Source organism: Mucilaginibacter sp. P5_A4 (assembly GCF_056400605.1).
Genome location: NZ_JBFUKX010000052.1, coordinates 1 through 44209 on the forward strand (window position 1 = coordinate 1; position 44209 = coordinate 44209).

The following is a 44209-nucleotide window of genomic DNA, read 5'->3' on the forward strand; positions in this document are numbered from 1 at the left end:
TCATTTTACTGCTAACCATTGCTATCGCTTCCATACTTGCTTTACCCTGGTTAAAGCTTTACCAAATGGGAAATAAAGACCGGCTAACAGCAACTGATGGCATATTTTCCTTTGCAGTATCCATGCTGTTGATGTCGATACTGTTCTTCGCTTTTTTTAAATACAATTTACCCTTCCGGCCGGGCATATCTGCATCAAAATTAACCAGCAGGAATATTGCCAATAACCTGAAACAGCGATTCGATATGGAGATTGCTAAGGCTTACCGTGTTTTAACCCAGGCAGATTTATTAGTAAATTCTCAAAACAACACACCCAACACAAATAATCCCGGAATTGGTGCGCAAAAGGCTATTGAGGACCAAAATGAAAAAGCGATATCTCCCAATATTCAAACGCAATTAAAACTCCTTACCCGGGATGTGGATGTTAACCAGATTTTCTGGCTAAATAATAAAGGGACAGAAGTAAAGGGCTGGTACGCAAAATCAGACCCTTCGCCGCCGGGTAATTACGCCAACCGGGATTATTTTACCAAACTACGTGATAACAGGTCGCTTTATGTAAATAACAACCCCAAGCAGCCTTATTATTTTGACCAGGTAATATCATGGACATCAGGGGTATTCACTTCGGTTATATCCAAACCATCAATAAACAAAAATGCCCCGTACGTAGCTTTATCTGTTAATTTTAAAAGCCTCGATCATGCCATTTTATCAGCAGGCTATCTTTATTGCATCATCAATAACCAGGGCAAGGTATTATATCATGCCAATGCTTCCAAAAACCTTAACCAAAACCTGTTTGATGAGTTCTCAGATTATCAAAGTTTGAAAGCCAGCATAGAAGCACACACCGAAAAGGATTTTGCAACAAGGTACGCTGGAAAAAAATACATAGCTTATGCAAGCCCAATACACGACCTTCCTTATTACCTTGTAATACTTGAAGATACATCGTATAAAAGCATTCGCGATATCAATAATTTTCTCTTCAGTTTTTCAATGTTATTTGCTTTTTTCTTTATCATAGCCGTAATACTGTTGGCAGTCTTTTTGGTTTCCATCAAAAAAACTTACTATAAAAAACAATTCTTTGATATCTCGTGGATCGGTCCCAACAGTTTTCTTCATCATCAGTATAATTTAGCGGTATTCGGTAACCTTATTACTATCGTCCTGCTCATTATATGGTGTAATTACACCACGTTTTTACAGTCCTTTTTTATCCTTTTAGTATCGGGCACGGCAGCAATACTTTTCATAAACAATCTGTATGCTGTATTTTATAGAAAAACTAAGCCCGAGCTATACAAACAAAAAAGGAATGCATCAATTGCGCTAAGCATCATTATTGGCCTTATAAATGTCGCAACATGTATTTCAACAGATGTTTTTCCCCTGTTAACTTATGAAATCACCTTATTCCTTCTTTTAATATTAACCAGGAGAATTCATGCCTTACTTTGCGATAAAGATTTGCTTAAAAAATATAAGGGATGGGATTTTAGTACCAGCTATTCGGTAATGACGTTTACCCGCATTATAATAACGAGCGGCCTGCCCGTAGCCCTGTTTTATACTACTGCTTTTAATTACGAAACAAAGCTGGTTACACGTTACAGGCACACACAATTTATCAAAAACATAATAACGCAAAACCCCTTATTATCAAAAAAGTCCACATTTGAAAATATTTACCCCGATGGTATCTGGATTAACAGGTACAATGTTTTATCCGGAAAACCAGGCATAACGCCGCCCTTAGAAAACTATTTTTCAACAACCTTATTTGATCAGTTAACTATTGATCAAGATAACCTTATACCCGGCATGAATGAGTTATATCACTCCGCTGCAGATAGCTTATGGATTTACAATGGATTATTTACTTCGGGCCAGAATTATACTTATTATAAACAATCGGCCAATTCCTATATCCAGGCCAGTTCCTTCCCTATTCAATATAATTTGCCGGGAATTACAATGGATAAAAAATGGTACCTGGGTGTAACTTACTGGAGTGGCTTTTTGGGTTCCCTCCTCCTTTTTTGCTATGTGTTTCATCATATTTTAAGAAAGCTATTTGCATTAAACCTACCTTCTGAAACATATTGGGAAAACATTGATAACCTTCTGTTAACCGATAATAAGCTTAACTCATTACTTTTTATAATCGGTTCTCCCGGTTCTGGTAAGCTGGATAGTGTTATGAGCTTAATACACGAACATAAAATTAAAGGAAAAAATGCCTCTGCTATAACCTACTCTTACACCGACGAAACCTTAAATAATTGTTTGATTGCTGATATGATTCATATTCCTAATGACGACAACAATCTGACCCAAATGGACTGGAACAATTTAAAAACAGCGGTAAGGGATACCAGGTACTCGCTGATTATTGTAAACCATTTTGAATATGATATAAAAAACCCGGCCACCAACCGTTTAAAACTAAACTTCCTGGAAGACCTTATGCAAAGAAACAGTGCCAAGGTTTTTATAATTTCTACAGTGCACCCTGTTGATTTCCTGGATTCATTAAATGACCTGGAAAAATATAAGAATGAAGAAAAAAGACTACCCGAACATGACCTGGAAAGATGGCATGTATTATTAGGACATTTTAAGATCGTGATAAAAAAATTAGACCCGGGTAAACTTCAAATAGAAAAACATATGGCCTTATGGGAAAAAACACTCCTGTATGAAACAAACAATGGTCACTTTTTTAAAAAGCTGCAAAAACCAATAATAAACCTGCTTAAAACCGAGAGTAAAGGAAACGTTCCGCCAGATTGTGATGCACTCTCATTTAAAATAGGGATTACAGCACACTATTTTTATATGTATATGTGGCAGTCATTAACTAAAGAGGAAAAGTTTCTGCTTTATGATCTTGCGCAGGACGGCCTGGTAAATCCTTTTGATGAGTATAACCTTACTTTACTGCTTAGCAAGGGGCTAATTGTACAAGAAGGAAGTTCTCTTAAACTTTTCAACCGGGGTTTCCGGTATTTTATACTTACTGCAATAGGACGATCAGAAGCAATGAAAATAAAAGAACAGATTAAAGACAATGGTAACTGGAACAAACTAAAAACTCCCCTCCTTATATTGATCATTGCTGTTTTGGCCTTTCTTTTCACCTCGCAACAAGAGGCCTATTCCACACTTATTAAGTACCTTACAATTATAACCGTGGGCATACCTACCGTACTTAAATTATTTTCGTTTTTTGATACTACGGCGCCAAAAAGTTCTTAGAGGCTGTTTGAAAATAGATAAACAGACCGTTGTTGCATAGTACAAAATCACGCGGATTCTGAAGGAGAGAAGGAGTGGTAAAATTCCGCGAAACTCTGAAGGGGAAATGACGTTTTAAAAGGTTTGTCATCCTGAACGGAGTGAAGGATCTATTCGCAGACTGTACAGGGCGAAGAGGCATGGCGGAGAGTAGATCCTTCACTCCGTTCAGGATGACAAAAAGTTTTTTTTTAAAACTGTCATTGGCAGAAACGGAGGATCTCCTTTCGCAGACTGTACAGGGCGAAGAAGCATGGCGAATAATAGATGCTTCAAACGTTCAGCATGACAAAAGGCTTTTTTTGGAAATTAGAAGTAGTTTCTGCTGCTTTAATATTGCTTTACAGCTCCTAATTTACCCGGAAATGCAGATGCACCATCCATATTACTCGTTTTCAGATCGGTAACCTCATGAGTTTCCAGCATATGGGCAAAGTAAGCAGGACGGCCATTACCCCAGTTTACCGAGCTATTGCGAATAGTGATGTGACTGGCCTTATCCAGGTAAAACGCCGAGGTGCGGCCTTTTAACAAACCTTCTACCTGGGCAGGCCGGCGATCATATACTCCTCCCGGCACTTCTGTTGTTTTATTGATAACCACATCAACCTGGTCAAACACAATACCGGAGACTTTATCAGCTGTTTCGGCGCCCACATAAATACCGTTCTCGCTAACACATTTGATGTTGCTGAAATAAATATTCTTCACTTCGCCTACCCGGCCTTCAGTTGCGCCTTTGGGCAAGCGCCAGCCCGCATCTTTATTATTTGTGTTTGCACGACGATAAGCGGTAACGTAAATAGGTTCGGCCTTGCCCCACCATACATCCGAAAACAGGTGCGAATTAACCAGTATATTGGAAAAGATCACATCCGAAACCGTGCCTTCATCCCGGTTTTGGATCCCGATACCCCGGTTACTGTTTTTGATGATGCAGTTGTTTATCAGCACGTGGCTTATCCTGTCCATATTCTCAGAACCGATCTTGATGGCGCAGGAGCGCGAGGTCATGGTACAATTACTAACTGTAATATTTTCGCAGGCGCCAAATTCCTGGTATTCGCGGCGGTTCTTCAGGCAAATACAATCATCGCCAGATTCAATATAACAATTACTGATGCGCACATTTTTGCTGTGGTCCAGGTCGATGCCATCGCTGTTTCGTACTTTCAGGCTATTTAATAGTGTCAGGTTATCAATAGCCACATCATCACAGCCAATTAAATGCACCGTCCAATAAGCCGAATTACGGATAGTAAGGTTGAGGATCCGAATGTTTTTACCACCGATTACCGTTAACAGGTGCGGCCGCGGATCAATAACATTAAAAGGTTTAAGCTCATAGGAATCTGCTAACTCCTTACCCATAAATGATGTGCCGTTGCCATCAATAGTGCCGCCTCCGCAAATTGTTACGTTATTAAGGTTTTCCCCACCTATCCAGATAGTGCCCTCCCCTTTATTTTCGCGAAAAGCGCTTTTAGTATATACGCTTTCGCTGGGGTTGGCTAACAGCGTGGCGTTCACTTCCACCTCAAATTCGATATTTGATTTCAGGTTGATCGGTCCGCTCATAAAAGTACAGCCGGATGGAATTACTACCCTGCCGCCGCCGTTACCCGAAGCCGCATCAATAGTTTTTTGTATCGCTATGGCATTATCTGTTTTACCATCGCCAACCGCGCCATAATCCAAAATGTTATATTCCTTTTGACGGGCAGATGCCGACAAGCAAATGCTGCAAAGAAATATGATCAATAATCTTTTTATCATGCTATTTAACGTTTTCCATGAGGCCTTTCGGTTGCATGGCAGGTTTTGCTCCCCATTGTTTATCTGGTTTGTCCTGTAAATAAATATCCAGTTTACCACCTTCAACAATAGCAGCATAAGTAATATAATTAGTATGCAATACCTTGCCGTTCCATTTAACAGCATATATGTATTGCGCAACTTTGCTTGTTTTATGAGTTGTTACTGCAAAGGTTTTACCATTTGCCAGCCGAATTGAAACTTTATCAAAAATGGGCGAACATAACAGGTACTGGCCCGAAACAGGGTTTAGGGGATAAAAACCAATCGACGCGAAGATATACCAGGCCGACATTTGCCCCGCATCGTCATTGCCGCTCAAGCCACCTGGCCCATCGCCATATTCGTTTGCCAGAATGTTACGCACCTGTTGCTGGGTTTTCCAGGGCGATGCTGTAAAGTTGTACATAAAGGGAACCTGGTGCCCCGGTTCGTTGCCATGCCAGTATTCGTTTTTGTTAAACAGGCTATCCAGCGCGCTTTCCAGTTTGGGGCTTCCCCCCATCAGCTTAGCCAGTCCGGGAACATCCTGCGGCACATAAAAAGTATACTGACGCGGAGTGCCTTCGGTAATATAATATGATTTATTATCCGGTAAGTAAGGGTTAACCCAGCTACCATCGGCATGACGCCCGCGTACCATACCCGTGCTTTTATCAAACACATTGCTGTAATAGGCCGCTCTTTTTATCAATTGTTTATAATCGGCTGTTTTACCCAGTTTTTTTGCCATCATGGCTGTAGCATAATCATCATAGGCATATTCCAGCGTACGGCTCACCTGTTCTTTTTTATGAAATGCATCGGGTACGCTATCTTCAACCGGTATGTAGTGGTATTGTAAATAGCTGTTTAGCGCGCGCCGGCCTTTTCCTTCTACATAATCGGCCTTATTAGCCGGGGTGTCAAAAGCATTTTGACGAACGAGACGGTAAGCCTCTTTTACATCAAAATTGGTAATGCCTTTTAAATAGGCCGATGCGATAACCGAGCTGCAATGATCGCCTACCATTTCGGAGGTATAACTATTCCAGCAGGGGAATATAGGCAGCCATCCGCCCTGCTGCCCTTTCAAAACCAGCGAGTGGGCAATGTCGTTTATTAATGATGGCTTTAGTATTTCAAATAAAGGTAAATGAGCCCGGTAAATGTCCCACAAAGAAAAATCATCATAATAATTGCCGCTTTGCAGTTTGCCTATCTTGTTTACCGAGGCAAATTCCGGGTATAAGCCGTCAACATCGTTATATAAACGCGGCTGTTGCATAGCATGGTAAAACGAGGTGTAAAATATTCGTTTATCTTTTTCGACAGTGGTTTGCAGGGAGATTTGCGACAGCGCCTTTTCCCATGCGGCTTTATTTTTAGTTGCAATGGCTGCAAAGTCACTCCCCGGAATTTCGGCTTCCAGGTTTTTGCGGGCTCCTTCCATACTGCTAAATGATGTGCCGATACGTATTACAATACTTTCACCTGCTTTTAGCTTAAAACCTAAATAAGCACCTATGTTTTTTTGATTACCGATAGTTTTAACACTAAATATTTTACTATCGGCAAATGTGCCGCCGGTAGCTATTGTTTTTTCAACCCGGATAACAAAATAACCTTTAAAGCCGGCCTCTTTTCCCCATCCCTGGTAAATGCGATGAACCGTATTATAGCCTTGTACTTCGCCATTGGTGGAATCTATTTTAACAAAACCCTGGTTATAGTCGCTGTTGGGCGTAATAAGCAAATAAACACTGTCTGTTTTGCCCGCTGTAAATTTCATAATACTGCAACGGGGTGTTGATGTTACTGACGCATTTAAACTGTAAGGTTTTAAATTTATATCGTATTGGTAAGGTGATGATTGTTCATCATTATGGCTAAATTTAACTGCATAATCTGCCGCTGCGGTTTTTAAATGCCCGCTGATGGGCATCACAGTTAAGCTGCCGTAATCCTGTGTACAGGAGCCGCTTAACCAATGTGAGCCACGGATACCGCTAAAATTATCGTCGCTGTACCTATACGGGGGTACGCATTTATTTTCGGATGTTTGGGTTTGCGGAGTCCACTGCGTCATGGCGAAGGGCGTTGTCACTGCAGGTATGGTATTGGCAAATAATTCGCTTCCGGCACCATGTTTAAGCGCCGCCGGCGTAGTTGCTACACCGCTGCCTGCCATTGGTTGTACATATTTAACCACATCCTGCGCTTGTACCCCGCCGCCAATCATAAATAGTGCAATGCACCACATCTTACCTTTAAATCCTAAAATCATCTTCCCGATAACTCTTTTACTGTAATTAATTTGTGTTTATATGGCTTTTGCTCCGTGTAAAAATAGATGAATAGAGCGTTATTGCAAGGTTCCCACCAGAAAAATCCTGAAAAAACAGTAATGACATGTATGGATACCACAACCGCCTCGTGATCGTCATTGCGAGGAGGTACGACGAAGCAATCCCCAAAATACAGATCGGATTTGCAGAGCTACTCTGTAATTCGGGGATTGCTTCGTACCTCGCAATGACGGGTAAGAGGTTTATGTGTAAAAAATACATGCTGATAATCAATAACTTTCAATCATGTCATTATAAGAAACAAAGCAATGACGGCCTGTTTATTTATTTAAAAACAGCGTCTTAGCACTATACCTGTCCTTTTTCTCAAGGTTTATTTCTTTTGATACACCCTTACATAATCAACTTCAAAACGCTTAGGAAACATTGTTGCGGCGGGACTGCCGCCGTTATCGCCGCCTATCGCAAGGTTAAGCAGTATATAATGCGGTTGTTTAAAGGGATTAAAGCCGCTGCCATCCTGGTTAACCAGGTCTTTTAGCTCCACCTGGTTAAGCAGTTGATCGTCGGCATATAAACTGATCGATGTTTCGTCCCAGTCCATTCGCCAGGTATGGAATTTTTTACTCCAGCCGGCATCAAAGGTATTTAGGGCTTTTGTATTACTATACCATTTTGCTTTATATGCAACCGAGGTACCGCAGGCAATATTGGCCAATAGCTTATCCTGGTAATATTCCATGATATCAATTTCGCCGTTTGATGGCCATGGCTTTTTTACCCCAAGCGTCCAAAAGGCGGGCCATAAGCCCGCATCTGTATCTATCCTGCCCCGCATCACCATACGGCCATATTGCCAGCTTTGCAGCCCGCCGGTGTTTATGCTGGCCGATGTGTATTCAATATACTGCCGGTTGGTTTTCCAATTGGTGCTATCGGGCTTATAGGCAGGATTAGGCTGGTGTACCTTTTGCCCTTCTATCACCAGTAAACCGTTATGGCACGCTGCATTTTCAGCCTGGTACCATTGATCTTCATGGTTACGGACAAAGCCCTGTTCAAATTTCCAGTTTTTTGGATCGGGCGCCCCATCTATATTAAACTCATCGGCCCAAACCAATTTATAACCACCCGATGTATCCTGCCGGCTTTGCTGGCATTTGGCTGCATATGGTGTTAAGGCTAATAAGCCAACAAAAATTATCCTGTTTATCATAACAAAGTCAAGGTAGGTATAATGTGCTTTTATTGTTGATGTTTATTGACTAACGCCTCTGCGCTTTTTTGATTATAATAGTTTTGCAGTATGTAAAAGGCCTTCTTTTTGTTGCCCTTATCGTCATAAAATCCTTTACGGTTCCAGCCCTCCTGGTACAGCGGGTTGTTACGTTTAGGTGAGCGAAAATCGGCCATTACCCATGGCGACAGACCTACAAAATTGGCTGGCATACGTTTAAACATAGCTACCTGCTCTTTAAAATACCATTCCTGGTATTCTTCATCAAAACGGGTTAATGAATCGGCGTGAAAGCCATATTTTGCCTCGGCACCTGTTTCACTTATAAATAATGGTTTAATATAGGGCGTGCTCCAGTTGGTGGTACGGCATTTATCGGGCGAGCCGCCATACCATCCCAGGTATTCGTTAAATGCCACAAGATCAACAAACTCGCCAAGCGGGTCGTCAATTATGTTCACATCCTTGCCCGAAGCGTAGTTTACCTCGAGGGCTGCCGAAACCAGGCGGGTATCGTCCAGTTGTTTTGCACGGATGATTAAATTATGCATAAAATTGGTACGTACCGCGCTTATGGGCGTTTCGTTCCCTACCGACCAGATGATGATACTGGCCCGGTTATGATCGCGGGTTATCATTTCATTTAACTGGGCTTTAGCTTTTTCAAGAACCTGCTGATTACCAAAGTCAATAGTCCAGTAAACCGGGATCTCCGACCATACCAGTACGCCCAAAGAATCTGCCAGGCGGGTTATTTTTTCATCATGCGGATAATGGGCCAGCCTTACCATGTTACAGCCAAGCTCGCGGGCCTGCTCTAACAATTGTACGGCATCTTTTTCACTATAGGCACGCCTCACATCCTGGGGTATTTCGCCGTGGATGCAGATGCCCCTCATAAAAACAGGCTTACCATTTAACAATAACTGTGCGCCATGCGCCTCAATGGTACGGAAACCAATCTTATCCTCTGTTCTATCAGTCCCGCTGCTGATGATAACCTTATATAATTTGGGGTTTTGCGGCGACCATAACTGCACCTTCGGCAGTTTAAAACTGATCGGCGTAATTGCTCCCGTAGCAGCAAACTGTTTACTGTAATTAAGTTCGGGTATTTGCACCGTTATACGCTGCGCCGATACCGTATTGCCACTTAATTTCACCCAGCCGCTTACTTCCGGCTGCCTGCCGGGTGCCTCGCCGTTAACCGTTTTTTTAAGCTGGATCACAAAATCCCGGATAAAGCTCTCAGGCATTTCTACCAGCTTTACATCGCGGGTTATACCACCGTAATTCCACCAATCGGTGTTGAGGGTGGGCACTTCATCTGCGTAGCGTTTATTATCAACCTTAACTACTAAATAATTATCTTTTTCTTTGAGCAAACCGGCAGGTACTTCAAAATTAAAGGGGGTAAAGCCGCCTTTGTGCATGCCCAGTTTTTTCCCGTTCAGGTAAACATCGGCCCGGTAGTTTACAGCGCCAAAGTACACAAAGCACTTATTGCCTGTTGCCGGCTTAGCGTAGTCAAATGATTTTTTGTACCATATGGTACCATCGTAGTATAAAAACTCCGGCTTTTGATGGTTCCAGTCGCCGGGGACTTCAATGGAGTATTTGTCGTTATAGCCGTGTTCCTTTTTTTCAGTTTTATTGGCGGGGATCCCATTATTCCAGTAGGCATCGCCGTTGTTTTCGTTCAATTCTTTGTACCGGTAATCATAAAAGCCGGTTTCATAAGGGTCAACTATATACTGCCATGTACCATTAAGACTTAAGGCCTTACGGTTTTGTATATTGGTAATTAAACTATCCTGGGCCTGTGCCGCACAAACGGTAAGCAGCAGGCTGCATAAGGTGATGAGTTTTTTCATATTAGTTTTACATATTTATTATTTGATATCCAGCGCATGATCGGCACTTACATCCTCGCCGCTCCAGATCCTGGCTTCGGTCCATTTTAGGGGGGGGGCAGTCCAGAACTCGTCCGTTTCAGGCAATCCAAGCGGAACAAAAACATTACTGCAGATATACAAGCTGCCTATGGTAATATAAAAATCGGCCAGCCCGGGTTGCTTACCATATAAACCTATGCTAAGCCAGCCATCAGCGGTAAATGTAGATGGCGACTCCAAAGTTTTTTTAATAACAGCAGTTAAGGCACAACGTACCTGCGCGGGTGGTAATGATGCTGGGAGTTGTTTGGCATAGGCCATATTGGCCAAATGGTGGAACACCCCTGCCCTGTAAACAATAGAACGCCCGATCACGGGATAACTGCCATCGGCATTAATCAAACGCTCCAATATTTCGGCATAGCGCTGCCCTATGAGTTTTACGCGCTGCTCTTCGTGCTGGTAGGTTTTCTTTTTTTCGGCCTGCACCTGCAATATTACCCCCAGGTAGGGCTGAATCACGATGCTGTTGTAATAATCAAGGTGGAAGCTCATTCCATCCGAAAACATACCATCGCCAACATACCAATGCTGTGTAAATTCGCGGATGCCGTATTCGGTACGTACAGGGTCATCGCCCAGGTCGTATTTACAAAAGAAAGCCTCTACCATCCCCGAAAACAGGATCCAGTTTGAATAAACCGGCACAGTATTGCGGGTTATTTTTAAAACATCAACCACCTGCTTTTTTACGTTTTCGTCAAGGTGTTCCCATAACCAGGGGCTCCTGACCAGGGCGAGGGCTACAAAAGAGGCATCAACCAAAGGCTGCCCCCCACTCCATTGCAGGTAATCTTTGGCCTGCGGGTTAACCGCGTTGGCTATGGCCTTTAATGCCCAACTACGGTATTGATTGCGTAATTTAACTTCGGCAGGGTCTCCGCCTTCCAGGTTTAACCATGGGGCAATGCCGCTTAGGGTACGGCCAAAAGCCTCCAGGTAGGCCACTTTTGAACGGCTTTCCTTATTATCAATATGCTCAGCCAGGCTTACCGGCATATTTTGTTTAAGCTTATCCTCAGCCAGGTTTGATAACACCGGGCGGGCAACTTTATCCATGTAAGCCAGCCATAGTTTTCTATCGGCAAAACCGCCTGATGGTTTAGTTTGCGCGCTAACCAGGTTAAATATTAACAGGGCCAGGCAACAGCTTAATATATTTTTAAATTTCATATTTTTAATATTAATTATCAGCGGGTTTCCATTCCAATACCTGCACCGGCTGGGAGCTTATATTGGCCTTGCCTTCGCCATCTACCTGCACCACTTTTTGTACAAACAGGTTGAGCACTTTTTTATCCTTCCACAATTCGGTATCATAAGTTGGCTCCCATGCGCCAACGTCAGATGGGGAGAGATCACTAACCACCCACTTGTTTTCATCCAGGTTATGCGTTACGGCTATAGAAACCTTATCGCCACGCTCGGCATCCCTGAAAATGAGGGCTGCCGCAAGGGTTTTACCCTGTTGCCAGGCAACAACCTGCGGACGCGATACCGGTATACTTTTGGTTCCCATCCCGCTTAAACTAAAAGCAGTTTTACGGAAACCCATATCACTATATTTCCACATGCCCTTACTTTTATATATGATGTGGTATTGCGGGATGGTTTGCCCTTCTTCCCGCCAGTAGGTAGCTATAAAAGGGGTGCCATTTTCGTCAATGAACATGGATGTCTGGTTAATCAATTCGCTTTTTTGAGGGATTGTACACGCGTATTCGGCGGTAGCTGCCGTTATCGGCAGGTCATAGCGTTCGCCTATTGACTTTTCCCAGGTTAAGCCACCATCTTTTGAGCGGGCATAACACATATCATGATTACTGGATACATCCGGGCTTTCGCGCCATACCCACGACAGGTGGATGGTTCCTTTTGCATCAATGGCCATTTGCCAATAAGCATTGCGCTTGCCTTCGCCATCAATTAATTTGTTTTGAATATTTACCCATTTTTGAGTAGCTACACTGTACTTGTTTAACACCAGGTTACCATTTCCCGAAGCGCCGTCCCGGTAAAGAAACAGCAGATCGCCCTTAGGCAATCTGTAAAATTCAGGGTAGCTTACCCGGTTTTCATCAATCCCGGTCATAGGTTTGGGAGCTGATAAAGTAAGGCTTCCCGGTTTTATGCCGGTTACATAATTTAACGGCTGGTTATGAAGTCCCCATGCCATATGCAGATAGCCTGCCCCATCAACCATAATGCTGATGTCTTTATGTGCATCGGTTGCATCGCCTTTATAAGGCGTAAGCTTGATTTGCCATTTAACCGTCCCGCTTTTTCTTTTTGCTAATACAATGTACTGCTCATTGTTATAATAGGCAGCATATTGTTCGTCCTTAAAAGTAACAAGGGAGTTTTTACGAAAGATAACGGTATTGACCGAATTATTAGCCCAGCCCAATCCTATGGTGCTGATTTTTACAGTATTTACCTGTGCATTTACCGGTTTGCAACCGCAGATTAATGCACAAATAAGGAGATGTTTAAATAGGTTTTTGATCATAAAATTAAAGTATGTGGCAATGGTAAATTGCCACATACTAATGTAAACATATTAATAACCCGGATTCTGTTCTAAAACAGCATCTTTATTTAACTGAATTTCTGTTAAAGGTATAGGTAACAATAAATTTTTAGCTGCCAGCCCGGTTGTTGGATGCTGTACATCGTTGGCATTTAATCGCTGTGCACGGTCAACTAAGGTACCGGTTCGCATTAAAGTCATCCTGCGGTTTTCTTCACCAATCAGCTCACGGGCACGTTCGTCTAAAACAAAGTTCAGCGTCATTTGGTCTGCTGTAACCTGTGGTGCGTTTGCCCTGGTTCGTAAAGCATTTATTGATACGGCAGCATCCGCAGTTTTACCCTGCTTTACCTGGGCCTCTGCCAGTAACAGGTAGGTTTCGCCTAAACGCATCATGATAAAATCCTTAATCATGGCATAGCCAAAGGTGTCATTAGGATCAAATGCGCCCCATTTGGTTGTACTTGGACATATTTTATACAAGGTATCCGGTCCGGTAAATGGCACCGGCTTACCTAACAGCGCCGGCTTGGCAGGATCATTATAGTAATATTGCCTTTTAATGCTGTACTGAGAATTGCGCATATCGCCGGTTGGATATAAGCCATATAAAACCCAGTTACTAAGTCTTAGCCTGCCAATGCTACGGCCGCCCAATGAATCACAAATCGCCAATCCGCTGATATTGTAATAGGCAGCACCCCAAACACGGCGTTGCTGGGCATTATCAACATTACCACCCACTACCGAGCTTGGATTTTCCTGCTCAAGCACCCATATTGCCTCACTGCTTCCCTGGGCGCGCCTTTGGTTGCCGTAAACAAACATATCTGAATAATAATCACCGGCTCCTGCGGCCCTTACACCATAGCGGTTTTTTACAAGGCTAAACTTGCCGCTGCTAATAATAGCCTGTGCCTGCTGTTCGGCCAGGTCGTTTTTACCCATACGCAGGTATACTTCTGCAAGCAATTGCATAGCCATGTATTTATTGGCCCTGCCTGCCGGCAGTTTACCTGTTGCATCAAATTTTGATGATACACCGCCAACATCAGTAAGGTTGGCCGCTGCAAAAGTAAGATCGCTTACAATCTGCGCGTTAACATTCTCAAGAGATGCACGTACAAAATCTGTTTTAGGGCCGGTAAGTGTATGTACCACCAACGGCACTTTTCCAAAAAGTGTTGCTAAACTATTATAAGCATAAGCTCTGAAGAATTTGGCTTCTGCACTTACAGCATTCTTTCCGTTAGCGGTAAGACCCTTAACACCAGATCCTTCTACAGCATCAACTATAATATTTGTATTATTAATTAACGCGTAATATTTGCCCCAAACATAGGAGGCAGCGGCATCTGTTGAAGTTAATGTGGCATAATTATAGTACGGCACTTCAATTCCCTGCTGATTTGCGGTAGCATTGGCTACATCTGTACCAACCTGCCAAACACTTGGCCATCCCTGCGCGCTGGAATAAGTAAGGATACCGGTAGTGTAATTATACAAACCCACTAATGATGCCTGAAGGCCCAATGAATCTGTTAATGTTAAAGGTGTATATGCGGAATATGGTTTTTCATCCAGGTAAGCTTTTTTACAGGATGCAAATGCGATAATAAGCACTGATACCGAAACCAATATAATTGAATACTTTTTCATGTTTTTATATTTTATCAGTTTATTTTAATGAAATATTTGCACCAAATACAAATGTGCGGGTTACAGGATAGTTATTGGTCCAGTCGGCGGTAAATGCTGACTGATTAGCATTAGAGTTTGCTGTTCCCCTGGTATAAAAAGTTTGTTCGGGATCCCAGCCTATCCACTTAGTAAAGGTGTGCAGATTGCGGCCGCTTACATAAAATGTTAAACTGCTTATGTGTGCTTTATCCAGTAATTTTTGTGGAACTACATAGCTAAAGGTTACATCCTTAATACGGGTATAGCTGGCATCGCGCGGATATCCATAACCACGGGTATTGGTATATGATAATGCCTGGAAAGAATTATTGCCATTAGCAGGTGTCCAGTAACCTATTTCTGATGGTGTATTTCTTCTGCCAGATTCATCGGCATAATTTAAATCGGCATTATTTTTAAGCATCCCCTGCGCGGTTTGTATAAATACACTCAGGTTAAACTGCTTGTAATGAAAAGTATTTGTAATACCACCTGTCCATTTTGGTGCGGTCTGACCCTGGATAACCTTATCATCCGCTGTAATTTTACCATCACCATTGGTATCGGCAAATTTTAAATCGCCAGGTTTAGCTCCCGGATCTTGTTTTGAAGCGTCTTCGCCGGTTTGCCATATACCTGTCATTTTGTAATCGTAAATTACACCAATGGGTTTACCAATAAACCAACGGTTACCCAAATCACTCTTCCCGTCACCATACAGGTCAACAATTTTATTACGGTTAACCGCATATACGATATTGCTTTCCCAACGAAAATCCTTACCAACAATATTGCGTGTATTTAAAGTAACCTCGATGCCTTTATTAGCCACTTTACCTATATTATCCAACACTCTTGAATAGCCTGTTATGGAAGGCAGGGCTCTTTGCAGTAATAATCCATACGTGCGGGTCTTGTACGCGTCAACAGAACCATTAATACGGCTGTTAAACAGGGCGAAATCAGCTCCGAGATTAGTCCCCACAGTTGTTTCCCAATGCAGATTGACATTGCCCAGGTTGCTTGCCTGTACACCTATTGTACTTACGCCGTTAAAGGGAGATCTTACTGTACCGTCAGTTGTAATGGTTTGATAAACACCCACAGCTTCGTTCCCGGTTTTTCCGTAGGATGCCCTCAGCTTTAAATTGTTGACGATTTTTGAATTTTTAAGGAAATTTTCCTCGCTAATGTTCCAGCCTAAAGCTGCAGATGGGAACCAACCATATTTAGTTGTATTAGCTCCGAAAACTGATGAACCATCCCGACGTGCAGTGAATGTAAATAAGTACCGGCCATTATAGGAATAGTTTATACGCCCCATTTGCGAGTTTAACGCGTATCTGTCTGAGTAAGATGTGGAAGTCTGCGTTGCCCCGGCGCCTAAGTTGTTAAAAGAAAGCTCATCATTAACAAAGCCCGTTGCAGCTGCTGTTGATGTAAAATACCTGCGGCGCTGCGCGCTGTATAGTCCAGTAAAGTCAAAATGGTGCAAACCTATATCTTTATTATAGTATAACAGGTTTTCGATAGTATAGGCACTTGTTTCGGAACTTGCAGCACTGGCAGATCCTAAGGGTGTATTTGCCAATCGGCCGCTATAACTATCAACTCGGGTTGGTAAATAAGTGTAGCCTGCATTAACCCGGTATTTTAACCCTTTTAAAATACCGCCAAATTTTATTTCGGCATAGCCATTACCATTCAGGTTAACGCTCCGGTTAATTTGATCGGTAGTTAAACCTAATAGCGGGTTAGTATATAACAACTCCGGCTTCATGGGGTAAATGTTATAAGTGCCATCGGCATTATATTCATTTCCATAAGGGCTCATGGCTGTAGCAAATAACAAGTTTGCCCGGCCTCCATCATAATTATTGTTGGCGAAATAGGATGACATCCCAACTGTTAAATAATTGGTAACATTAATATCAAGGTTTGAGCGGATGCTTACCCGGTTATACTGGTATCCTTTTACCACACCTTTTTGTTTAAGATAATCGCCGGATATATAATATTTAACATCAGGACTACCGCCAGATACGCTAAGGTTATGATCCTGCATTACACCTTGTTGCGTTACTTCCTTAATCCAGTCAATTGTTTTACCGGCCTGGTAATTTGGCAGTTCGGAGCTGTTAGGTACCGGACTTGTTTGGGTTTGCCCGGTTTGTGACATATAATCGGCATATTTTTGTATATAAGATGCCGGATCACGTGGCTCAAGGATATGTGCCAGATTTTCAACACCCGCATAACCGCTATAACGAATAACCGGCTTACCGCCACTGCCCCTTTTTGTAGTGATCAATATAACACCATTTGATCCGTTGGTTCCGTAAATAGCCACTGCCGATGCATCTTTTAATATTTCCATCGATGCTATATCATTCGGGTTGATATCATTAAGTGAGCCCCCGGTTTTACTAAGCGGAATACCATCAACAACCACGTATGGGCCGGTAGTTGCTCCAATTGAGTTTTGCCCCCTTACAATTGATGATGGCTGGCTACCTGGTACGGATGATGACGTTGAGATGGTAACACCCGCCACTGCACCTTCCAAAGCCTGTAAAACGTTGGTTACCGGTAACTCCGATAAACGGGCTTTGGGTACCGAAGCTACAGAACCGGTGATATCAGATCGTTTTTGAGTACCGTAACCAACCACAACAACTTCATTTAACTGTTTATTTTCCTGTTGTAATTGAACATTAATGTTTTTTTGCCCATTAACCGCTACTTCGCGGCTGGTGTAACCTATAAATGAAAATATCAAAGTACCATTATAGTCGGGTACATTAATTGTATAAACTCCCTGTGAATCTGTACTTACAGCAGTATTGGTTCCTTTTAATTTTACAACCACACCGGGCAGTCCCTGCCCCGTTTCATCAGTAACTTTACCATTAATGGCAACTGCCTGCACCTCCCCGGTACCGGGCTTAATTTCCGTTGTTGTTATTGATGATTCATTGGTGGTTTTGCTTAGCACAATGCGATCATTAACAACATCGTAGCTAATATTGTAAGGCTTTAAAAGTTCGGTTAACAGGTCTTTAAGTTTTTCCTGGTGCGCATCTATGCTTATTTTTTTTGAGCTTTCAATTATATCCTGGAAATAAACAAATCTCACATTAGCCTTTTTTTCCAGTTTTTTCAGGAAACTGCTCAAATCCATATTGCTGGCAGAAATATCTACCTGCTGTGATAATATACCCTGAGCATGGCCGGGCTTGGCCAGGGAAACCCCTGTGAAGACAATTGCTATTAAGAGCTGACTACATGTTATTTTCATGATTCTACACCAGTCGATGGAGGTTTGTAAATTAATATTCATACATTAGAAATGTTTTATTTGGTTAAAAAATGAGACAATAAACCCCTTACACCTTAGTAAAGGTGTTCTTTTCCGAGATCATGGGGGATTTAAAAGAAAGGGTGTCGCAAGCACTCTTTCTTTCCTTTTAGCATGGAGAGTTTGTTTTTATTTTTTCATACAGCGAAATTTAAGTTTAATAATAATTGGTTAATTAGTGTATTCCTTCTGCAACGTAAACTTCTCCCCATCCGTTACATAGGTTAGCTTTAACAGCTTTTTTAACATCTCCATAATGTCGGGCAAACTTTGATCATTAAAATCTGCCTGTAATATATAGTTGTTCAAAGTTTTATCCTGCAGCACTATCTCTACATTAAATTGTTTGTTAAGAGCCTGGATCACATCATGCAGCGATGTTTTTTCAAAAGAAAGATCGGCCTTCTTCCAAATATTTAAAGACGAAAGTTCGGCTACCCGGCCTACTTTTAAATCATGGTTTATTTTTCCATAAACCACCTTTTGCCGGGGTAATAACATCACATTGTTATTTAAACCGGCTTTAGTTGCAAATAAACCCTTCCGTTTGTCTCCTGCAGCAATTTCAACAGATACCTTGCCGGTAACCAYAGCCACCTCTGCTGTAGCCGCATTTTTGCTATCATGCACCCTAAAACTGGTACCCCATACCCTTGTAGTGATATGATCGCTGTAAATCACAAATGGGTGTGCTTTATCTTTAGTTACTTCAAAAAATGATTCTCCTGACAACTTAATTTCCCTTAAATTTTTGCTGAATACTTTATGATAGCTTATGTGCGCCCCCGGGCTAAGCCAGGCAATGCTTTTATCGGGGAGTAAATGTTTATAAATAGTATGTGTACGGTTAGTAATGCTGATATCTTCGTTCAGCACATAGCTGGCTGATTGAGGTTGTTTTTGATTATTTAAAAAACCGGGGATTTTTATGAATAGTAATATTGCGGCGGCCGCTGCCAAAACATAACCAATGTATTTTATAATTTTTGACTTTCCTGTTTTCCCGTTTTGAGCAGGGTTAATCTCAGATTCGATATTAGTCAGCATTCTCAATCTTAATTCCTGCCGCTGGTGAATACTTAACTGCTCATATGGATCGGCTTTGATTTCAAAAGAATTATACCAATTAAGCACAATACGCTCCTCTTCGGGTGAACAGGCCCCACTGAGGTATTTCTGTATTAATTCGGGTGAAATAGGTTCCATTTAATTGGATTAATGGGTTTAAAATTAGTGGTTATACAGATATGACAGTTGTCGATACCCTAACCCCCTACTTGCTATAAAATATTTATAGAAAAAAGGCTTTTAAGCGCATTCAGAGATCATCTGAGTTTAGTGTTTGCCGTACGCGGAAAATGATAAAACACAACAGGCAGTTGGTGGGATAAATAAAACGGGCGATTATTTAATTAAAAAAAACAAAAGCGGCCAGGGATAGCAACATATAATGAAGGCTGACACGTAGATATTTTAAGGCCCTTGTGATATGATTTTCAACGGTTTTTTCAGAAATCCCTAATTCGTGGGCAATTTGCTTATTGCTTTTATACTGCTTGCGGCTAAGCTCGAATACCGAGCGGCATTTATCTGGAAGTGAACCCAGGTTTATATCCACCTGGTGGTTTAAGTCGTTAGCTATGAGTATTTCCTCGGTAGAGTTATCATAATCGGTATTTTCGAGAATAAGCGATTCATAAGCTTTTTTCCTGACAGCTTCTTTTTGAATTTGATTCAATACCAGGTTACGGATTGACGTAAACAGGTATCCGCTCAGGGAAGAATTTATTTTTATGGTAGCCCTGTTTCTCCACAAATTGATGAAAAGGTCCTGTACTATTTCTTCAGCAATTTCGGTCGACGAGCAACGTTTACAGGCCGCAGCATACAATTGAGCATGATAACGATTGTATATTTCAATAAACACAACGGTATCATTTGTTGTGTTTAATTGAAGCCAGATATCTTCATCAGTCATCGCTACCGGGTTTTCCATTTGCTAAAAACAAGTGTTTTTTTTTGATACAAACATTCCGTCAAAAAACCGGGATGAATCTTCGTCCAAATCGGTCACTGCTCATAATTGGTTTGAATTACAAAATTTAGTGTTTGCAGCACTAATGTATAAATAAAAACTAAAAAGTGTAAAAACCACAGTTATTTTTTGCGATTTATTTTGAAGAGCAATGAAGGCTCTCGGAAAAGAGGCTGTTTTAATTTAACTTTAAAGATGAACGAATAATCTTAGCAATGCATCAAAGGATTGTAATTCATGCTATTGAGTTTTAATTTTAACTGGTTTAATTCGCTCAAATACATTCACCGGTATTATATTTCCTTTTGTATCAAACCTCATTGGCGAAATACATGTTTCGCGGTTGTAGCCATTTCCATCAGGAATTGCAAAACGGTGATAGGCGATGTACCATTCGTCTTTGCCTGGCACTTGCACTACCGAATGATGACCTGCACCCTTCACAACTCCTTTTCCTTTCAGGATTGCTTGGCCTTCGGCCTTCACAAAAGGCCCCAATGGTGATTTACTTGTAGCATAAGCAATAGAATAACGCGGATCCCGCGTATCGTACTCAGACCACATCAAATAGTAAGTACCTTGCCGTTTTATCATGAAAGGGCCTTCATTATATCCATCGGGACGAATGGTTGCAACCTTATCAGCATCAAATGAAATCATATCATCATGAAGCTTTACCATATGGCAATTCCCCTGCCCCCAATACAGGTAAGCACTCCCGTCATCATCTACAAAAACCATTGGATCAATCATCTGGCCTTTAAAAGCAGCTTTCGCTACCAATGGCTTGTTCAGCGGATCGGTGAAAGGTCCTTCGGCACGATCGGAGACAGCCACTCCTATATTGGTATCTGCAGAGTAATAAAAATAATACTTCCCGTTTTTATAAGCAATTGCAGGAGCCCAGGCCCGTTGACTGGCCCATTGAAGGTCTTTTTTCAGATTGAGGATTGTTCCTTCGTTTTTCCAGTGCACCATGTCAGCAGATGACCAGCAGGTAAAATAATCAGACATCCATCCTTCTGTTCCGTCGGTAGTAGGATAAATATAAAAGCGGTTGTTAAAAACGGCAATATCAGGGTCAGCATATTTCCCCGGTAAAACAGGCCCCGGCGCCTTTGTAGTATCCATATCTTTTACCTGCCCTGCAGACGAATGATGCAAGAATAACAGCATGAAGGAAATAGCAATAAGTTGTTTCATTTTATATTAAGTAATGATTAATTAAATAGTTGTGCGGCTGATTTGACCGCACAACTCATTTTATAACTTTTGATGAACCGTCGATCTCCCTTGTTTCTGTTCTGATTACGGTTAGTGAATAATGAGGGATTTAATTTAAACCTTACCTGGTTTGCACCTGTAGTACGTTGACAGAGTATGCATCAAAAACCCGCGTAAATGTTTTACCTATCCCCTTGATCTTTTTACTTACAGGCACTATTTTTTCCGGTTCGGTTATGCTATTGGTATCTTCAGGACTATTTCCCTTTAATACTATAAGCGTTCCGTTTCCGGATACTTTTCCGGCACCTTTCATATCAATTGTAACAGACTGGGCTTTACCCGATGCATTTACTACCTTAAGATACACAGACCCGGTTTTGCTATCTTTAGTAGCAACATAAAATAATGCCGGTATAGCTGCATTTTTATCTTTTGCCGAATTATTGGTTTGCGTAGGGATATTCTCTCCGCTTACCTGAACAACTTTATTGCCCAGGTAGTTACTGAACATTTTTTGCGCATAATATGATGGTGAGCCAAAACTTGCAATAGCATCATAACCTATCAAATCAGACTTCCACTGCATAGCTCCCGGACTAACATTTACAAAAAGCGGCGCATAGCATGACATTACTACATGATCGGAGTTGCGTTCCATGCCGGTCATCCAGGCCGCGTCTCCCAGTGCGGCATTCATGTTAGTGGTTGGGCTACCTTCACGGGTTGCCCATTCGCCAACAAATATCTTTGGGCCGCTGCGGTCATAATTATCATAATGACCCGCATCTTGCTCCATCTCCCATGCGTTACGGTAATAATGCTCATCAATCACCTCTGGTTTGCGGCTTTTAATTTCAAATCTTGCACCAAGGGGATCCCTTCCGCCTATTGTCGAAATGATCTGTAATTGCGGATACTTTGCTTTTATTGCATCATAAAACTGGGTAAAACGGCCGTCGTAGCTTCCCGATTTGTCAAAACCATCCTCATTGCCCACTTCAATATATGCAAGCTTAAATGGTTCGGGATGCCCATCCTGCGCACGCTTTGCCCCCCATTTCGTGTTAATATCTCCTGTTACATATTCAATCTCTTCTAAAGCATCGTCAACGAATGGCTTTAAAAACGGACCGGCATCAATATGGTCGCCTTTAAGCGTATAGCCGGCATAAACTGCAAGTAAGGGTTCCATTTTCAAATCTTCGCACCATTCTAAAAACTCCAGCAAACCCATCCCATCTGATGAACGGTAACTCCAGCAACCGGTATGCCCCGGGCGTTCCTCAAGCTTCCCTAACGTATTTTTCCACGGAAAACGGGTAGAAAACCAGTCGCCCTCCAGGTAATTACCACCCGGGAACCGCAGAAATGTAGGTTTCATATCTGCCATCAATTGCATAATATCGGCCCTGTTGCCATTAGGGCGATTATTGTAAGTAGGTGGAAATAATGAAACCAGGTTAAACCAGTAGGTGCCGGTATGGCTCGCAGAGATCACAAAACGAGCTTGTAAGGTTGGTTTAATATTATTACCGGTGCTTAATTGTATCTCATACTTTTTCCATTCGCCTTTATTTAATGTAACAGGCGCCGAAGCATAGGTTATTGTACCGTCGTTACTTTCAATGCTTACGGTTAAAGGCCCGGCAGCTTCATTTGTAGCTTTGGCATAAAACGAAGCTTTATAGGTGGTTTGTGGTTTTACCGGTATTCCCCAGTAACCTTCGTTCGCTATACCAACCCGTCCGCCGTCTTTGGTCACATCAAGCTTTAAACAAGTACTTAATGAAGCGTTAATGGCTTGCTTTTCATCCAGCTGAATATTTCCTTTTCCGCTCCCGTATTCCACAACTGCCCAATTATCAGGTGCTTTAGGGTTGTCTTTAAAAAGCCGGTTCCTTATCAGCTCTGCATACAACCCGCCATCATAGGAGTGATTGATCTCCTCAGTCATTAATCCATATAATTTTGAACTCACATCTACCCCATCTTTGCCCAGATCCAATGTTAATTTAACAGTTTGCGCATTCAGGCGCGCTGCAATAAAAAAGCACGATAGTGCAATGGAAATAAAAGTTATTTTTTTCATTTATCAATAGGTTGTTTTAGCACGATAAAGAAATAGCGTTATTAAGTTTATTTTGGTTTGTCCTGATTTCTACCAGGGGTTGATTTATTTTATAAATGTATAAAGAACAATTATATTTTCAGACAAAAAATTTGCATTTTTTTGTTTCTGCAAAAAAACACACTAAAAACAATTCGTTTAAACCTCATACGGTTACATAATAAAACTACTGGCCATTTACGACGTATGTTGATTCTCAGTAAACATAAGTGTTAAAATAACAATAATACTATATTAAGATTTCCTTTTGCAAGGTTTTATGTGCGGCAGTTGGAGGCTATATGGAGGGCGATAGCACGGTTGTTTTAGTTGTAAATACAGGTTTGTTAAAAGTAAAATCTTAGCCTTAGTCCATTGAATTATATACTTTATTTAATTAAAGTAAGTATATTCGATGTGTGAAACGTACCGCACTCATTATATTAACGGCCATTTACCTTTTATCCTGTGTGGGTATTGGGGTTAACCGTTTTTATTGCTGCGGTAAGCTGGCTTCGGTTACCTTTATCTATGGTGCAGCTGATAAGCAGGATCAAAAATCGTTAAGAAGCGAGAACTGCTGTAAAAACGAAAAACAATCTTTCAAGATCAAGGATACACACGTAAGTGCCGATTCTTTTGTTTTTAATGAGCTATCACCTGTAATTCTGCCATCTTTCAATTCATGGAATCCGGTAGTTATTGTTAACGATCATAATCAAATTACCAGTTATCAAAGCAATGCCCCTCCGGGTAGCAGTGATATACCTATTTATACCCGCAACTGTACTTACAGGATCTGACCTGTATCGTTTCTCTTTAGCCTTTACGATCTGTAGTCCGGCTAATCTTTATATTAAAATTCATCATCTTAATTTATAATCAACGCGCAGGCTTATAATGTCTTGCGCCATTTATCCATTTCTAATTTTTTATAATCATGAAAAAAGTAATGCTGATGGCTATGGCCATTTTGTTTTCGGCTGCAACCGTATTTGCGTCCCACTCACCTACGGCGGTTTCCGACACCACTAAAACCAAAAAGGTTAAGCCAGTTAAAGTACAATATACCTGCACCATGCACCCGGAGGTATTGAGCGATAAACCCGGAAAATGCCCTAAATGCGGTATGGCATTAGTAAAAAAAGAACCTGCTAAAAAGAAAGCTGCATCAATGAAAATGTAATTCATTTAATCCCGGTGCATGAGCGCCGGGATTATCAAAACCATTAAGATGATTAATCAACTTATTACCCTGTCTTTAAAAAACAGGTATATTGTTTTGTTTGTGGCGGTTGCCCTTTTTTCCTGGGGAGCCTACGCGGTTAAGGAAAACCCCATTGATGCCATACCCGATCTTTCGGATAACCAGGTGATCGTATTCACCGAGTGGCAGGGCCGTAGCCCACAGATTATGGAAGACCAGGTAACATACCCCTTGGTGAGTAACTTACAGGGCATCCCAAAAGTAAAAGCCATACGCGCTACCTCCATGTTCGGGATGAGCTTTGTTTATATAGTTTTTGAGGATAAGGCCGATGTATATTGGGCGCGAAGCCGAGTATTGGAACGGCTTAACTATGCACAGCGTTTATTGCCCGAAGGTATTACGCCAACATTAGGACCGGACGGAACCGGGGTAGGCCATATTTTGTGGTATACGCTGGATGCAAAAGGAATTGATCTTGGCGAACAGCGGGCCTTGCAGGACTGGTATATTAAACTGGGGCTGCAAACAGTATCCGGCGTTAGTGAAGTGGCCTCATTCGGTGGCTTTCAAAAGCAATACCAGATCAATATCGACCCGCATAAACTCAACTATTACAACATTCCTTTATCGCAGGTACTTAAAGCGGTAAAAAGCAATAACAATGATGTGGGAGGCCGAAAGTTTGAAATGAATGGCACAGGTTATATCGTTCGCGGCCTGGGTTATATCAAGTCGTTACCCGATGTGGAGAATATTTCCGTCGGCGTTATTAAAACTGTTGCGGTAAGGGTAAAAGATATTGCCACCGTTCAAATGGGCGGCGATGAACGTTTAGGAATTTTTGACCAGAATGGTGAAGGCGAAGCCGTTGGCGGAATTGTGGTGATGCGGTATGGAGAAAATGCCGATAAGGTGATCCATGCGGTTAAGGATAAAATGAACGACATCCAAAAAGGCTTACCACCGGGAGTGAAATTCAAGATCGCCTATGACCGTAGCGAGCTGATAGAAAATGCCATTGGCTCCGTTAAGCATACGCTGATTGAGGAAATGATTACGGTATCCATTATTGTTATCCTGTTTCTGTTTAGCTGGCGAAGCGCACTAAGTATTATTATACAAATACCTATTACCATTGCAGCCAGCTTTATACTGCTTAACGCTTTTGGCATATCGTCCAATATCATGTCATTAACGGGCATCGCTTTAGCCATTGGGGTGATAGTAGATAACGGCATTGTGATGGTTGAGAACTCGCACCGGAATTTATCCATTGCACAAGAAAAAGAAAGATCATGACCGCAGCAGAGCGAATTAAAATCATAGAAGCATCCTGCAAACAGGTTGGCCGGGGCGTATTTTTTTCTACGCTGATTATCGTCGCGTCCTTCCTACCGGTATTTTTACTGGAAGGCCAGGAAGGTAAACTGTTTGGCCCTTTGGCCTGGACTAAAACATTCATCCTTGCCATTGATGCTATTCTCGCGGTTACACTGGCGCCTGTACTGATCTCCTTTTTTCTGAAAGGTAAATTAAGAACAGACGAGCATAACCCCCTGAACCGCACCCTGGAAAAGCTATACAGCCCAATATTGAACTGGTGCGTTACCTGGCGCAAAACCACCATAGGCATTAACGTAATTGCATTACTCATCAGCATACCGCTGTTATTGAGTTTAGGCAGCGAATTTATGCCGCCGCTTGACGAAGGTACAATCCTGTTTATGCCGGTTACCTTACCGGACATTTCCAACTCCGAAGCGAAGCAGCTTTTACAGGTACAGGACAGGATCATTAAAAGCATCCCGGAAGTTAAGAATGTGTTGGGTAAAGCCGGACGTGCCAATACAGCTACCGATAATTCGCCCATCAGCATGGTGGAAACCATCATCCTGTTAAAACCTGCCAGCGAATGGCGCAAGGGAATTAAAAAGGAAGATATCGTTAATGAGTTGAATGCCAAACTACAGATCCCCGGCGTAGTGAACGGCTGGACACAGCCAATCATCAATCGTATCAATATGCTTTCAACTGGTATCCGTACCGATGTTGGATTGAAGGTATATGGGCAAAACCTGGATACTATTTATGCCTTATCCAACCAAATCAAACAGGCTTTGTTGGGTATCAATGGGGTAAAAGATCTGTATGTTGACCCCATTACAGGCGGCAAATACCTGGACATACAGGTGAATAAAGATGCCATTGGCAGGTATGGGTTAGGTGTAGATGATGTAAACCAGGTGGTAGAAAGCGCCCTGGGCGGCATGAACATTACCCCAACCATTGAAGGGCGCAGGCGCTTCAGCGTAAACCTGCGTTTGGCGCAGAATTACAGGAGCAATTTAGACGAGATTAAACGCACACTGGTACAAACACCATCTTACGGCCCTGTTCCATTATCCTCTGTTGCCGATATCAGGATCAGCGATGGCCCGGCAATGATCCAGTCTGAAAATGCTTTATTACGCGGCACTGTATTGTTCAATGTTCGCGACCGTGACTTAGGAAGTACCGTGCAGGAAGCACAGAACAGATTGAACACGATGGTTAAATCTTTACCCAAAGGATATTTCATCGAATGGAGCGGTCAGTATGAAAACCTGATCCGCGCGGAACATACCCTAAAATTGATTTTACCGGTAGTGCTCATTATCATATTCGCCTGCCTGTACTTTGCATTTCATTCTATTCGCGAAGCATTTTTTAGCCTTATCAGTATTCCGTTTGCACTTATCGGTGGAGCTTACATGGTTTATTTTTTTGGCGTGCATTTATCAGTTGCCGTAGCCGTGGGCTTTATTGCCCTGTTCGGTATTGCTGTGGAAACAGGTATAGTTATGGTGATTTATTTGAACGATGCCATGCAGCAACTGGTTGCCTTAAAAGGCAATTCAAAAGAAACCATTACCAGGGACGACCTGCGGGTTTATGTAATGAACGGTGCGGTAAAACGCCTAAGGCCCAAGCTCATGACCGTTTGTGTAGCCCTGTTTGGTTTGGTGCCTGTGCTTTGGGCAACCGGAACCGGCAGCGATGTGATGCTGCCAATTGTACTGCCCATGATTGGCGGTGTGTTAACCTCTTCCACGCATATTTTACTGGTTACCCCGCTCATCTTTTTGATGGTAAAGGAATACGAATTAAAGAAATATGGCAGGCTGGAAGTATTGGAGGTAAAGGAATAATATCATGAAAACGAAATATCAAATTACATGTATTCTGCTGATCTGCCTTGGCTGCATAACAGCACAGGCACAACGATTACCGCTGGACAGTGTCCTGGCACAAATTGCTGTTAACCCGGCACTGCAGGCTTATAATGCTAAAATCAGTTCTCAGGATGCTTATGCATCCGGGGCCAAAAGCCTGGATGCACCAAAGATTAGTGCAGGGCAATACCAAACGCCTTACCAGGCAAATCCAAACATGGGTTCTTTTATGATAAGCGGCGAGCAAACGTTCACCAACCCGGCCAAGCTCCGGGCCAAGGAGGATTATATGAAAGGGATATCGAAAGTAACAGCAGAGGACAAAAATTACCTGAAAAACCAGCTCATTGCCCAGGCAAAGCAATATTATTACGAACGGGTGGTACTTGAAAAGAAGCTGGCATTATTGCAGCATACACAAAACCTTTTTGAATATATGCTCAAGGATGCCAATATCCGGCTAACATATGGTAAAGAAAAACTAAGCAATATTTACAAAACCAAAGCAGACTTGTATGAACTGGATAACACCCGCGAACAGCTGAATAATGAGATCAGTCAAAAGAGTATCATGCTGAATACCCTGATGAACAGGGATAAACAAACCGTATTTATGGTGGATACTAATATCGTGTTGAAAGATTATGAATCGACTATTATTGATACCGCGGCCCTCACAGCAAACCGCAGTGATATTAAAGGCATAAGCCGAAACATTGAACTGCAGCAATTAAATGCTAAAATGGAATACAGCAAGCGTAAACCCGACTTCGGGATCCAGGCGGCGCACATGCTCAGTTACGGCGGATATGCCAATCAATATGTTTTAATGGGCTCTGTTACCATACCCATTGTCCCCTGGGCTTTTAAAGAATACAAGGCCAATCTAAAAGGTATCCGTTACGAAGTGGAGGAATTACAGCAGAAAAGATCAGCTATACTCAACCAGGCACAAGGGCAATTAGCCGGATTAAGAACAGATATGAGCAGTAAAAAAAGGCAGCTGAAAAACTATCAGCAAAACATCATTCCGGCGTTGCAAAATGCTTACAAAACAGCGTTGCTCGCTTATGATCAAAATACGGGTGATCTCCCATCTGTGCTCAATGGTATTAAAGAATTACAAATGGCAAGAATGTCGGCTTTAGATCGTTTACAGGAATTTTTAACGTTACAGGTAGCTTATGAAAGGGAATATGAAAAGTATTAAGCTAATATTGACAAGCTTACTGTTAAGCACTATGTTGCTCGCTGCTTGTTCTGATAAAAAAAAGCCTGCTGTTATAATACAATCTTCAGGCGATGTAAAATACACCTGCCCTATGCACCCGCAGGTAATAGAAGATCATCCGGGCAGCTGCCCAATCTGTGGTATGACCCTGGTAAAAAAATCCGGCCAGGCCAGTGAGGGGGCGAGTATCAGCCTTAATACGGTTTTACAGCCGGTTAACAGCAATGTAATTTCCTCGGTCGGGGCAATCACACCCCGGCAAAAAGAAGTGACTACAGACATTTACGGTGATGGCTACCTAGATTTTGATACCCGGACATTTAATAACATCGCATCCCGCTTTTCGGGACGTATAGAAAAACTATACATCAAATATGCGTTCCAGGAAATACATACCGGTCAGCACATTTTTGATATTTATAGTCCCGATATGGTAACCGCTCAACAGGAACTGATCTATCTTACAAAAAATTCACGGTATGAAACAGACTTGATCAATGCGGCCCGGCAAAAACTGCTGCTGCTGGGTATGACAAAGGCACAGGTAAACCAAGTAATTAAAACAGGAAAAGCGTTTTACAGCCTTCCGGTTTATAGCCCTTATGAGGGGCATGTACATGATGTAGTGCACAGTCAAATGGCCGGAGTGTCGGATACAAAACCACCGTCGGATTTTGCTAATAATTTGCCTTTATCTACCAGGGAAGGCATGTATGTTGAAAAAGGACAAACCTTATTTAACGTTATTAATCCGCACAGTTTATGGGCTGTTATAAAAATTGACAGGACAACTGTTTCCGGGTTAAAATTGAACCAGCGGGTGAAGATCAGTTTGCCGGATATACCGGGTAAAATAGTCATCGGTAAAGTTAATTTTATTGAACCTGCTTTACAGGCTGGTGATAAAACCATCAGCATCCGGGTATATATCAACAATATGGACCATGCTTTAAAAGTAAATAGCCTGGTTAAGGCCACCATACAAACCGGCACGAGCCACGGATTATGGATCCCCAGATCGGCATTGACTGATTTGGGCCTCACAAAAGTCGTTTGGCTAAAAAAAGGTCCCTCCTACCAGGCTCACCAGGTTTTAACAGGTGCTGTAAACAACAATGATATACAAATTATAAAAGGCTTATCATTAACAGACAGCCTTGCATCAAATGCCCAGTATTTAACAGACAGTGAAAGTTTCATCAAAACACAAGGCAATGATTAATATAAAAAAACACCTTTCTGTATTAAAATCGGTCAGCATCCTATCTTATATAATTCTGATTGCTGTGCTATTTAGCGCCTGCGGGCAAAAAAACAAAAAGCAAGTGGTTAAAACATCAAATAAAGCTTATTATACCTGTTCTATGCACCCGCAGGTACATGAGCAGCATGCGGGTAACTGCCCTATCTGTGGTATGAAACTGATTAAAGTGGAGCTTACCAGCACTGAAAGCGCTACAGCTAACAAAATAACATTAACCGCAACGCAAATCCAGCTGGCCGGTATTGCAACGGATACGGTAAGAGAACAAAACACCGGTAGCGAAAAAACAATCACCGGAACAGTAACGACGGATGAAAATAAAGCAGCAGAACTTAGCGCCCGGATAGCAGGCCGGATACAACAATTATATACCAAAACTGTTGGCGAAAAAATAGTCATCGGTCAGCCCGTATATGCTATTTACAGCGAGGATTTACAGGAAACTGAAAAGGAGTACCTGCTGGCCAGGCAACAGCAAAAGGTATTGCACAATCCGGATGTAGATTACAGGCAATTGATTGCAGCCGCAGAAAACAAGCTACAATTATGGGGGTTGTCAAAAAGCCAGATCAATAGCCTGGCAACATCCGGGAAAGCATCAGCCACAACAACTATATTGAGCAGGATAAGCGGAACCGTTAGTGACATAGCTGTACATGAGGGCGATTATGTAACAGAAGGAATGACCATTTTGAAAACACAGGCATTAAACAATTTATGGGTACAGGCTCAGATCTATGCAGGCGAAACTGGAAACTATAAGCAAAATGACCAGGTAAGCATTGCCTTTCCTGATTTGGGGGGCCAGGTGATTGGCGGTAAGGTTGAATTTATCAACCCTGAATTATCGGATGCCTCGAAAGTTGATTTGATGAGGATTAGCATTTCCAATGCACAGGGATTGATCCGGCCGGGGATGCTTGCCTATATTTCTGTCGCAAATGGGAACAACCGTTCATTGGCTGTACCTGCATCGGCTGTTTTATCAAATGGCAAAGGCAGCAAAGTTTGGGTTAAAAATACGGATGGTAGCTTTTCGCCAAGAGCTATTAAATCAGGCTCCGGAAACCAAAGCTATGTACCTGTTCTTTCGGGACTGAATGCCGGGGAGGTGGTGGTAACTAATGGCGCCTACCTGTTAAACAGCGAAGCTATCTTTAAAAATGGCAATGAACAAATGGAAGAAATAAAAATGTAATTGCCAACAGTGTAAATAGTGTTGTTGAAAACAATAAAATTGATTATCAGGTTACAATAATTAACATGATGGCAAAAAAAATAATGCTTAATTCCGTAATTACGTGTCCGAATTGCGGCTATCAAAAAGAAGAGGAAATGCCGGTCAATGCGTGTCAGTATTTTTATACCTGTGAGCAATGTGAAGCTTATTTGAAACCTCGCCAGGGAGATTGTTGTGTTTTCTGTAGCTACGGATCGGTTAAATGCCCACCTGTTCAACAGGGAAATTCGTGTTGCGGCTAAACCACGGTAACTACCTCACCTCGTTAATCATATATTCGGTAAAAGATAATCCCTGTAGCCAATAACTATTTTTTATAGATATAAATATGATTATTGTGTTATTGCTCTTTCACACAATATCTTTGAGCCAAAATACCAGCTTGTAAATCATGAAATGGATAACCCGTGAACACCCTAAAATTGACCGCATCGCCTGCCCCTGGCTGATTAAACGGTTTATTGATGCGGAAGCGGAGATTATCTATGTTCCCTTTGACCAGGTGATTATAAAGGCGAAAGAATTAAATGCTGTGCCGTTTGATCTGCCGGGCGTAGAATACAGCCATTACGAAGATCATTGCACTTTTGATTATTTTCTCAAAAAACATCAACTTAAAGATGTGGCTTTAGACCGGATGGCGGCAATCATCCGGGGGGCGGATACAGACCGGCACGATTTTGCACCACAGGCGGCAGGTTTATCGGCAATATTTATGGGTTTGTCCAAAAACATCACCGACGACTATGAACTATTGGACTTGGGCATGAAAGTGTATGACGGGCTTTACACCTGGGCCAAATACCTGCACCAACAAAAACATACACAGGCGCCGGTAGAAGGGCTTTTACTGGAGGTGTATCATAAGTACCTGAAAGAGGGGCATTCAAAAAAAGCACCCGAATGGACCAGGGAATTAAAAGAAATGATACAGGACCAGTTAGATACCAATTTAACGCTAAGCCTGCAGCAGGCATCCGATGAACTGGAGATTAACCCCGCTTACTTATCAAGGGAGTTTTCAAAATACTTTGAGAACCTGTCTTTTGGGGAGTATATCCGCAAAATGCGCATCGAAAAAGCGATGCACCTGATGGAGACTACCCAATATTCCCTAACGGAGATTGCTTACCTTACTGGCTTTTCCGACCAAAGCCATTTTACACGGATCTTTAAAAAACAGACAGGGCAATTACCTACCGTCTACAAAAAAAACATCCTGAAAAGTAAAACGGATACCAATAGTTAAATCCATACTATTCCTGGCACGAATGTTTAGTTAGTATTGCATAAGCATCGCAATATCAACATGGAAACACAAAAATTCAGTCGCCGGCAGGCCCTACAGGCTTCAGCCGTATTAGGAACAGCCTTGCTGTTACCTGTTAATAAACTACTAGCTATTCCAATTGCCCAGGGCAAAACACCTGCCTTAACGGCCGAAGAAATGGCCGCCATTGACAGCGCTTTAGGCAAAAAGGGCAGTTACAAAGAAGCAGAAGCTGTTTACACAACCCCATTACCCAGGAACGACCTGAAAATGAAAATTAAGGGCGAACCGGTGCCCATTCCTTTTGGTTTTGGCGGTTGGGTATCATTCAAAAAAACGGTTGATGGAAAATCGGCCATGGTGATGAGCGATACGGTATTGCAAATGGAAGAAGTTAATCCTTTGATCTCTGCAGCCCTTGTAAATGGCCTGGAGATAGCTGCCATCCATAACCACTTCTTTTACGAGGAGCCACGCATATTTTATATGCACATTCATGGTATAGGTACAGTAGCTGAGTTGGCTAAAAAATATGCGGATACGATCAGGGACAGCAAACTTTTCCACACTAATCAACCGGCTCCGTCCGCACCGTCTGCGGTTACCGGGAAAGAAAACTTTGATTTGCCTGTTCTGGACGCCATTGTAAAATATAAAGGTACAGTAAATGGCCCCACCTATAAATACACGGTTGGCAGAAGCGATCTGAAAGTGATAGCCATGGGAGTGGAAATGACCACCAATATCGGCCTGAACAGTTGGGCGTCTTTTGCCGGCAAACAGGATGATGCCCATATAGCAGGTGACATAGCTATGCTGCAAAGTGAAGTGAATGGCGTTATTAAAACCCTACGAGCGCATAACCTGGAAATTGTGGCAGTACATAACCATATGCTGGGTGATGATCCGCACATGATTTTCCTGCATTATTATGGCCGTGGCAATGCCGCAACTTTGGCGCAGGGTTTCCGGGCGGCATTGGATGTGCTGGGCCAAAAAACCGATAAAATGGGCGGTATGAAAATGTAAACCTAACTGTTAAACTTTTAGCTTATGAAATGGATCACCCGTGAACGRCCAAAAATTGACCGTATTGCCTGTCCCTGGCTGATAAAAAACTTTGTTGACCCCAGGGCTGAATTTATTTTCGTGCCTAAAGAGGATGTGTTTGAAAAAGCAAAACTTTTAAATGCGATACCCTATGACATTGCGGGGGCAGAATATACGCACGAAGGTGAACGCTGCACATTTGATTATATCATCAAAAAACACAACCTAACCGATCCGGCTATCTTACAGATCGCGGAGATTGTAAGGGGTGCAGACACAGATAGGTTTAACCTGGCGCAGCAGGCAGCTGGTCTTTGGGCCATATCTGCAGGGTTATCTTATAATTTCAAAGATGACCATGAACAACTGGCCATCGGATTAATTATTTATGATGCCCTGTATAGCTGGGCCAAATATGTACAGGAAGAAAAACACACATGGAAGAACAATTAAACAAATACAAACCTGCCTATTCTTTGCTGGATATTACTAAATATTACCTGAAACTTGGCACCTGGGGTTTTGGCGGCCCGGTGGCTTTAGTTGGCTATATGCACCGCGACCTGGTTGAAAACAAAGGGTGGTTAACTGATGAAGAATATAAGGAAGGGTTGGCACTGGCCCAGCTGGCCCCCGGCCCCTTAGCTGCCCAGTTAGGTATTTATATTGGGTTTGTGCATTACGGGCTTATTGGGGCAACATTAACCGGACTTGCTTTTGTATTGCCCTCTTTTATCATGGTGGTTTTATTAGGCATGGCTTACCAGCTTTTCGGAGGCTTAGCCTGGATGCAGGCGGTATTTTATGGAGTAGGTGCTGCAGTTATTGGGATTATTGCGATGAGCGCTTATAAGCTTACTGTAAAATCGATCAGCAAGCTGGAGATAGCCGCCATAAAATCCAAATGGTTATTATGGCTGTTTTATATTGCGGGGATTGTTATAACAGTTATTACGGAAAGAGAAGAAATAATACTATTCCTGGCCTGTGGTATTTTGTATATGCTGATCAAAGCTCCACCGCAATGGATCAAAAAACCTGCCATAATACCCGCCGGGATTTTAATCAGTACCGGCTTTTGGAAATATGAGGGCAAAACTTTGCAGGAAATTGCCTGGTTCTTTGCCAAAGCCGGGGCTTTTGTATTCGGCAGCGGGCTTGCTATCGTGCCTTTTTTGCATGGCGGGGTAGTTAAAGAATTTGGCTGGTTAACAGAGCATCAATTTGTGGATGCTGTGGCTGTAGCAATGATCACACCGGGGCCTGTCGTAATTACGGTAGGATTCATAGGATATTTAGTCGCCGGTTTTCCGGGTGCTGCCGTAGCTGCTTTAGCCACTTTCCTGCCATGTTATTTATTCACCGTAGCGCTGGCACCCTCATTTAAAAAAATTGCCAAAAATACCAGCATTAAAGCTTTTGTAGACGGAATAACCGCATCAGTTATCGGGGCTTTGGTTGGCTCTGTTATTATAATTGGATTACGTTCTATTGTGGATGCCCCTACTGCATTGATTGCAATAGCCGCGGTATTGGCCTTACTATATGTTAAAAAAATGCAGGAACCATATATCATCGGCATCGCAGCGATAATTGGCGTATTGATTAAAACCTTATAACTATTGTATGACAGATATATTCTGAAACTGCGCCGATGGTCACCATCAAAATAATATTACTCCCGAATCGAGATGTCGGCAAATGTTTCAATTAAACCAAAGCCTGATTACTAATCCCGTAACCGTACTGCTTGCGCGTAAGCCCCCGCAGCAAGTACCGATGGCTTATCGGCTTTTGAAAGATCACCGCCATCTATCTTGATATTATGGCTTTCCTTACCTTCTACCTGTAACACATTTGCCACGGGAGTTAACACACGCAGTGCACTTATTAAAACATCACGTGTGTTAATGAAACGCAATAATGATTCTGCATCTTTTTGTCCCTGTGCGCTTAAGCCGTTCACGGCAACGTCTTCTACGTTATCCAGGATCAATGCGGGTCGCATATCCGGGCTGGCCTTTGTTAACCGGATATTGTGAAGCGTTAATCCGCGCACATTGCGTGCATATATTCCATAGGCCGGCGGAATACCGATCTGGTAATATTCTCCCGCAATTTTTGGAACATCCCTTACCGCTGCGTGCTCAACTGTGCCGCCGCCCGGAAAAGTAATATGTACATCATTAAAGGAAATGTTCTCTAAAAATCCCTTATCCACACCATTCAATACAACGCATGAAAATATCTCACCCGGGTTATACCTGCTGGCAAACTCTGCATCGCGAAGCGGAACGGGTTTTACTACTGTAGCGTGAATATTATTAAAAGAAATGTTTCGGATAATCCCGGGAGTAGCAATTTCTTTGTTCTCGCTTGATGACTTCACATTACCCAGGCCTATGGAAATAGGACCTGTTACATCCTTCATCACCAGGTTTGAAAATGAAATATTCTCAAACCTTGATCCGGGCGAACAGCGCATTTTTATAGGGCATCCATAGGTTTCATAAATAAGACAATTAGAAACGGTGATATTTTCGGCCTCCCCGCCTCCAAAACGGAACACTGACCATCGGGTGCTAAAGGAGCAATCAGATATGGTTACAAATTTACAGCTGCCAAATAAAGCGCAGGCATCATCCTGGCATTGTACATCGCAGTTACTAACATGCACATAGGTACTGCCAATAAAATGAAAGCCATCGTTATTATGCACCACCTTACCGCGAATATATAGCCCTTCGAGTTTTACATAAGAGCAAAGACAAACCCGCACCGAATGATAAGCACTGTTAATGAGCGAAATATCACGAACAGTTAGGTTTTTACATTGATAAAAAAGTAAATGGTATGGGCGATGATTACCTGTAATGCCGGCCGGAGGTAACACGCCCTTGGTATCACTGCGAAATTGCGCGCCCTGCCCGTCAATAATACCATTGCCTTCAATTGTAATATTATCAGCATTTACAGCAAATATCAGCCCCACATTCCCATCGTTCATTGTCCACCCGCTGTCAAGTGGGATAACGTCACTGGCGTGGTACTGCTTGCCATCGGCGCTGCCTAACAGTTTCCCTTGTGCAACTATGTGCAGTGTAACGTTACTTTTTAACTCAATGGTTCCAATAACAAATACACCCGCTGGTACCAAAACCGTACCACCATGATCTTTATTACAGGTATCAATTGCCAATTGCACTGCAGCTGTATCCAGTGTTTTTCCGTCGCCTTTTGCTCCAAAATCACGGATGTTGTAAATGCGTGCACCGGTATCGTTGCCTGTTTTTTCTATCGAATTTGATTGCTCAGAACCAAACGCATTTGATGTAAAAGCCATTAAGCCTGTACCTATAGAAACCTTACCCATTGCTCCCAGCCAATTGCGACGGGATACTGTTTTATCATCCGGATTTATCATCAGTTACTCAGTTTTAGTTTGTTAAAATAACCCATTGCGAGGGAAAAACCGGCCGCAATGGGAGTTAAAGTGGGTTAGTATTATTTAGTTTGATAGAAAAGTACCCTGTCAATTACCTGTATAGCGCCGTTTACGGGCAAAATATTGCTTGTTCGTACACTTACATAGCCTACAGAATTTGAGAAATCATTTAACCGCATGGTAAAATTCTGATCGTCGTTAACACGCAGTGTCATCACCGAGGTGGGATTTAACGGATCGTAATTTAACGGCTGAAGCGTAGTGGCAATCACGTTGCCGGGCGTTAAGTTATTAAATGAGTATGCTCCCTGTACAATTAAATACAACAGGTAGTTTTTTACCTGCTCTTTAGGGTAATCGCTCCACTTTTTTCCCGGCACACCATTTACCAGGTATTTCCCCCAATAACAATCTGCAGTTATAGTGGGTACTTTATTCACAAGGGTTGTTCTGTAAATGGCATCGTTATGCAATAGTATAAATGTACAATTGGTTTTAATATACAGGTTTGTATCTATCCCCGAATACTCAATAGCCTGCCGCATCAGTTTAAAAATGGTATCCTTGCCGGCAAAGTTGTAACTACGGTCCTTAATATATTGCCAGGTGGTTTTATCAATATGCGGATCAAGCACATAGGGATGATAATCAGCATTCTCCTGTAATTTTAATCCAGCCAGATTACAGCTGGCCATGCTTATTATAAGGCCTGCAAAAGCAAACCATAAACATGCTTGTTTTATCTTTTTCATTTTGATATCTTTTTAAAATGCTATCTGATTAATTGATTAATAAGGTGGATTTTGAGTTAGTTTGGTATTGGCGTTTAATACGTTTTGATTGATGGGCCAGAATACCTTTCTTGGGTCGCCAAAACCGGTAGAAGGAAACCCTTTTAACAGTTGCCTGGTCCTGATCACCGGGTCCATCGTGCTGATGACGATGTCATTCCTCTGCAAATCAAACCAGCGTTTAGCTTCGCAGAAAAACTCCAGCTGTCTTTCCCGTAAAATTCCGTTGGCATTAACCGGACTGCCGTAAAGCATAGCATCCGCATTGGCAAAATCACTTGCCTGATAGGCTGGCAAGCCTGCCCGGGTATGTACCTTATTCAGGTAAAGCAGCGCATTGGCAAGGTCGCCTGTTCTGTTTAATGCTTCGGCCCGTAAAAGGTAAATATCAGCCAGGCGATATAGTGGAAAATATAGATTTGCCTGCGGGGAGTTAGGATAAATCTGGTTTCCGTTCTTATCCAGGTTGGGCGCATAGTACTTCAATATTTTATCGTGATTATTTACCTTAAAATCAATACTTTGAGCGCCCCTGACATCAGCGGTTGTTGTGGTGTAGTATGCCCACAACGGAGGGTCGACGGCAAAATCACTATTGGTATCACCGGCCCCTATCTCCTGTGAGGTTTTATTGCCGCCATCAACCGTAAAATCCCAGTTTAAACTCCAGATGTTCTCTTTGGTATTTGTCGGGGCTATAAAATTATTTTTCCAGTTAGCAGTAGTTTCCAGGCTATAGCGGTTTAGCTTGAACAGGTTGTCGCACCACAACAAGGCATTGGTATAATCATGGTTGTACATGTAAACATCCATTAACATGGCCGCAATACCGCCTGAATTTAAATTCCATACTACCGCAGCTGTGTGGTCAGACAGGTCATAGGCTTTAAGCAGGTCGGGCAGAATAACATTTTTTACAATATCAGCCGCGGGTGTTACACTCTTGTAAGGATCTGTACTCAGATCTTCGTAAGGCTCTGTCCATACAGGCACATTTCCCCAAAGTCTTATCAGCCAGAAATAACAATATGCCCTTATTCCCAAAGCTTGCGCCTGCAGGTCCTTTGACAAAACAGGATCAATACCCTCAATAGCCGGAATATATTTTATGGCAAAATTAGCCCGGCCTATCGTGGCGTATATCAGCGTCCAATCGGCCCCGGTGGTGGTAGGCGTTAATACGTTTATTGCCAGGGGCAGGCCATCATTATAGGTAGGGTGAAAAGTAAGATTATCGCTCCGGCCATCGCCCCAATAAATATACTGGGTGTTAAACATATCCTGAATACCATCATATATCCCTGCTATACCTGCCTTGGCATCATCAGATGTTTTCCAAAATTTACTACTCGCCAGCTGACTTTTTGGAGGCTGGTCCAACAGCTTTTTACAGCTAAACAACGAAATGGAGAGCATCAAAAAAGCAACATTTAATATTTTTTTCATGATTAAATTCATTAGAAATTAACATTTATTCCAAAACCACATTCGCGCCTGCGCGGATAACGGCCACTATCATTACCCGGCGTTAAGGCTGAGCTTGAAGAAAATTCAGGGTCGTACCAGGAGTAGTTTGTCCAGGTGAGCAGGTTTGCGCCATATATATAAGCCCCAATATTTTTCAGTTTAATACGCGAGGCTATCTTTGCCGGCAGGTTGTAGGTGAACTTTGCATAACTAAGCCTGATGAATGAAGTATTTTCCAGGAACCTGGTTTGCGTACCCGGAAAATTCGCTGTTGAGTTTTTGCGGCCCATGTAGGGTATATTTGTAATATCCCCCTGCTGTTTCCATGAATTATAAGTAGTATTGTTATCGGCAACAATGCCCGATGTAGCCAGGTTATTTAATGTTTGCCTTGGGCTATCATACGCTTCGCCGCCCCAGGTAGTATTAAGTGTAAACGATAAACTAAATTGTTTATAAGTAAACGTGTTAATGATGGCTCCATAAAATGACGGCTGTGCATTGCCAATTATCTGCCGGTCATTAGCATCAATCACACTATCCTTTTTAACATTGTCAAATATCATATCGCCGCCCAGCAGTAACGCGCCTCCGGCGTACATATGGTGCACAGTACCTGTATAGGTGTTACCATTCAGCACATAGCCCGAAGCAGTTTTACCATCGGCAGAAACGCCTACCGGCGTCAGCCTGTTCCAATTACCGTCATAAGCATTTGATGCATCGTACTGGTAAACCCCCTGTCCCTTATACCCATAAAAATCGCCGATCTTTCCACTCTCCTGAACCAGGTAGGTAGCGCCTCCCGAGGTAGCTAAAAATGATTGATGATTGTAAAGGCTCTTGACCTTATTACGCTCAACAGATAAGGTGGTATTAATATTCCAGGTAAATTTTTTACTGGCAACAGGGGTCGCATTTACAGAAAACTCCCATCCTTTATTGGTAACATCGCCAACATTTACATATACAGTGGTAAAGCCTGTCTCTACAGGAATATTGCGCTGATAAAGCAGGTTTTTAGTTACCTTTTGATAATAATCGGCGGTTATATTCAGGCGGGAATTAAAAAATTGCAGATCTAACCCCAGGCCTTTCTGAATATTGCTTTCCCACTTTAATTGCGAGTTTCCGAACTGGTTACTTAAAACCACCCCATTTACCGCATTGTAAAAGGACGATCCAAAAGTATAGATTAACAAATTGGAGTTGGCCGGGATACGATCGTTACCCACCTGCCCATAATTTACTCTCAACTTGGCATCGCCCAGGAATTTTTTTGACCAGTCCATGAACGATTCGTCGGAGAAACGCCAGGCGGCCGATGAGCCATAAAAATTACCGAATTGATTGGATGAACCAAATTTTGATGAACCGTCCCTGCGGTAAACCGCACTAAATATATACCGGCTTTTATAGTTGTAACCTACGCGGGTGTAAAATGATTCGCGGCTGGTTGATCCGGCATCGGTACCAGTATTGGTTTGGTCAATAATACCATACACATTTGAAGTGTAGATAGTTTCGTTGGCAGAGTTCGACCCGGCTATTTTAAAACTATTGTTCTGCGTTTTCTCGGCGCTTACCCCTGCCACAGCAGATATGGAATGGTTTTGGCCAAATGTTTTATTATAATTTAAAAATCCCTGGTATGCCCAATTGGTGTTAAGGGCAAAACTTTCCCTCCCCGAATTAACCGTGGGGCTGGCGCTGCTCAATAGTTTAGGGTCAAAGAAAACATTGTGTGGCGTTGACAAACCAAAATCAAAGTTATTGGTTAAACGCAAATCTTTACTAATGGTATAATCTACCTGGTTAAACAAATCGCCAGTATACGTACTGGTAACATTAACCTCGAGCAAGGCTACCGATAACTGGTTGCGACGCCCGCTAATGTAGCCGGTTAAGGTACCATCTGGATAATACAAAGCTAAATTAGACGGCCGCTGAAATGCCTGGTTAATAGTGTTACCCTCATTAATATTATTGTTGGTATTATAACCAAAGGATAACCGGTTGCTGTATTTAAACCTTGGAGATACCTGGTAATCCAAATTAAAACGGGCCTGCAGTGTTTTTGAGTAGCTGTTAACTATCAAACCTTCATCATTAATATACCTTATACTTGAATAATATTGCACACTTTTTTCGCCACCGCTAACACCAAAATCAAGAATATCTCTTTTGGCTGTTTGGGTAATTACACTCTGGTTATCATTGTCTGAGTTAAAAACCACATTTAATGAATCGTTTGTGGTAGTTGGTTTATCGGGACTGTTACCATTATATAAATTTCTTTCAACACGCAGGTCCTTTGAATTTGGCTGCTCCAGCTTGTGGGCCATTACACCAAAAATGCGGGCATATTGAGCGTTAATAAGCGGCTTACCGGCCTGGCCCCGTTTAGTGGTTATTAATATAACACCATTGGCTGCCTGTGAACCATAAATAGCCGCCGACGCGGCATCTTTTAATACCTCAATAGATTGTATGTCGTTAGGGTTCACATTATCCGCGCTTTGGCTTAAAATACCATCAATTACAAACAGAGGTGAGTTACCCGCGCTTGAAAATGTTGAACCGCCGCGTATTTGGATGGAGCCGGTTGCGCCAGGCTCGCCCGAATCGTTTATCACCAGCACGCCCGATGCCTGTGACTGTAAAGCATCAATCAGGTTGATAGGATGGCGTTCCTCAATCTGCTTGGCAGTAACCGTTGATATAGCCCCGGTTAAATCGCGCTTTACTACCGATTGGCCATAACCGGTTACCACTACCTCGTTTAGGTCGGTGGCTGATTCCTTTAGCATCACGTTGATGGTTTTGCGGTCGCCAACCGTTACTTCAGTTGAAACATAGCCGATAAACGAGAACATCAACACGGCATTGTTATCCGGCACATTGATTGTAAATTTCCCGTCAGGATCAGTTATAACCCCTGTTTGCGCGCCCTTTATTCTTATGCTTACACCAGGTAGCGGACCACCTTTATTATCCGTTACCCGCCCGGTAACGGGTTGTATAGGCACCTGTAATCTTTTGTCAGAAATTATAACCAGGTTGTTACTACCCAGTTTATATATAAGATCTGTTTTAGTTAATAATATGTCCATTACCTCGTTTATCGAAGCATTATTAAGAATTACATTACCAATATGCTTTGCATTTAAGGCATCATCATTATAAACAAAACGGTAACTGCTTGTTTTTTCAATTTCAGTGAGTGCTTTTTTTATGGAAACATCATGAAGGTTAATATTAACTTTATCCTGGGCGTAGCCTTTTGCAAAAACCTGAAATGCAGATATAATTATCAGGATTAGGATACACTTTGTCATGAGTAATATTTTTAATAGGCATTGCAACCGCACATTACTTATGCGGCAAGCATTTTTTTTCATAATTTAGTATTTAGGTTACTTTAATTATTGGTTTAAGAAGACTCGTAGTTGTGGTACCAATTATTGCGGGGAATGCGACAACATTCTCCGCTTTTTTGGTTTAATAATTTTATGGTTTAAATTTTATCATACGCATATTTTTAGGTTAAACATTCCGGGTTAGTAAATAACCACCTCTTTATTATCTATCAAAAAGTTAAAATTGCTGGTTGCCCTAAGCGCCTCCAAAGCTATATTTAGTGACTCTGTTGCGAATTTTCCGCTAAATCTTTTCTCCTTTAACCGAGTATTTTTAAATGAGATGGAAACACCATACCATCTTTCCATTTTTTTTGCTACGTCATCAAAATATTCATTATCAAATACCAGTTTATTTTCCAGCCATTGCGCTTCTGATGGCAAAGAATCGGTTTTTGTGGTATGCAGGGTACTTAGGGTAATAAGGGCATCGCCTTCATTGCTATGAGACCCTTTTTTGTTAAGAATGGTTAATTTTTCGGAGGGTTTTAATATAATCCGGTGATCGGGTCCCGAAGTTGTGGTTAATTCTATTCTTCCCCGGATCAGTGATGTTTCAGAAACATTATCATTTGCATAAGAACGAACATTAAAGGCAGTGCCGAGTACTTTTATCCGCATTGTAGCGGTATTTACAATAAACGGATGTTCAGCATCCTTCACAACGTCAAAAAAAGCTTCGCCGATTAAGCGTATTTCCCTGTATTTGCTGCCGTAATTTGTTTTATAAAAAATTTCGCTGCCGACATTAAGCCAAACCTTGGTGCCATCAGGCAATACAATCTTGCTGACATTTGCCCTCGTCGCTGTAATTTGGTAGTTTTTAACATTATAACTACCGGAGTAATTTTTCCAATAGAAAAAAGACAGCAGGCCAAAAACCAAAACAGCCGCTGCCATGAGTGCAGGAATAAATCTTCTCCTCATAGTGCCAACTGGCAGGTCTGACTCGTTCGCAGGGCCTTGAAAAGTATCAGCCTGGGTATCACCAGCTTCGAATTTACTTTCGAGTTTGTCCCATTTTTGCTGAAGTTTATATGGAATAAAACGGGGCGGCTGATTGGGAT

The 44209-nt window shown here is 42.2% G+C and carries 30 protein-coding genes; 13 read left to right on the forward strand and 17 right to left on the reverse strand.

Annotation, left to right across the window (positions count from 1 at the left end; all coding sequences use genetic code 11):
- Window positions 1-3272, forward strand: a 3272-nt coding sequence (locus AC1DQW_RS23260) for a cache domain-containing protein (protein ID WP_477456236.1), incomplete at its 5' end; no start/stop codon positions are given.
- 369 nt (window positions 3273-3641) lie between these two features.
- On the opposite strand, the gene AC1DQW_RS23265 is transcribed toward AC1DQW_RS23260, so the two are convergent.
- From AC1DQW_RS23265 to AC1DQW_RS23320, 12 genes are all read right to left on the reverse strand, one after another.
- Window positions 3642-5087, reverse strand: a complete 1446-nt coding sequence (locus tag AC1DQW_RS23265; protein WP_477456237.1) for a glycoside hydrolase family 28 protein — start codon at window positions 5085-5087, stop codon at window positions 3642-3644.
- Window position 5088: 1 nt separating this feature from the next.
- Window positions 5089-7392 carry a GH92 family glycosyl hydrolase gene (locus AC1DQW_RS23270; protein ID WP_477456238.1) on the reverse strand — a complete coding sequence of 768 codons (2304 nt, stop codon included), beginning with the start codon at window positions 7390-7392 and terminating at the stop codon, window positions 5089-5091.
- Window positions 7393-7787: 395 nt separating this feature from the next.
- A complete protein-coding gene (locus tag AC1DQW_RS23275) occupies window positions 7788-8630 on the reverse strand; it encodes a glycoside hydrolase family 16 protein (RefSeq protein WP_477456239.1) in 843 nt (280 codons plus the stop codon).
- Window positions 8631-8659: 29 nt separating this feature from the next.
- Window positions 8660-10525: a glycoside hydrolase family 2 protein gene (locus tag AC1DQW_RS23280; RefSeq protein ID WP_477456240.1), complete on the reverse strand. Its 1866-nt coding sequence runs from the start codon at window positions 10523-10525 to the stop codon at window positions 8660-8662.
- An 18-nt stretch (window positions 10526-10543) separates the two neighbouring features.
- The gene (locus AC1DQW_RS23285) at window positions 10544-11779 is read right to left on the reverse strand and encodes a DUF2264 domain-containing protein (protein WP_477456241.1); all 1236 of its coding nucleotides are present in this window, start codon (window positions 11777-11779) and stop codon (window positions 10544-10546) included.
- Between the two features lie 10 nt (window positions 11780-11789).
- Window positions 11790-13115 (reverse strand): BNR repeat-containing protein, encoded by a 1326-nt coding sequence (locus AC1DQW_RS23290; RefSeq protein WP_477456242.1) that lies wholly within the window; start codon window positions 13113-13115, stop codon window positions 11790-11792.
- 51 nt (window positions 13116-13166) lie between these two features.
- Window positions 13167-14795: a RagB/SusD family nutrient uptake outer membrane protein gene (locus AC1DQW_RS23295; protein WP_477456243.1), complete on the reverse strand. Its 1629-nt coding sequence runs from the start codon at window positions 14793-14795 to the stop codon at window positions 13167-13169.
- A 19-nt stretch (window positions 14796-14814) separates the two neighbouring features.
- A complete protein-coding gene (locus AC1DQW_RS23300) occupies window positions 14815-18156 on the reverse strand; it encodes a SusC/RagA family TonB-linked outer membrane protein (protein ID WP_477456244.1) in 3342 nt (1113 codons plus the stop codon).
- Between the two features lie 189 nt (window positions 18157-18345).
- Entirely contained in the window at window positions 18346-19380 is a 1035-nt protein-coding gene (locus tag AC1DQW_RS23305) for a FecR family protein (RefSeq protein WP_477456245.1), read from the reverse strand.
- Window positions 19381-19582: 202 nt separating this feature from the next.
- Window positions 19583-20170, reverse strand: coding sequence for an RNA polymerase sigma-70 factor (locus AC1DQW_RS23310; RefSeq protein WP_477456246.1), 588 nt, complete (start codon window positions 20168-20170; stop codon window positions 19583-19585).
- A gap of 279 nt (window positions 20171-20449) precedes the next feature.
- Window positions 20450-21412: a family 43 glycosylhydrolase gene (locus AC1DQW_RS23315; RefSeq protein WP_477456247.1), complete on the reverse strand. Its 963-nt coding sequence runs from the start codon at window positions 21410-21412 to the stop codon at window positions 20450-20452.
- 142 nt (window positions 21413-21554) lie between these two features.
- Window positions 21555-23525, reverse strand: a complete 1971-nt coding sequence (locus AC1DQW_RS23320) for an alpha-L-arabinofuranosidase C-terminal domain-containing protein (protein WP_477456248.1) — start codon at window positions 23523-23525, stop codon at window positions 21555-21557.
- A gap of 437 nt (window positions 23526-23962) precedes the next feature.
- Between AC1DQW_RS23320 and AC1DQW_RS23325 the strand changes: the two genes are divergently transcribed.
- From AC1DQW_RS23325 to AC1DQW_RS23380, 12 genes are all read left to right on the forward strand, one after another.
- Window positions 23963-24346: an HYC_CC_PP family protein gene (locus AC1DQW_RS23325; RefSeq protein ID WP_477456249.1), complete on the forward strand. Its 384-nt coding sequence runs from the start codon at window positions 23963-23965 to the stop codon at window positions 24344-24346.
- A gap of 137 nt (window positions 24347-24483) precedes the next feature.
- Window positions 24484-24729, forward strand: a complete 246-nt coding sequence (locus tag AC1DQW_RS23330; protein WP_477456250.1) for a heavy metal-binding domain-containing protein — start codon at window positions 24484-24486, stop codon at window positions 24727-24729.
- A gap of 48 nt (window positions 24730-24777) precedes the next feature.
- Window positions 24778-26052, forward strand: a complete 1275-nt coding sequence (locus AC1DQW_RS23335) for an efflux RND transporter permease subunit (RefSeq protein ID WP_477456251.1) — start codon at window positions 24778-24780, stop codon at window positions 26050-26052.
- Window positions 26049-27941: an efflux RND transporter permease subunit gene (locus tag AC1DQW_RS23340; protein ID WP_477456252.1), complete on the forward strand. Its 1893-nt coding sequence runs from the start codon at window positions 26049-26051 to the stop codon at window positions 27939-27941. Before AC1DQW_RS23335 ends, AC1DQW_RS23340 begins: the two co-directional genes overlap by 4 nt.
- A gap of 4 nt (window positions 27942-27945) precedes the next feature.
- On the forward strand, window positions 27946-29175 hold the full coding sequence (locus AC1DQW_RS23345; protein ID WP_477456253.1) for a TolC family protein: 1230 nt from the start codon (window positions 27946-27948) through the stop codon (window positions 29173-29175).
- Entirely contained in the window at window positions 29150-30418 is a 1269-nt protein-coding gene (locus AC1DQW_RS23350; RefSeq protein WP_477456254.1) for a heavy metal-binding domain-containing protein, read from the forward strand. The genes AC1DQW_RS23345 and AC1DQW_RS23350 overlap by 26 nt, the downstream gene beginning before the upstream one ends.
- Window positions 30411-31658, forward strand: coding sequence for an efflux RND transporter periplasmic adaptor subunit (locus AC1DQW_RS23355; RefSeq protein WP_477456255.1), 1248 nt, complete (start codon window positions 30411-30413; stop codon window positions 31656-31658). The genes AC1DQW_RS23350 and AC1DQW_RS23355 overlap by 8 nt, the downstream gene beginning before the upstream one ends.
- Before the next feature lie 83 nt (window positions 31659-31741).
- Window positions 31742-31942, forward strand: a complete 201-nt coding sequence (locus tag AC1DQW_RS23360) for a GDCCVxC domain-containing (seleno)protein (RefSeq protein WP_477456264.1) — start codon at window positions 31742-31744, stop codon at window positions 31940-31942.
- Window positions 31943-32091: 149 nt separating this feature from the next.
- Window positions 32092-32949: a chromate resistance protein ChrB domain-containing protein gene (locus tag AC1DQW_RS23365; RefSeq protein WP_477456256.1), complete on the forward strand. Its 858-nt coding sequence runs from the start codon at window positions 32092-32094 to the stop codon at window positions 32947-32949.
- Window positions 32950-33009: 60 nt separating this feature from the next.
- On the forward strand, window positions 33010-33999 hold the full coding sequence (locus tag AC1DQW_RS23370) for a DUF1259 domain-containing protein (RefSeq protein ID WP_477456257.1): 990 nt from the start codon (window positions 33010-33012) through the stop codon (window positions 33997-33999).
- A gap of 24 nt (window positions 34000-34023) precedes the next feature.
- Window positions 34024-34473 carry a chromate resistance protein ChrB domain-containing protein gene (locus tag AC1DQW_RS23375; RefSeq protein WP_477420315.1) on the forward strand — a complete coding sequence of 150 codons (450 nt, stop codon included), beginning with the start codon at window positions 34024-34026 and terminating at the stop codon, window positions 34471-34473.
- Complete coding sequence (locus tag AC1DQW_RS23380) at window positions 34458-35639, forward strand: chromate transporter (protein ID WP_477456258.1); 1182 nt, start codon at window positions 34458-34460, stop codon at window positions 35637-35639. Before AC1DQW_RS23375 ends, AC1DQW_RS23380 begins: the two co-directional genes overlap by 16 nt.
- Window positions 35640-35749: 110 nt before the next feature.
- On the opposite strand, the gene AC1DQW_RS23385 is transcribed toward AC1DQW_RS23380, so the two are convergent.
- The 5 genes from AC1DQW_RS23385 to AC1DQW_RS23405 all read right to left on the reverse strand — a co-directional run.
- On the reverse strand, window positions 35750-37444 hold the full coding sequence (locus AC1DQW_RS23385) for a glycoside hydrolase family 28 protein (RefSeq protein ID WP_477456259.1): 1695 nt from the start codon (window positions 37442-37444) through the stop codon (window positions 35750-35752).
- An 80-nt stretch (window positions 37445-37524) separates the two neighbouring features.
- Window positions 37525-38217 (reverse strand): fasciclin domain-containing protein, encoded by a 693-nt coding sequence (locus AC1DQW_RS23390; RefSeq protein WP_477456260.1) that lies wholly within the window; start codon window positions 38215-38217, stop codon window positions 37525-37527.
- 36 nt (window positions 38218-38253) lie between these two features.
- Window positions 38254-39702 carry a RagB/SusD family nutrient uptake outer membrane protein gene (locus tag AC1DQW_RS23395; protein WP_477456261.1) on the reverse strand — a complete coding sequence of 483 codons (1449 nt, stop codon included), beginning with the start codon at window positions 39700-39702 and terminating at the stop codon, window positions 38254-38256.
- An 11-nt stretch (window positions 39703-39713) separates the two neighbouring features.
- Window positions 39714-43061, reverse strand: a complete 3348-nt coding sequence (locus AC1DQW_RS23400; RefSeq protein ID WP_477456262.1) for a SusC/RagA family TonB-linked outer membrane protein — start codon at window positions 43059-43061, stop codon at window positions 39714-39716.
- Window positions 43062-43283: 222 nt separating this feature from the next.
- A partial coding sequence (locus tag AC1DQW_RS23405) for a FecR family protein (protein ID WP_477456263.1) occupies window positions 43284-44209 on the reverse strand: 926 nt, incomplete at its 5' end.

Coding starts and splice junctions, on each gene's coding strand:
- AC1DQW_RS23265 (WP_477456237.1), bottom strand. CDS start 5,087: ATGATAAAAAGATTATTGATCATATTTCTTTGCAGCATTTGCTTGTCG.
- AC1DQW_RS23270 (WP_477456238.1), bottom strand. CDS start 7,392: ATGATTTTAGGATTTAAAGGTAAGATGTGGTGCATTGCACTATTTATG.
- AC1DQW_RS23275 (WP_477456239.1), bottom strand. CDS start 8,630: ATGATAAACAGGATAATTTTTGTTGGCTTATTAGCCTTAACACCATAT.
- AC1DQW_RS23280 (WP_477456240.1), bottom strand. CDS start 10,525: ATGAAAAAACTCATCACCTTATGCAGCCTGCTGCTTACCGTTTGTGCG.
- AC1DQW_RS23285 (WP_477456241.1), bottom strand. CDS start 11,779: ATGAAATTTAAAAATATATTAAGCTGTTGCCTGGCCCTGTTAATATTT.
- AC1DQW_RS23290 (WP_477456242.1), bottom strand. CDS start 13,115: ATGATCAAAAACCTATTTAAACATCTCCTTATTTGTGCATTAATCTGC.
- AC1DQW_RS23295 (WP_477456243.1), bottom strand. CDS start 14,795: ATGAAAAAGTATTCAATTATATTGGTTTCGGTATCAGTGCTTATTATC.
- AC1DQW_RS23300 (WP_477456244.1), bottom strand. CDS start 18,156: ATGAATATTAATTTACAAACCTCCATCGACTGGTGTAGAATCATGAAA.
- AC1DQW_RS23310 (WP_477456246.1), bottom strand. CDS start 20,170: ATGGAAAACCCGGTAGCGATGACTGATGAAGATATCTGGCTTCAATTA.
- AC1DQW_RS23315 (WP_477456247.1), bottom strand. CDS start 21,412: ATGAAACAACTTATTGCTATTTCCTTCATGCTGTTATTCTTGCATCAT.
- AC1DQW_RS23320 (WP_477456248.1), bottom strand. CDS start 23,525: ATGAAAAAAATAACTTTTATTTCCATTGCACTATCGTGCTTTTTTATT.
- AC1DQW_RS23330 (WP_477456250.1), top strand. CDS start 24,484: ATGAAAAAAGTAATGCTGATGGCTATGGCCATTTTGTTTTCGGCTGCA.
- AC1DQW_RS23335 (WP_477456251.1), top strand. CDS start 24,778: ATGATTAATCAACTTATTACCCTGTCTTTAAAAAACAGGTATATTGTT.
- AC1DQW_RS23340 (WP_477456252.1), top strand. CDS start 26,049: ATGACCGCAGCAGAGCGAATTAAAATCATAGAAGCATCCTGCAAACAG.
- AC1DQW_RS23345 (WP_477456253.1), top strand. CDS start 27,946: ATGAAAACGAAATATCAAATTACATGTATTCTGCTGATCTGCCTTGGC.
- AC1DQW_RS23350 (WP_477456254.1), top strand. CDS start 29,150: ATGAAAGGGAATATGAAAAGTATTAAGCTAATATTGACAAGCTTACTG.
- AC1DQW_RS23355 (WP_477456255.1), top strand. CDS start 30,411: ATGATTAATATAAAAAAACACCTTTCTGTATTAAAATCGGTCAGCATC.
- AC1DQW_RS23360 (WP_477456264.1), top strand. CDS start 31,742: ATGCTTAATTCCGTAATTACGTGTCCGAATTGCGGCTATCAAAAAGAA.
- AC1DQW_RS23365 (WP_477456256.1), top strand. CDS start 32,092: ATGAAATGGATAACCCGTGAACACCCTAAAATTGACCGCATCGCCTGC.
- AC1DQW_RS23370 (WP_477456257.1), top strand. CDS start 33,010: ATGGAAACACAAAAATTCAGTCGCCGGCAGGCCCTACAGGCTTCAGCC.
- AC1DQW_RS23380 (WP_477456258.1), top strand. CDS start 34,458: ATGGAAGAACAATTAAACAAATACAAACCTGCCTATTCTTTGCTGGAT.
- AC1DQW_RS23385 (WP_477456259.1), bottom strand. CDS start 37,444: ATGATAAATCCGGATGATAAAACAGTATCCCGTCGCAATTGGCTGGGA.
- AC1DQW_RS23390 (WP_477456260.1), bottom strand. CDS start 38,217: ATGAAAAAGATAAAACAAGCATGTTTATGGTTTGCTTTTGCAGGCCTT.
- AC1DQW_RS23395 (WP_477456261.1), bottom strand. CDS start 39,702: ATGAAAAAAATATTAAATGTTGCTTTTTTGATGCTCTCCATTTCGTTG.
- AC1DQW_RS23400 (WP_477456262.1), bottom strand. CDS start 43,061: ATGACAAAGTGTATCCTAATCCTGATAATTATATCTGCATTTCAGGTT.